Origin of the sequence: Streptomyces apricus (assembly GCF_008369065.1) — a bacterium.
GTDB classification, from domain to species: Bacteria; Actinomycetota; Actinomycetes; order Streptomycetales; family Streptomycetaceae; genus Streptomyces; species Streptomyces apricus.
This window is the reverse complement of sequence record NZ_VDFC01000075.1, coordinates 124,253-166,375: the sequence shown is the minus strand read 5'-3', so window position 1 is coordinate 166,375 and position 42,123 is coordinate 124,253. Positions and strand designations below refer to the sequence as shown.

The 42,123-nt window shown below is 72.7% G+C and carries 38 protein-coding genes and 1 pseudogene; 24 read left to right on the top strand and 15 right to left on the bottom strand.

Features of this window, described 5'->3' with window-relative positions; all coding sequences use genetic code 11:
* Positions 1-61 precede the first annotated feature (61 nt).
* The 7 genes and pseudogenes from FGF04_RS34380 to FGF04_RS34350 form a co-directional block, all read left to right on the top strand.
* Positions 62-922, top strand: coding sequence for a helix-turn-helix domain-containing protein (locus tag FGF04_RS34380; protein WP_149515311.1), 861 nt, complete (start codon positions 62-64; stop codon positions 920-922).
* Positions 923-1,062: 140 nt separating this feature from the next.
* The gene (gene rimO, locus FGF04_RS34375; RefSeq protein ID WP_149515310.1) at positions 1,063-2,544 is read left to right on the top strand and encodes a 30S ribosomal protein S12 methylthiotransferase RimO; all 1,482 of its coding nucleotides are present in this window, start codon (positions 1,063-1,065) and stop codon (positions 2,542-2,544) included.
* Positions 2,541-3,428, top strand: coding sequence for a CDP-diacylglycerol--glycerol-3-phosphate 3-phosphatidyltransferase (pgsA, locus tag FGF04_RS34370; protein WP_149515309.1), 888 nt, complete (start codon positions 2,541-2,543; stop codon positions 3,426-3,428). Before rimO ends, pgsA begins: the two co-directional genes overlap by 4 nt.
* The gene (locus FGF04_RS34365) at positions 3,425-3,970 is read left to right on the top strand and encodes a CinA family protein (protein WP_149515308.1); all 546 of its coding nucleotides are present in this window, start codon (positions 3,425-3,427) and stop codon (positions 3,968-3,970) included. Before pgsA ends, FGF04_RS34365 begins: the two co-directional genes overlap by 4 nt.
* Positions 3,971-4,079: 109 nt before the next feature.
* The gene (locus FGF04_RS34360; RefSeq protein WP_149515307.1) at positions 4,080-4,454 is read left to right on the top strand and encodes a helix-turn-helix domain-containing protein; all 375 of its coding nucleotides are present in this window, start codon (positions 4,080-4,082) and stop codon (positions 4,452-4,454) included.
* A gap of 214 nt (positions 4,455-4,668) precedes the next feature.
* A complete protein-coding gene (locus tag FGF04_RS34355; protein ID WP_149515306.1) occupies positions 4,669-5,148 on the top strand; it encodes a Dps family protein in 480 nt (159 codons plus the stop codon).
* Between the two features lie 212 nt (positions 5,149-5,360).
* Positions 5,361-5,672, top strand: a pseudogene (locus FGF04_RS34350) (SDR family NAD(P)-dependent oxidoreductase); the annotation flags it as partial.
* A gap of 85 nt (positions 5,673-5,757) precedes the next feature.
* Here FGF04_RS34350 and FGF04_RS34345 read toward each other — a convergent pair.
* The 3 genes from FGF04_RS34345 to FGF04_RS34335 form a co-directional block, all read right to left on the bottom strand.
* Positions 5,758-6,480: an SDR family NAD(P)-dependent oxidoreductase gene (locus FGF04_RS34345; RefSeq protein WP_149515305.1), complete on the bottom strand. Its 723-nt coding sequence runs from the start codon at positions 6,478-6,480 to the stop codon at positions 5,758-5,760.
* Between the two features lie 91 nt (positions 6,481-6,571).
* Complete coding sequence (locus tag FGF04_RS34340; RefSeq protein WP_149515304.1) at positions 6,572-7,405, bottom strand: Fpg/Nei family DNA glycosylase; 834 nt, start codon at positions 7,403-7,405, stop codon at positions 6,572-6,574.
* A 32-nt stretch (positions 7,406-7,437) separates the two neighbouring features.
* Positions 7,438-12,423, bottom strand: coding sequence for an ATP-dependent helicase (locus tag FGF04_RS34335; RefSeq protein ID WP_149515303.1), 4,986 nt, complete (start codon positions 12,421-12,423; stop codon positions 7,438-7,440).
* Positions 12,424-12,566: 143 nt separating this feature from the next.
* Here FGF04_RS34335 and FGF04_RS34330 point away from each other — a divergent pair, with 143 nt between their 5' ends.
* The 3 genes from FGF04_RS34330 (at position 12,567) to FGF04_RS34320 (ending at position 14,567) form a co-directional block, all read left to right on the top strand.
* Positions 12,567-13,421, top strand: a complete 855-nt coding sequence (locus FGF04_RS34330) for an AraC family transcriptional regulator (protein ID WP_149515302.1) — start codon at positions 12,567-12,569, stop codon at positions 13,419-13,421.
* Positions 13,422-13,488: 67 nt separating this feature from the next.
* Complete coding sequence (locus FGF04_RS34325) at positions 13,489-14,262, top strand: AzlC family ABC transporter permease (RefSeq protein WP_149515451.1); 774 nt, start codon at positions 13,489-13,491, stop codon at positions 14,260-14,262.
* A complete protein-coding gene (locus FGF04_RS34320; RefSeq protein WP_149515301.1) occupies positions 14,259-14,567 on the top strand; it encodes an AzlD domain-containing protein in 309 nt (102 codons plus the stop codon). Before FGF04_RS34325 ends, FGF04_RS34320 begins: the two co-directional genes overlap by 4 nt.
* Positions 14,568-14,603: 36 nt before the next feature.
* On the opposite strand, the gene FGF04_RS34315 is transcribed toward FGF04_RS34320, so the two are convergent.
* Entirely contained in the window at positions 14,604-15,545 is a 942-nt protein-coding gene (locus FGF04_RS34315) for a hypothetical protein (protein ID WP_149515300.1), read from the bottom strand.
* 79 nt (positions 15,546-15,624) lie between these two features.
* Here FGF04_RS34315 and FGF04_RS34310 point away from each other — a divergent pair, with 79 nt between their 5' ends.
* From FGF04_RS34310 to recX, 4 genes are all read left to right on the top strand, one after another.
* Positions 15,625-15,819, top strand: coding sequence for a DUF3046 domain-containing protein (locus FGF04_RS34310; RefSeq protein WP_149515299.1), 195 nt, complete (start codon positions 15,625-15,627; stop codon positions 15,817-15,819).
* 102 nt (positions 15,820-15,921) lie between these two features.
* Positions 15,922-17,184: an AI-2E family transporter gene (locus tag FGF04_RS34305; RefSeq protein ID WP_149515298.1), complete on the top strand. Its 1,263-nt coding sequence runs from the start codon at positions 15,922-15,924 to the stop codon at positions 17,182-17,184.
* Between the two features lie 273 nt (positions 17,185-17,457).
* Positions 17,458-18,582, top strand: a complete 1,125-nt coding sequence (gene recA / locus FGF04_RS34300) for a recombinase RecA (RefSeq protein WP_149515297.1) — start codon at positions 17,458-17,460, stop codon at positions 18,580-18,582.
* A gap of 3 nt (positions 18,583-18,585) precedes the next feature.
* Positions 18,586-19,464: a recombination regulator RecX gene (gene recX / locus FGF04_RS34295; protein ID WP_149515296.1), complete on the top strand. Its 879-nt coding sequence runs from the start codon at positions 18,586-18,588 to the stop codon at positions 19,462-19,464.
* A 54-nt stretch (positions 19,465-19,518) separates the two neighbouring features.
* Here the strand turns inward: recX and FGF04_RS34290 are convergent, their stop codons facing one another.
* The 8 genes from FGF04_RS34290 to FGF04_RS34260 all read right to left on the bottom strand — a co-directional run bounded on the left by FGF04_RS34290 (position 19,519) and on the right by FGF04_RS34260 (position 25,889).
* Entirely contained in the window at positions 19,519-19,974 is a 456-nt protein-coding gene (locus FGF04_RS34290; RefSeq protein WP_149515295.1) for a rhodanese-like domain-containing protein, read from the bottom strand.
* Positions 19,971-20,531 carry a cupin domain-containing protein gene (locus tag FGF04_RS34285; protein ID WP_149515294.1) on the bottom strand — a complete coding sequence of 187 codons (561 nt, stop codon included), beginning with the start codon at positions 20,529-20,531 and terminating at the stop codon, positions 19,971-19,973. Before FGF04_RS34285 ends, FGF04_RS34290 begins: the two co-directional genes overlap by 4 nt.
* A gap of 77 nt (positions 20,532-20,608) precedes the next feature.
* On the bottom strand, positions 20,609-20,656 hold the full coding sequence (locus FGF04_RS41910) for a hypothetical protein (protein ID WP_309506048.1): 48 nt from the start codon (positions 20,654-20,656) through the stop codon (positions 20,609-20,611).
* 106 nt (positions 20,657-20,762) lie between these two features.
* Positions 20,763-22,358 carry an FAD-dependent monooxygenase gene (locus tag FGF04_RS34280; RefSeq protein ID WP_149515293.1) on the bottom strand — a complete coding sequence of 532 codons (1,596 nt, stop codon included), beginning with the start codon at positions 22,356-22,358 and terminating at the stop codon, positions 20,763-20,765.
* A 203-nt stretch (positions 22,359-22,561) separates the two neighbouring features.
* Complete coding sequence (locus FGF04_RS34275; protein WP_149515292.1) at positions 22,562-23,455, bottom strand: amino acid ABC transporter permease; 894 nt, start codon at positions 23,453-23,455, stop codon at positions 22,562-22,564.
* Entirely contained in the window at positions 23,452-24,117 is a 666-nt protein-coding gene (locus tag FGF04_RS34270; protein ID WP_149515291.1) for an amino acid ABC transporter permease, read from the bottom strand. The genes FGF04_RS34275 and FGF04_RS34270 overlap by 4 nt, the downstream gene beginning before the upstream one ends.
* Before the next feature lie 90 nt (positions 24,118-24,207).
* Positions 24,208-25,053: a glutamate ABC transporter substrate-binding protein gene (locus FGF04_RS34265; RefSeq protein WP_149515290.1), complete on the bottom strand. Its 846-nt coding sequence runs from the start codon at positions 25,051-25,053 to the stop codon at positions 24,208-24,210.
* A gap of 59 nt (positions 25,054-25,112) precedes the next feature.
* On the bottom strand, positions 25,113-25,889 hold the full coding sequence (locus FGF04_RS34260) for an amino acid ABC transporter ATP-binding protein (protein ID WP_149515289.1): 777 nt from the start codon (positions 25,887-25,889) through the stop codon (positions 25,113-25,115).
* 303 nt (positions 25,890-26,192) lie between these two features.
* On the opposite strand from FGF04_RS34260, the gene FGF04_RS34255 reads away from it, so the two are divergent.
* Positions 26,193-26,879, top strand: a complete 687-nt coding sequence (locus FGF04_RS34255; protein WP_149515288.1) for a response regulator transcription factor — start codon at positions 26,193-26,195, stop codon at positions 26,877-26,879.
* A 9-nt stretch (positions 26,880-26,888) separates the two neighbouring features.
* Positions 26,889-28,295, top strand: coding sequence for a sensor histidine kinase (locus FGF04_RS34250; RefSeq protein WP_149515287.1), 1,407 nt, complete (start codon positions 26,889-26,891; stop codon positions 28,293-28,295).
* A gap of 113 nt (positions 28,296-28,408) precedes the next feature.
* Here the strand turns inward: FGF04_RS34250 and FGF04_RS34245 are convergent, their stop codons facing one another.
* Positions 28,409-29,410, bottom strand: a complete 1,002-nt coding sequence (locus tag FGF04_RS34245) for a TAXI family TRAP transporter solute-binding subunit (protein ID WP_149515286.1) — start codon at positions 29,408-29,410, stop codon at positions 28,409-28,411.
* Between the two features lie 123 nt (positions 29,411-29,533).
* Here FGF04_RS34245 and miaB point away from each other — a divergent pair, with 123 nt between their 5' ends.
* The gene (gene miaB, locus FGF04_RS34235; RefSeq protein ID WP_149515285.1) at positions 29,534-31,054 is read left to right on the top strand and encodes a tRNA (N6-isopentenyl adenosine(37)-C2)-methylthiotransferase MiaB; all 1,521 of its coding nucleotides are present in this window, start codon (positions 29,534-29,536) and stop codon (positions 31,052-31,054) included.
* Between the two features lie 35 nt (positions 31,055-31,089).
* A complete protein-coding gene (locus FGF04_RS34230; RefSeq protein ID WP_149515284.1) occupies positions 31,090-31,827 on the top strand; it encodes a class III extradiol dioxygenase subunit B-like domain-containing protein in 738 nt (245 codons plus the stop codon).
* Between the two features lie 104 nt (positions 31,828-31,931).
* On the opposite strand, the gene FGF04_RS34225 is transcribed toward FGF04_RS34230, so the two are convergent.
* Positions 31,932-32,201 (bottom strand): hypothetical protein, encoded by a 270-nt coding sequence (locus FGF04_RS34225; protein ID WP_235882639.1) that lies wholly within the window; start codon positions 32,199-32,201, stop codon positions 31,932-31,934.
* Between the two features lie 308 nt (positions 32,202-32,509).
* Here FGF04_RS34225 and miaA point away from each other — a divergent pair, with 308 nt between their 5' ends.
* The 6 genes from miaA to hflX all read left to right on the top strand — a co-directional run bounded on the left by miaA (position 32,510) and on the right by hflX (position 40,694).
* Positions 32,510-33,448 carry a tRNA (adenosine(37)-N6)-dimethylallyltransferase MiaA gene (miaA, locus tag FGF04_RS34220; RefSeq protein ID WP_149515282.1) on the top strand — a complete coding sequence of 313 codons (939 nt, stop codon included), beginning with the start codon at positions 32,510-32,512 and terminating at the stop codon, positions 33,446-33,448.
* 108 nt (positions 33,449-33,556) lie between these two features.
* Positions 33,557-34,078 carry a hypothetical protein gene (locus FGF04_RS34215; protein WP_149515450.1) on the top strand — a complete coding sequence of 174 codons (522 nt, stop codon included), beginning with the start codon at positions 33,557-33,559 and terminating at the stop codon, positions 34,076-34,078.
* Between the two features lie 73 nt (positions 34,079-34,151).
* Positions 34,152-35,021: a diaminopimelate epimerase gene (gene dapF / locus FGF04_RS34210; protein ID WP_149515281.1), complete on the top strand. Its 870-nt coding sequence runs from the start codon at positions 34,152-34,154 to the stop codon at positions 35,019-35,021.
* A 169-nt stretch (positions 35,022-35,190) separates the two neighbouring features.
* Positions 35,191-37,329: a RelA/SpoT family protein gene (locus FGF04_RS34205; protein ID WP_149515280.1), complete on the top strand. Its 2,139-nt coding sequence runs from the start codon at positions 35,191-35,193 to the stop codon at positions 37,327-37,329.
* A 130-nt stretch (positions 37,330-37,459) separates the two neighbouring features.
* Complete coding sequence (locus FGF04_RS34200) at positions 37,460-38,959, top strand: M1 family metallopeptidase (protein WP_149515279.1); 1,500 nt, start codon at positions 37,460-37,462, stop codon at positions 38,957-38,959.
* A 241-nt stretch (positions 38,960-39,200) separates the two neighbouring features.
* Entirely contained in the window at positions 39,201-40,694 is a 1,494-nt protein-coding gene (gene hflX, locus FGF04_RS34195; RefSeq protein WP_149515278.1) for a GTPase HflX, read from the top strand.
* 103 nt (positions 40,695-40,797) lie between these two features.
* Here the strand turns inward: hflX and FGF04_RS34190 are convergent, their stop codons facing one another.
* A complete protein-coding gene (locus FGF04_RS34190; RefSeq protein WP_149515277.1) occupies positions 40,798-42,012 on the bottom strand; it encodes a trypsin-like serine peptidase in 1,215 nt (404 codons plus the stop codon).
* Positions 42,013-42,123: the final 111 nt, after the last annotated feature.

Below are 42,123 nucleotides of genomic sequence, written 5' to 3'. Positions count from 1 at the left end.
TTCGTACCCCCCCTAGACTGAACCCCCAGCACAGGTGGCTCGACGCTCGAAAGGCGCCCCCGTGTCCCTCGGCAACTCCTCTGACGACAACATCTCCGACGACCACACCCCCCAGGACGAGCGTCCCTCCGTGGAGGACGACCTTCCTTCGGTCGGGCACGCGCTGCGGCAGGCGCGCATCGCGGCGGGGCTGACCGTCGACGACGTCAGTAACGCCACCCGGGTCCGCATCGCCATCGTGCACGCGATCGAACAGGACGACTTCGGCCCCTGCGGCGGCGACGTCTACGCGCGCGGTCACATCAAGACGCTCGCCCGCGCCGTCGACCTCGACCCGGCCCCGCTGCTCGCGCGCTACGACGCCTCGCACGGCGGCCGGCCGGCCCCCACCCCCGCCGCTCCCATGTTCGAGGCGGAGCGGATCCGTCCCGAGCGCCGGGGCCCCAACTGGACCGCGGCCATGGTCGCGGCGATCGTCGCCGTGATCGGCTTCGTCGGCTTCACCCTGTTCAGCGGTGACGACGGCGACGGCTCGACGACGCAGGTCGCCGAGGGGTCCACGCCCACCGCGAGCAAGCCCGCCAAGACCAAGCCGTCGCCGGCCACGTCAGACGTCCCGAAGTCCGACCCCTCCGAGAGCGCCATCGCGGCCGCCCCGCAGGACAAGGTCACCGTCCAGGTCAGCGCCCCCGACGGCCGCAGCTGGATCTCGGCCAAGGACCACAACGGCCGGCTGCTCTTCGACGGCCTGCTTGAACAGGGCGACTCCAAGACCTTCCAGGACAAGGAGAAGGTCGACCTCGTCCTCGGCGACGCGGGCGCCATCCAGCTGTACGTGAACGGCAAGAAGATCGACGACGAGTTCCAGCCGGGCCAGGTGGAGCGCCTGTCGTACACGAAGGGCGACCCCGAGGTCGGCTGACCCGGACGGCCGCGCCGGTACGTTCCGGCGCACGCGTATCCCCCCGTTCGCGTGGCCCCACGGGCAAGCGAACGGGGCTGGCCGTCCTCGGCCAACCCCGTCGACGTGGGCCGTCACCGGGACGAAGTAGTCTTGAGCCCATGCCTGAACGCCGTACCGTCGCACTCGTCACCCTTGGCTGCGCCCGTAACGAGGTGGACTCGGAGGAGCTCGCAGGCCGCTTGGAGGCGGACGGCTGGCACCTCGTGGAGGACGCCGAGAACGCGGACGTCGCCGTCGTCAACACCTGTGGCTTCGTCGAGGCCGCCAAGAAGGACTCCGTCGACGCCCTCCTGGAGGCCAACGACCTCAAGGGCCACGGCAGAACCCAGGCGGTCGTCGCCGTCGGCTGCATGGCCGAGCGGTACGGCAAGGAACTGGCCGAGGCGCTGCCCGAGGCCGACGGCGTGCTCGGCTTCGACGACTACGCCGACATCTCCGACCGCCTCCAGACCATCCTGAACGGCGGGATCCACGCCGCCCACACCCCGCGCGACCGGCGCAAGCTGCTGCCGATCAGCCCCGCCGAGCGCCAGGACGCCGGTGCGGAGGTCGCCCTCCCGGGACACGGCCCCGCCGACCTGCCCGAGGGGCTCGCCCCCGAGTCGGGCCCCCGTGCGCCCCTGCGCCGGCGCCTGGACGGCTCCCCGGTCGCCTCGGTGAAGCTCGCCTCCGGCTGCGACCGGCGCTGCTCCTTCTGCGCCATCCCGTCCTTCCGCGGCTCCTTCATCTCGCGGCGCCCCAGCGACGTACTGGGCGAGACGCGCTGGCTCGCCGAGCAGGGCGTGAAGGAGATCATGCTGGTCTCCGAGAACAACACCTCGTACGGCAAGGACCTCGGCGACATCCGGCTCCTGGAGACGCTGCTGCCCGAGCTCGCCGAGGTGGACGGGATCGAGCGGGTGCGCGTCAGCTACCTGCAGCCCGCCGAGATGCGGCCCGGCCTCATCGACGTGCTGACCTCCACGCCGAAGGTCGCCCCGTACTTCGACCTGTCCTTCCAGCACTCCGCGCCCGGCGTGCTGCGCGCCATGCGGCGGTTCGGGAACACCGAGCAGTTCCTGGGCCTCCTGGACACCATCCGCTCCAAGGTCCCGCAGGCCGGTGTCCGCTCCAACTTCATCGTCGGCTTCCCCGGCGAGAGCGCTGACGACCTGGCCGAGCTGGAGCGCTTCCTGACCGCCGCGCGCCTGGACGCCATCGGGGTCTTCGGGTACTCCGACGAGGACGGCACCGAGGCGGCGACGTACGAGAACAAGCTGGACGAGGACGTCGTCGCCGAGCGGCTCGCGCGCGTGTCCCGGCTCGCGGAGGAGCTGGTCTCCCAGCGGGCGGAGGAGCGCGTCGGGGAGACCCTCCAGGTGCTGGTCGAGTCCACCGGATCGGCCGCCGAGGGCGAGGCCGCGTACGGCCGCGCCGCGCACCAGGCGCCCGAGACGGACGGCCAGGTGCTGTTCACGAGCGGCGAAGGACTGGCCGTCGGTCGTATGGTCGAGGCGAAGGTGGTCGGCACGGAAGGTGTCGACCTGGTGGCGGAGCCGCTCCCCGGCTCACAGGTGTGTACTGAGGAGGCAGCCAGATGACCGGAGTCCCGGCATCCGCGGCGGGCGGCCCCGGTGCGCCCGGTCCCCGCGGAGCTGCCGGAACCGCCGGCACCGCGCCTGTCGGTACGGAACCCGGCCTTACGGCACCCGCCGGTACGGGTCCTGTCCCCGCGGCGCCCGCCGGTACGGGTCCTGCTCCCGCGGCGCCCGCCGCCGGTACGGGGACCCCGGACACGGTGACCTCGGGGGCCGGAGCGTCCGGCGCCGTGGCTCCCGGTGGACCGGTACCGAAGACTCCGCTCGGCGGCACCAAGATCGGCGCCGCGGCCGTCAACCAGGCCAGCCTGTGGAACGTCGCCAATCTGCTCACCATGCTCCGGCTCGTCCTCGTGCCGGGATTCGTCGCGCTGATGCTGGCCGACGGCGGGTACGACCCCGCGTGGCGCGCCTGGGCGTGGGCCGCCTTCGCCGTCGCCATGATCACGGACGTCTTCGACGGCCATCTGGCCCGCACGTACAACCTCGTCACCGACTTCGGGAAGATCGCCGACCCCATCGCCGACAAGGCGATCATGGGAGCGGCGCTGATCTGTCTCTCCTACCTCGGCGATCTGCCGTGGTGGGTGACCGGAGTGATCCTGGGGCGCGAGCTCGGGATCACCCTCCTGCGGTTCGTGGTGATCCGCTACGGAGTGATCCCCGCCAGCCGCGGCGGCAAGCTGAAGACCCTCACGCAGGGCATCGCCGTCGGCATGTACGTCCTGGCGCTGACGGGACCGCTGGCGAGCCTGAGGTTCTGGGTGATGGCCGCGGCGGTCGCCCTGACCGTCGTGACGGGCGCCGACTACGTAAGACAGGCCATTGTGCTGCGGCGCCGCGGAATGGCCGCGCGGAAGGCCGCCGCCCGGGAGGCGCAGGCGTGACGTCCACGGCCGCCGAAGTGCTGCGACTACTGACGGTGAGGGGCCAGACCCTCGCGGTCGCCGAGTCGCTGACCGGCGGTCTGGTGGCCGCGGAGCTGGCGGCGGTCCCCGGGGCGTCCAAGGCCTTCCGCGGCTCCGTGACGGCGTACGCGACCGACCTCAAGCGCGATGTACTGGGGGTCGACGCCGCCCTGCTGAAGCGGCGCGGAGCGGTGGACCCGCAGGTCGCGGCGGAGATGGCGGCCGGCGTGCGCAAGGTGCTCGGCGCGGACTGGGGGATCTCGACCACCGGGGTCGCGGGCCCCGACCCCCAGGACGGGCAGCCGGTCGGTACAGTTTTCGTCGCCGTGGACGGACCCTCCGCAGCGGCGCAGGCGGGCTCTCCTGGCGGGAAAGTGGCGGCGTTGCGGTTGAACGGCTCCCGGACGGAAATCCGTATGGAGAGTGTACGGAGCGTGCTCGCACTGCTTCTGGAGCGGCTTGTGGGCGAACACCCTGGGAACGAGCGGGCACAGGATACGGAACAGAACGGGGGGTTTTGATGTTTGCAGCCCTGAGTGAACACGACATCGCTCCCCGCACGGCCGCGGCGCAAGGCGGTACGGTGGGGCGTGAAGGATGCGGCTACGCGGTCCGAGGAGGGAGCCACCGATGATTCTGCTCCGTCGCCTGCTTGGTGACGTGCTGCGTCGGCAGCGCCAGCGCCAGGGCCGTACTCTGCGCGAAGTCTCCTCGTCCGCCCGAGTCTCACTCGGCTATCTCTCCGAGGTGGAGCGGGGGCAGAAAGAGGCTTCCTCGGAACTGCTCTCCGCGATCTGCGACGCGCTGGACGTACGGATGTCAGAGCTGATGCGGGAAGTGAGCGACGAGCTCGCCCTCGCCGAGCTGGCCCGGTCGGCAGCGGCCACCGAACCTGTACCCACACCGGTACGCCCGAGGCTGAACTCCGTCTCGGTGGCCGGTGTCCCACCGGAACGGGTGACCATCAAGGCGCCTGCGGAAGCGGTCGACGTCGTCGCCGCCTGACGCTCGCGCGCCGGCACCCGTGAACTGAGAAGAACTGTGTAAGAGCCCCGGCCGGGGCTCCTCCGGGGAGACCCGGGGGAGCGGGCCGGGGTTTTTGCATGGGCACGTTCAGTGCGCTTTGTGAGTTCTGTCGCGTTTGCCGCGATCGTCCGGGGCGGCGATGGTGGAGGTGCGGGGGCCAGACCCGTAGGGCGCTGCTGACCGGAGGATGTCGATGTACGTCGTGAAGAGTCCGCTGTCCGATGCCGATCTGAAGATCGTGTCCGAGGCCCTGCAGGGCGCCCTCGTCGATCTGGTGGACCTGTCGCTCGTGGCGAAGCAGATCCACTGGAACGTGGTCGGGCCCCGGTTCCGGTCGATCCACCTCCAGCTCGACGAGGTCGTCGACTCCGCCCGGCTGCACTCCGACTCCGTGGCGGAGCGTGCCTCGGCGCTCGGGGTCTCCCCGGACGGACGCGCCGCCACGGTCGCGAGCAGCAGCGGCATCGGCGCCGTGCGGGACGGATGGGTGAAGGACGTCGACGCGGTCGGCTCCCTCGTCGAGGCGCTCGGTGCCGTGATCGGGCGGATGCGCGAGCGGGTGGAGGCGACGGAGACCGCGGATCCGGTCAGCCAGGACCTGCTCATCGGGATCACGGCGGACTTGGAGAAGCACCACTGGATGTTCCAGGCGGAGAACGCGGGCAACGGGTGACGGACCCATGGGTGGCTCGCCTCGGCGCTGAAGCCGGCCTTGGCGCTGAAGCCGGCCTCGGGGCGCACCGCGGTGCACGGGCGCCGTCGGTGCGCCCGGTGCGCTCCTGTCGTGCCGGTGCGCCCTGTCGGCAGGGGAACACGGCGGTCTAGCGTCGGGCTGGAGGCGGTGCGATGACGGGGCGGACGGCACGAATAGGCAGGTGGGGGCTGGCTCTGGGCTGCTACGGGGCCGCGAAAGCAGCCGTCGTGCAGCTGACGAAGACCCTGGCGACCGAGATGGGCCCGCACGGCATCCGCGTCAACGCGGTCGCGCCGGGCTGGATCCGCACGCCGATGACCGGCCGCCACGGCGCGGAGGCCCAGGCGCGGACGGAGGCGGCCATGGCCCGTCTGTCACCGCTGGGCCGGGTCGGCGATCCCGAGGACGTCGCGCACGCGGTCCTCCACCTCGCCTGCGACGCCTCGGCCTTCACCACGGGCCAGATCCTGCGCCCGAACGGGGGCGTCGCCATGCCCTGGTAGCGCCCGGGGCAGCACCCGGCCCCGCCGCACCGCCCGCCAAGAGGCCAAAAGGCCAAAAGAGCTCCCCCACGCCCGTCAAAAGGGCTCACCCCGCCCCAGCAGCGGTCCGCGCCTGCGCCGCCAGGCGTCCAGCGCGCGCCGCATCCACCGGTCCGACCCGGCCCAGCGGTGACAGACGGGCCATGGCCGCCTCCGTCCGCGCCTGGGCCTCCGCGCCGTGGCGGCCGGTCATCGGCGTGCGGATCCAGCCCGGCGCGACCGCGTTGACGCGGATGCCGTGCGGGCCCATCTCGGTCGCCAGGGTCTTCGTCAGCTGCACGACGGCTGCTTTCGCGGCCCCGTAGCAGAGCAGCCCCGGCCCGCCGGTGTCGACGGCGCCCGAGGCCGTCGTGACGATGCTCCCCCGGGTCCCGGTGGCCAGCATCGAACGGGCCGCCTCCTGGCAGGCGTACAGGACGCCCTTGAAATTGACCGCGAGGACCCGGTCGAGGTCCTCGTCCCTGGTCGTCAGGACGGGGCTGCTGTGCATGATCCCGGCGACGGCCGCCATGACGTCCAGGCGGGCGCAGGCCGCGACGGCCTCGGCGAGCCGGGCCCGGTCGGTGACGTCGAGGGTGTGGGTGCGGGCCGTGCCGCCCCCGTCCTCGATCAGGGCGGCCGTCTCGTCGAGGCCCCGCGCGTCACGGTCCGCGCAGTGGACGGCGGCGCCCGCCCGTGCGAGCAGGACGGCGCTGGCGCGGCCGATGCCGCTCGCCGCGCCGGTGACGAACGCGGTGCGGCCGGTGAGGTCGTACGCCGTGACGGGCATGGGGCGACCGTACGAAGGAATCTGACGGGTCGTCAATTGGTCGGGCGGAACGGGCCCAGTGGAATGGGTCGGGCGGAACGGGGCGGGGCCGTCACCGGGTGCGGCCGGACAGGCGTGAGGGCGCGCCAGGTCCCGGGGCCGGGCCCGGCTGGCAGACCGGGCACCAGTACGTGGGGCGGTCGCGGGAGCCGTCGCCCTGGTCCGCCACCCGGATCCGGGTGCCGCAGCGCAGGCAGGGGCGGCCCGCGCGGCCGTACACGTACAGCTTCTGGTCGGAGCGGCCGGTGGTGACGCGGTCGAGGCGCTCGCGATTGATGTCCAGGAGCTTCTTGGCGAGCGCCATCAGCCGGTCGGCGTGCTCGGCGGGGAGCCGGCCCACGGGGAGCCAGGGGGTGACGTGCAGCAGGAAGCAGAGCTCGCTCTTGTAGACGTTGCCGATGCCGGCGAGATTGCGCTGGTCCAGGAGGGCCTCGCCGAGGGCCCGGCCGGGGTCGTGCCGGATGTTCGCCAGGGCCGCGCCGGCGTCCCAGTCGGGGCCCAGGAGGTCGGGGCCCAGGTGGCCCACCGCGCGCTCCTCGTCGGCGGTGCGCAGCAGCTCCAGGACGGGCAGCCGGTACCCGACGGCGGTGCGCCCCACGGTGCCGAGGATCGCGCGGATCTGGTGGTCGGGACCGCCGCGCCAGCGCTCGCCCGGCGCGTAGATCCTCCAGGCGCCGTCCATGCGCAGGTGCGAGTGCAGGGTCAGGCCGCCCTCGACGCGCACGAGCAGGTGCTTGCCGCGCGGGGCGACGTCCAGGACCGTGCGCCCGGTGAGGTCGGTCAGGGCGTACTTGGGGACCCGGAGGTCGCAGCGGGTGAGCACATGACCCGCCAGGGCCTGGTGCAGCTGCTTGGTGACCCGCCAGACGGTGTCTCCTTCAGGCATGGGACCCAGGGTGACACGGCGGGCGGACGGTCCTAGGCGCGCAGGCGCAGTCCGCGGGGGGTCGCATGGAAACCGGCTCCTTCCAGCAGGGTGCCGAACTCGGAGGTGAGGGCGGAGGCGCCGTTGACCCGCTCCACGGTGACCGTGCCGAGCGAGCCCGCCCGGGCCGCCGCCGCCAGGGCCTCGGCGGCCGTGCGCAGCCGCGCGTCGTGCCGGGGCGCCTCGTCCGGGGTGGTGGGCCAGGCCAGCAAGGTTTTGCCGCCGCGCTCCATGTAGAGGGTCAGCTCGCCGTCCACCAGCACGACCAGGGAGCCCGCCTTGCGGCCCGCCTTGTGGCCGGCGCCGGTCGGGGGCTCGGGCCAGGGGAGGGCCGCGCCGTAGGCGTTCGCGGGATCGGCGGCGGCCAGCACGACGGCCCGGTCGGTGTCGCCCGCGCGCGCACGGGAGCCGCCGGGGCCCGCGGGGAACGCCTGCGGGCCCCGGCGGGACGGGGCGCCGAAGGGCGCTCCTGGACCGGAGCGCAGGGAGTACGGGTCGTTGTCCGGCCGCAGGGAGGGAGCGCCGCCCGACCGCAGGGAGTACGGGTCCTCGTCCGGCCGTGGGGTGTCGGGGGGCGGGAAATCCGTGTCGTCGGCGAAGGGGTCCGCGGGTCCGTGCCCGGCGGGACCGTCGAAGGGGCTCGGCGCGTGCGTGCCCGCGTGAGGACCCGGCGTGAACGCCCCCGGGTGGCCGACCGCGCCGGCGCCCGCGAAGGCGGGCTCGGGCAGGGACTCGCCCCGCTCGCGGGCGGTGGCCGCCGCGCGCAGCCGGTCCACGGCGCCGTCCATCGCGAACTGCGCCGCCCCGAGCCCCTCCACCACATAGCCGCGGCGGGCCTGGCCGCTCTCCTCGAAGACCGACAGGACGCGGTAGACGGCGGAGAAGCCGCCCTCCACGCCCTCCGCCGCGACCGCGCCCCGGGTGACCACGCCGTGCCGGTCCAGGAGGGTACGGGCCAGGGCGTGGGCCCGCACCGTGGTGTCCGCCTCACGGTCGGGGAGCAGCGACCAGCGGCCCGCGACGGTCGGCGGGCCGGTGCGCGAGGTGGCGCGCGCGGCGGACGTCAGGCTGCCGTACCGCCCGCGGGGCACCGCACGCTTCGCGCGGTGCGCGGTGGAGCCCGCGGTACGGCCCGAGCCCAGGAGGGAGCGCATCGGGCCGAGCGTGTCGTTCGTCAGGCGGCCCGACCACGCCAGGTCCCAGATGACGTCGGCCAGCTGCGGATCGGTGGCCTCCGGATGCGTGGTGGCGCGGACCTGGTCGGCGATCTGGCGGAAGAACAGGCCGTAGCCGCCGGAGAGGGCGTCCAGGACGGACCGGTGGAGCGCGGTCAGCTCCAGGGGATGCGGAGCGGGCAGCAGGAGCGGGGCCGCGTCCGCCAGGTACAGGGAGACCCAGCCGTCCTTGCCCGGCAGCGAGCCGGCCCCGGCCCAGACCACCTCGCCGGCCGCGGTCAGCTCGTCGAGCATCGCCGGGGCGTAGTGCGAGACGCGGGACGGCAGGACGAGCTTCTCCAGCGCCGACGCGGGCACCGAGGCCCCTTGCAACTGCTCGACGGCACGCACGAGTCCGTCGAGGCCGCGCAGGCCGTGCCCGCCGCCCACGTGCTGCCACTGCGGCAGGAACTGCGCGAGCGCGGCGGGCGGCACCGGCTCCAGCTCGTGGCGCAGCGCGGCGAGCGAGCGGCGGCGCAGCCGGCGCAGTACGGCGGCGTCGCACCACTCCTGGCCGATGCCCGCCGGATGGAACTCGCCCTGCACGACCCGGCCGCTCGCCGCGAGCCGCTGTAGGGCGCCCTCCGTGACGGCGGTGCCCAGGCCGAAGCGCGCCGCGGCTGCGGTCGAGGTGAACGGGCCGTGCGTGCGCGCGTACCGGGCCAGGAGGTCGCCCAGCGGGTCCTTGACCGGCTCGGTGAAGGCCTCGGGGACGCCGACGGGCAGGGCGGTGCCGAGCGCGTCCCGCAGCCGGCCCGCGTCCTCGATCGCCGCCCAGTGGTCTGCCCCGGCGATCCGGACCTGGATCACCCGGCGGGCCGCGGCCAGCTCACGGGCCCACTGCGGGTCGGCGCCGCGCAGGACCAGCTCGGCGTCGGTGAGCGGGCCGAGCATCCGCAGCCGGTCCGCGACGCCCTCCGCGTCCTTGATCCGCCGGTCCTCGGTGAGCCACTGCAGCTCGCTCTCCAGCTCGGTCAGGACGTCCGCGTCCAGGAGCTCGCGCAGCTCCGCCTGGCCGAGCAGCTCGGCCAGCAGGTGCGAGTCCAGCGACAGGGCCGCGGCCCGCCGCTCGGCGAGGGGCGAGTCGCCCTCGTACAGGAACTGGGCGACGTAACCGAACAGCAGGGAGCGGGCGAAGGGGGACGGCTCCGGGGTCGTGACCTCGACGAGCCGCACCTTGCGCGACTCCAGGTCGCCCATCAGCTCGACGAGCCCGGGTACGTCGAAGACGTCCTGGAGGCATTCGCGCACCGCCTCCAGGACGATCGGGAAGGAGCCGAACTCGCTGGCCACCTGGAGCAGCTGGGCGGCGCGCTGGCGCTGCTGCCACAGGGGCGTGCGCTTGCCCGGGCTGCGGCGCGGCAGGAGCAGGGCGCGGGCCGCGCACTCGCGGAAGCGCGACGCGAACAGCGCCGAGCCGCCGACCTGGTCCGTGACGATCTGGTTGACCTCGCCCTTGTCGAAGGCGACGTCCGCCGCGCCCACCGGGGCCTGGTCGGCGTCGTACGCCGCGCCCGGTCCGGCGGGGTCCTGGTCGAGCAGGTCCAGGCTCATCAGGTCGGCGTCGGGCAGCCGCAGCACGATGCCGTCGTCGGCGTGCATGACCTGCGCGTCCATGCCGTACCGCTCGGAGAGGCGGGCGCCGAGCGCGAGTGCCCAGGGGGCGTGCACCTGGGCGCCGAAGGGCGAGTGCACCACCACGCGCCAGTCGCCCAGCTCGTCGCGGAACCGCTCGACGATGATGGTGCGGTCGTCCGGGACGTGCCCGCAGGCCTCCCGCTGCTCGCTCAGGTACGACAGGATGTTGTCCGCGGCCCAGTCGTCCAGGCCCGCGGTGCGCAGCCGCAGCCGGGCGTCCTCCTCGGGCAGCGAGCCGACCTCGCGCAGGAAGGCGCCCAGCGCGCGTCCCAGTTCGAGCGGGCGTCCGAGCTGGTCGCCCTTCCAGAACGGCAGCCTGCCCGGCACCCCGGGGGCGGGGGAGACCAGGACGCGGTCGCGGGTGATGTCCTCGATGCGCCAGGAGCTGGTGCCCAGGGTGAAGACGTCGCCGACCCGGGACTCGTAGACCATCTCCTCGTCGAGCTCGCCGACCCGGCCGCCGCCCTTCTTGGGGTCGGAACCGGCGAGGAACACCCCGAAGAGGCCGCGGTCGGGGATCGTGCCCCCGGAGGTGACGGCGAGGCGCTGCGCGCCGGGGCGCCCCGTGACCGTACCGGCGACGCGGTCCCACACCACGCGCGGGCGCAGCTCGGCGAAGGCGTCCGACGGGTAGCGGCCCGCGAGCATGTCCAGGACCGCCGTGAACGCCGACTCCGGCAGCGCGGCGAACGGGGCGGCCCGGCGGACCGTGGCGAGCAGGTCGTCGAACTGCCAGGAGTCCAGCGCCGTCATGGCGACGATCTGCTGGGCCAGGACGTCCAGTGGGTTCGCCGGGACCCGCAGGGACTCGATGGAACCGGCGCGCATCCGCTCGGTGACGACGGCGGCCTGCACCAGGTCGCCCCGGTACTTCGGGAAGACCACGCCGGTGGAGACCGCCCCGACCTGGTGGCCCGCGCGGCCCACGCGCTGGAGGCCGGAGGCGACCGAGGGCGGGGACTCGACCTGGACGACGAGGTCCACCGCGCCCATGTCGATGCCCAGTTCGAGGCTGGAGGTGGCGACCACGGCGGGCAGCCGGCCCGCCTTGAGGTCCTCCTCGACGAGGGCGCGCTGCTCCTTGGAGACCGAGCCGTGGTGGGCCCGGGCGATGACCGTAGGGGCGCCCTGGGCCGCGCCCGAGCCGCCCATCAGCTCGGCCGGGGAGTGGTGCTCCGCCAGGGGCTCGCCGGTCGCCCTCTCGTACGCGATCTCGTTGAGCCGGTTGCACAGGCGCTCCGCGAGGCGGCGGGAGTTGGCGAAGACGATCGTCGAGCGGTGGGACTGGACGAGGTCGACGATCCGCTCCTCGACGTGCGGCCAGATGGAGGGCTTCTCCGCGCCCTCGCCAGCGTCGGCCGCCGGGGAGCCGCCCAGCTCGCCGAGGTCCTCGACGGGCAGGACCACGGAGAGGTCGAACTCCTTGCCCGACGGCGGCTGGACGATCTCCACCTTGCGCTGCGGGGAGAGGTAGCGGGCGACCTCGTCCACCGGGCGGACGGTGGCGGACAGGCCGATCCGGCGCGCGGGCCTGGCCAACAGCTCGTCCAGCCGCTCCAGGGTCAGCGCGAGGTGGGCGCCGCGCTTGGTGCCCGCGACCGCGTGCACCTCGTCCAGGATCACCGTCTCGATGCCGGTCAGCGCGTCGCGCGCGGCCGACGTCAGCATCAGGAACAGCGACTCCGGGGTCGTGATCAGGATGTCCGGCGGACGGGTCGCCAGCGTGCGGCGCTCGGCGGCCGGGGTGTCGCCCGAGCGGATGCCGACCTTCACCTCGGGCTCGGGCAGCCCCAGCCGCACCGACTCCTGCCGGATGCCGGTCAGGGGGCTGCGCAGGTTGCGCTCGACGTCGACCGCGAGGGCCTTCAGCGGCGACACGTACAGGACGCGGCAGCGCTTCTTGGGGTCGGCGGGCGGCGGGGTCGAGGCCAGCTGGTCCAGCGCGGCGAGGAACGCGGCCAGCGTCTTGCCGGAACCGGTCGGGGCCACCACCAGCACGTCCGAGCCCTCGGCGATGGCCTGCCACGCGCCGGCCTGGGCGTCGGTGGGCGCGGAGAAGGCCCCCGTGAACCAGGCGTGGGTCGCGGGGGAGAAGCCGTTCAGGGCTCGGTGCGTGGAGCTGACCATGCGTCCATCCTGCACCCGGACACTGACAACGGCATCGACCTGCGGGAACGCGGGCCGTCGCGACGGTCCGCCGCCCGGCGGGGCGAGCGGTGGGACGGGGCGGGCGCCCTCCGCCGCCCGGCGCGGTGGCGGACAATGGTCCTGTGACGGGTACGGGGCAGGAGCGGGCGCGGCACTGGCAGTACGCGGAGCTGCCCGGTGTCGATCTGCTGCGCGCCCGGTACGTGCACAAGACCTTCGTCCGGCACACGCACGAGCACTTCGTCATCGCCGCCATCGCCGACGGGGTGGAGGTCTTCCACCACGGCGGCGCCGACCGGTACGCGGGGCCGGGCACGCTCGCCCTGGTCAACCCCGACACCCCGCACACCGGCCGGGCCGGTGTCCCCGAGGGCTGGCGGTACGGGGCGCTCTACCCGCCACCGGACCTGGTGGCGGAGATCGCCGCCGAGACCACCTCCCTGCGCGGCGCGCCCGGATTCACGGCTCCGGTGCTCGACGACCCGTACGCCGTGGGGCTGGTCCACCAGGTGCTGCGCGCCGCCGATGAGGGCAATGCGCTCGCCGCCGACACGCTGCTGCGGGTGGCCGTGACCCGGCTGCTGAGGCTGAACGGCGGGGCGCTGCCGCAGCGGGTGCCGCGGACGGCGGGTGCCCGGACGGCGGCACGCGCGCGTGCCGTGCTGGAGGAGCGGATCGTGCGGCCGCCCACGCTGGAGAGCCTCGCCGCAGAGCTCGGGACCAGCCCCTTCGCGCTGCTGCGCGCCTTCCGGGACGCCTACGGAATGCCGCCCCACGCGTGGCTCACCGACGTCCGGGTGCGGCGGGCCCGCGGGCTGCTGGACGCCGGGGTCCTGCCCTCCGAGGCGGCGCTCGCCGTGGGCTTCACCGACCAGCCGCACCTCAACCGGCACTTCACCCGGATCGTGGGCGTGCCGCCAGGCGCCTACCAACGCGAGCGCAAGAACGTACAAGACCTGCGGCGGGGCCCCGCCTAGGGTTCCGGACGTGGCAGAAGAAACAGCTTCCCCGGACATACGGCACGCGGGTACACAAAAAACGGACATACGAGACGCAGGCGCGAGAGACACGGACACACGCAGCGACGGCGGCGGGAAACCCGACGCCGCCGTCGTACGGGACGCCCTCGGCGTCGGGGTGGCCGTCGGACTCTCCGGCTTCGCCTTCGGGGTGACCTCGGCCGGCAGCGGGCTCACCGTGCTGCAGACCTGCGCACTGAGCCTGCTGGTCTTCACCGGCGCCTCGCAGTTCGCCCTCGTGGGGGCGCTGGCCGGCGGGGGCAACCCGTTCACGGCCGCCGCGGGCGCGTTCTTCCTGGGCGTGCGCAACGCGTTCTACGGGCTGCGGCTGTCGCAGTTGCTGGCCCTCCCGCGCGCGGTGCGCCCCTTCGCAGCGCAGTGGGTCATCGACGAGACCACGGCCGTGGCGCTCGCCCAGCCCACGCGGCGCAGCGTGCGCATCGGGTTCACCGTCACCGGCCTGTCGCTGTACCTGCTGTGGAACCTGACCACCCTGCTCGGAGCGCTGGGCGCCGAAGCCATCGGGGACACCGACGCCTGGGGCCTGGACGCGGCCGGGCCCACGGTCTTCCTCGCCCTGCTGGCACCGATGGTCAGGACGGCCCTGGAACGGGCCGTCGCCGGCCTCGCGGTCGTGCTCGGGCTCGGCCTGCTGCCCGTCCTGCCCGCCGGTGTGCCCGTCCTGGTCGCCGCGCTGGCCGCCCCGGCCGCCCTCTGGGTGGCCGGCCGCCGCGCGCCGCGCACGGMCCCCGCCGGTGGGCCCGCCGGTGACCCTGCCGGGACGGAGGGGGAGCGGTGAACATCTGGATCGCGATCGGCCTGACCGCCGTCGGCTGCTACGCCGTGAAACTGATCGGACTGCTGATCCCCGCGGGCGCGCTGGAACGGCCGCTCGTCCAGCGGCTGGCCGCCCTGCTGCCCGTCGCCCTGCTGGCGGCCCTGACCGCCCAGCAGMCCTTCGCCGACGGCCGCGTCCTGGTCCTGGACGCGAGGGCCGCGGGCCTCGCGGCGGCCGCCGTGGCGCTGCTGCTGCGGGCTCCCTTCCTGCTGGTCGTGGCCGCGGCCGTGGTGGTCACGGCGGGGGTACGGGCGATGACGGGCTAGGGCGCCGCGGGCCCGGGCCGATCCAGAGGAAGCGCCCTAGGACAGCAGTCCATACGCCCGCAGGGTGCGCAGTGCCTCGATCGTGGCGATCGGGCGTGCCTCCAGGGCGGTGCCCGGGGTCCACCGGTGCCGGCGGACCGGCCAGCCGCCGTCCTCCTGCTGTTCCTCCTCCAAGTGACGCAGGGAGCGTGCCATCTCCTCGTCGGTGAACCACGCGCGCGCGAGGGAGCCCGGCGTCCTCGCGTAGTCGTGCGGCAGAAGGCGCTCCCCGGACGCGTGAGCGGGTGTCACGGGGAACGCGCCGGGCTCCCGCGGGTCCAGCACGGCGAGCCGCTGCTCGCGCACCAGCCGGCCGAGGCGGTCGGCGGCCGCCTCCGCGCGCGGGCGGTCGGGCACGGAGTCCAGGAAGGCCACCGCGGCACCGACCTCGTACGGATGTGTCCTCTCCAGGGAGTCCACCGCCTGCCAGCAGAAGTCGGTGGCCCGGAACAGCCACGCGTGCCACACCTCGTTGCGGTGCAGCAGTCCCACCACGGGACCGGTGGCGAGCAGTTCGCCGGACGGGTCGTCCGCGACCGGCGCGGAGGGCGCCGACGGATCCACGCGCCGGCCGGGACGGACCGCGGGGAGCGCGCCCTCCCGCGTCGACACGGAGGTCAGATAGCGGCACACGCGTTCCACCCGCTGCCCGCCGCAGCGCCCGATCGAGTCCAGGATGCGCAGCGCGTGCACGACGTGCAGCGGCTGGCTGGCGGGCCCCCGGAGGTCGGGCTCCAGCGCGTGGCCGTATCCGTCGTCCTCGTTGCGGTAGGCGGCCAGCGCGGTCTCGACCGCGTCCGCGCCACCGCCCAGGAAGTGGTACGCGAAACGGCGCTGCTCCAGCACGCGCGCGGTGAGCCAGACGAACTGCTCGGCGCGGGAGACGAGGGCGTGCGCCGGGGACGTCGGGGGGAGTGGGGGTGCTCCTGTTTCGGCCATGGGTCAGACCGTAGGACGGAAAGCGTTCTCGCCGAGGGGTCCCGGCACGGACCCACCCCAGGGGCGGGATACTGGAGTCATGCGGTTGACGGTCTTCTGGCAGCGGATGGCGGATCACTTCGGTACGGAGTACGCCGACACCTTCGCGCGCGACCACGTGATGTCGGAGCTCGGCGGACGGACGGTGCGGCAGGCGCTGGACGCGGGCTGGGAGGCGAAGGACGTGTGGCGCGCGGTGTGCACGGCGGTGGGCGTCCCCCAGGAGTCCCGCTGACCGAGTCCCGCCGCCGACTTCCGCCGACCGAATCCCGCTGAGCGGCCGGGAAGATCCGGTGGAGCGGGGCCGATTGTCCCCCGCGTGGGCGAGACTTGGCCCGTGGCATCGACAGACGAGACGACGCAGGTCGCCCAGCACGCCTCCCCGCTCGGCACGACACCCCCTACGCCCCCTGCCGGGGACACGGCCGAGAGGCGCAGCGGCATGCCGCGGTGGCTGCCGCGGGCCATGGTGCTCGCGCTCGCCCTCATCGCCTGCTTCCAGCTCGGCAGCTGGGCCTTCCACCAGCTGACCGGGCTGCTGATCAACATCCTGATCGCGTTCTTCCTGGCCCTCGCCATAGAGCCCGCGGTGAGCTGGATGTCCTCGTTCGGCATGCGCAGGGGACTGGCCACCGGTCTGGTGTTCCTCGTCACGATGATCGTGAGCGCGGGCTTCGTCACCCTGCTCGGCTCGATGCTCGCCGGGCAGATCATCGACATCGTCGAGGACTTCCCGAAGTACGTCGACTCGGTGATCAGCTGGATCAACACGACCTTCCACACGGAACTGAGCCGCGTCGACATCCAGGACAGCCTGCTGCGCTCCGACTGGCTCCGGAAGTACGTGCAGAACAGCGCGACCGGCGTCCTGGACGTGTCCGCGCAGGTCCTGGGCGCCCTCTTCCAGCTCCTGACGATCACCCTGTTCGCGTTCTACTTCGCCGCCGACGGCCCGCGGCTGCGGCGCGCGCTGTGCTCGGTCCTGCCGCCGACCCGGCAGGCGGAGGTCCTGCGCGCCTGGGAGATCGCCGTCAACAAGACCGGCGGGTACCTGTACTCACGCGGTCTGATGGCCCTCGTCTCCGGCCTGGCGCACTACGTCCTGCTGGAGTTCCTCGGCGTGGACTACGCGCCCGTGCTCGCCGTCTGGGTCGGTCTGGTCTCGCAGTTCATCCCCACCATCGGCACGTACCTCGCGGGCGCTCTGCCCATGCTGATCGCGTTCACGGTCAACCCCTGGTACGCGCTGTGGGTGCTGGTCTTCGTCGTGGTCTACCAGCAGTTCGAGAACTACGTGCTGCAGCCCAAGCTGACCGCGAAGACCGTGGACATCCACCCGGCGGTCGCCTTCGGGTCGGTCATCGCGGGCACCGCCCTGCTCGGGGCCGTCGGCGCCCTGATCGCCATCCCGGCGATCGCCACCCTGCAGGCCTTCCTGGGGGCGTACGTGAAGCGCTACGACGTCACGGACGACCCGCGGGTGCACGGGCGCCGCGAACGGGGCTCTGGCACCCTCCTCAAGCGCGTACGGCAGCTGATGCGTGCCACTCCCCGGGGGGCGCGGCCGGCCGACGGCGACGGGCCCCGCACGTCCGCCTGACACCGTCCGGCGCCGCCCGCGCGATCCCGGGACCACCCGGCGGCGCGGGGGCGCGACACGCCCTCGCCCCGGTGCCGGATGTGCTTGACACTAAATTCGAACATCCGTTCTTATGGGGGCTCTGGCGAAGCCTGGAGCGGCACACGGGCGGGGGATTCATGCGGAAGTGCCCGAGTTATCCACAGGCTGGGCGGGCGTCGGGGCGCATTGTCAGTGGCAGGCGTTAGCGTCTTTGACGTGAAGCGATCGACTCAAGCAAATCGGGTGGAACCCATGGCAGGAACCGACCGCGAGAAGGCGCTCGACGCCGCGCTCGCACAAATTGAACGGCAATTCGGCAAGGGCGCGGTGATGCGCCTCGGCGAGCGGCCGAACGAGCCCATCGAGATCATCCCCACCGGGTCGACCGCACTCGACGTCGCGCTCGGCGTCGGCGGTCTGCCGCGCGGCCGCGTGGTGGAGGTGTACGGTCCGGAGTCCTCCGGCAAGACGACCCTGACCCTGCACGCGGTGGCGAACGCGCAGCGCGCGGGCGGCCAGGTCGCGTTCGTGGACGCGGAGCACGCCCTCGACCCCGAGTACGCGAAGAAGCTCGGCGTCGACATCGACAACCTCATCCTGTCGCAGCCGGACAACGGCGAGCAGGCCCTGGAGATCGTGGACATGCTGGTCCGCTCCGGTGCCCTCGACCTCATCGTCATCGACTCCGTCGCCGCCCTGGTGCCGCGCGCGGAGATCGAGGGCGAGATGGGTGACTCGCACGTGGGTCTGCAGGCCCGTCTGATGAGCCAGGCCCTGCGGAAGATCACCAGCGCGCTCAACCAGTCGAAGACCACCGCGATCTTCATCAACCAGCTCCGCGAGAAGATCGGCGTGATGTTCGGCTCCCCGGAGACCACGACCGGTGGCCGGGCGCTGAAGTTCTACGCCTCGGTGCGCCTGGACATCCGCCGCATCGAGACCCTGAAGGACGGCACCGACGCGGTCGGCAACCGCACCCGCGTCAAGGTCGTCAAGAACAAGGTCGCCCCGCCCTTCAAGCAGGCCGAGTTCGACATCCTCTACGGGCAGGGCATCAGCCGCGAGGGCGGTCTGATCGACATGGGCGTGGAGCACGGCTTCGTGCGCAAGGCCGGCGCCTGGTACACGTACGAGGGCGACCAGCTCGGCCAGGGCAAGGAGAACGCGCGCAACTTCCTCAAGGACAACCCCGACCTCGCCAACGAGATCGAGAAGAAGATCCTGGAGAAGCTGGGCGTCGGTGTGAAGGCGGAGAAGCCGGACGCCGAGCCGGCCGCGGACGCGGCGGCGCCGGCCGCCGGGGAGGAGGCCGCCAAGACGGTTCCCGCTCCCGCGGCCAAGGCCACCAAGCCCAAGGCCGCGGCGGCCAAGAGCTAGTCCGTGACACGACGAACGGACTGGACCGAGCACGTCCACCCCGTCGCCCGCGAAGGACGCGGCCGCGGGGAGGACACCGGCTCCGCCGGAGCCGGAGCCGGCGCGTACGGAGGTGACGGCCCACCGGGCGGCGGTTCCGCGCGCGGAACCGGAGCCGGCACCTGGCCGTACGGCGACGACACGGACCGCGACGGGGCGCAGGGCTACGGCGAGCGCCACGGCGAAGGCCGTGGCGGCGGGCCGCGGGACGAGGACGCTCCGGGCCGGGGAGGCCGTTCCCGGCGGGGGCGCGGCCGGCGGCGCGGCTTCGGGGAGCCGTCCGGCGGCGCACAGGACGGAGGTGCCCCTGCCTCGTCGAGGGCCGAGAAGGGGGAACCCCCGAGGGACCCGGCTGAGCAGGCGCGCGCGATCTGCCTGCGCCTGCTCACCGGGACCCCGCGCACGCGCAAGCAGCTCGCGGACGCACTGCACAAGCGCGAGATCCCGGACGACGTGGCGGAAGAGGTGCTCTCCCGCTTCGAAGAGGTCGGGCTGATCAACGACGGCGCCTTCGCGGACGCCTGGGTCGAGTCCCGCCACCACGGCCGGGGGCTCGCCCGGCGAGCGCTCGTCCAGGAGCTGCGGACCAAGGGCGTTGACTCCATGCTCATTGACGAGGCGGTCGCCCAGCTCGACTCCGAGCAGGAGGAGGCGACCGCACGCGACCTGGTGGCGCGCAAACTGCGTGCCACCCGCGGTCTCGACCGCGACAAGCGCATACGGCGCCTGGCCGGGATGCTCGCCCGCAAGGGCTACCCCCAGGGCACGGCCCTCAGAGTGGTCCGTCAGGCCCTGGAGGAAGAGGGCGAGGACACGGAGTTCCTGGGCGACGAGGGGTACTGAGGGCACGGGCCGGGCCCCGGGGCGCCGCGGTGGCCGCCCGCCGCAGCCGGTTCGTCAGCCGCGCCCCGGAAGGGCCGCGCCCGCCGGCGCAGCCGTCCCCACGTCCACCGGCAGCCCTGCCGACCGCCAGGCCTGGAAGCCTCCGACCAGGTCCGTGGCCCGGTGCAGGCCCAGCTGCCGCAGGGAGACGGCGGCCAGGCTCGACGCGTACCCCTCGTTGCAGACGACCACGACCCGCAGGTCGTGGCCCGTGGCCTCGGGGGCGCGGTGGCTGCCCTGCGGGTCGAGCCGCCACTCCAGTTCGTTGCGCTCGACGACCAGGGCCCCGGGGATCAGCCCGTCGCGCTCGCGCAGGGCCGCGTACCGGATGTCGACGAGCAGGGCGTCGCCCGCCCGCACGGCGTCGTGGGCGGCTCGCGCCTCCACCCGGTCCAGGTCCGCGCGCACGCGCTCCAGCAACTCGTCGATCCCCACGGGGCGTCCGGCCGGCGCCGGTCGTACGTCCGTCACTGCCAGTCCTCGGGGCGCTCGACCTGCTCCAGGCGCAGGACCTGGCCGGTGCGGCTGTAGCGGCGGATCCGCGGCAGCGGCGGGTAGTACGCGTGCACGGAGACGGCGTGCTCCTCGGTGGACTCGTTGAGCACCTCGTGCACGTGGTGGCGTCCGAAGGCACGGCCCTGGCCCGCCGACAGCCGCCGCTCACGGTCGATGCCCTCGGTGAGTTCGAGGGTCTGCCAGCCGTCGGTGGGCAGCCGTGCGACGAGCGAGTTCTCCTTGAGCTCGCCCGACGCGGTGAGAAACGCGCCCACCGACTCGGCGTGGTCGTGCCAGCCGGTGCCCGTGCCGGGCGGCCAGCCGATGAGCCAGGCCTCGCTGCCGCCGGGACCCTCAAGCCGCACCCACGTCCGGCCCTCGGGATCGAGCGGCAGGGAGGCGATCAGCTCGGTGTCGGCGGCCGTACGGCGCACGAACTCCAGCAGTTCGGCCTGCGTGGGCGTGGGGGCACCGGGCGCGGCGGGCGGTGTGGAGACGGAAGAGGAAGCGGGAACAGAGGGTGACACAGACACGGGTACCGTCCTGAGGAGCGTTCGCGGGTGCGCGCGTCGGCCACGGGGGCTTCGCGCGGAGGAAGAGGGATGCGAATTCAGCAGGACGGGCGACACACGCAGCCCGCATAGCGGACGAGGTCCATATGGACCCTCCGCCACAGGCGCACACAGGTGTCGGTCACGCTCCGGAGTACACCACCGTCGGTGCGCACCGGTCAACTCGATGTCAGTGACTGGACAGGGCCCGCCTCACGTCCTGCTGGAGGCGGTTTCCGCCGTGGTCAGGGGGCCGCCGAGCGCCGCCTCCGCGGCCTCGTAGAGATCGGCGGGGCGCACCCCGCCCAGCGCCGTGACCAGGTGCCCGTCCGGGCGGATCAGCAGCACCGTGTGCGCGGCGGCGCCCGGGTAGCTCTCCGCGACCAGCAGCTCGGCCCGGTGCGGCAGCGCGGTCACGGCGGCGGCGAGCCGCGGCATGATCCCGGCCGTCACCCAGTGCTTGCGCTCCCACACCACGGTCCCCGGCGCGATCAGCAGCACCAGGAGGGCGCCCCGGCCCAGCCGCTCCCGCAGCGCCACGGACGAGCCGTCCTCCGCCGTCACCCGTACGTCGGAGACCTGGGCGCCCACCGCCGTGTCGACCTCGACGGAGGAATCGGTGTGCGCGGGCGTGAGCGGCGAATCGGCGTACGCCCCCGGCGCGCCCAGGACGCCGCGCCCCAGGTGACCGTCCGTGAGCAGGGTGTCGTGGCTGCGGGCCGCACCGGGCACCGCGGACCGCAGGCCTCCGCCGCGCAGCACCGGCAGCGCCTGGTCGGCGGCGCGCAGCCGGGCGGCGACGACCGCACGCCGCTCCTCCTGGTAGCTGTCCAGCAGGGCCTCGTGCGGGCCGTGGTGCCAGGCCAGCGCCAGCTTCCACGCGAGGTTGTCGGCGTCCCGCAGGCCCTCGTCCAGGCCCTGGGTGCCCAGCGCGCCCAGCAGGTGCGCCGCGTCCCCGGCGAGGAAGACCCGGCCGGCCCGCCACCTGCGCGCCAGCCGGTGGTGGACCGTGTGGACCCCGGTGTCCAGCAGTTCGTACGGCGGAGTGGTGCCCCCGCACCAGCCCGCGAGGGTCTCCCGCACGCGCGCCACGAGGAGGTCCGGGGTGACCAGGTCCCTGCCCGGCGGCAGCAGCCAGTCCAGGCGCCACACGTCCTCGGCGAGGGGGCGCGCGGTCACCTCGGTCACCGCGGGGCCCGAGGACCGCCACGGCGGCATGCGGTGCAGCACCGCCTCGCCGGGCCACGGCAGCTCCGTACGCAGGGCCGCGACGGCGTGCCGCTCCACGGCGGTGCGGCCGGGGAAGCGGATGTCCTGGAGTTTGCGGACCGTCGAGCGCGGGCCGTCGCAGCCGACCAGGTGGCTGCCGCGCCACCACGTGCCGTGAGGGCCCCGGGTGTGCGCCGTGACCCCCGCGGGCTCCTGCTCGACGGAGTCGAGACGGCTCTCCACAGCCAGCTCGACCAGCGGTTCGGCGGCGATGGCCTTGCGCAGGGCGGCCGTGAGCGTGTGCTGGGGCAGGTGCAGGAGCGCGGGGTCGTCCTCGCCGAAGGTGATCTGCCGCATCACCTGCCTGCGCCGCATCGACCGCCATCCGGCCCAGCGGAAACCGGCCCCGGCCACGGGGAAGCCCGTCAGCCGTCCGAGCAGCGCGGCGGTGTCCTCGCGCAGGACGACCGTGCGGGCGAGCCGCTGCTCGTCGGTGCCGGGGCCCTCGTCCAGGACGACCGAGGGGACTTCCTGACGCGCCAGCGCCAGGGCGAGCGTGAGTCCTACGGGCCCCGCTCCGACGATGATCACCGGGTCCACGGCGCGGTGCCCCCTGCCCGGAGCGGCGTCCAGAGTGTCCTACCGGGACTTGCAGGTGGAGCGGGGTACACGATCACAGAACGTATGCAACCCATTGCCGCTGCTTGCGTCAAGTGACGGAGGCAGTGGCGATCACGCCACTGCCTCCGGTTGTTCACATCTCGTCAGTTCTGCCGCATGCGCACCCTGTTCGCGGGGGACGCCTACTTCTTCCCCTCCACGTGCTCGCCCGGAGTGCTGAGCTCCTCCACGGCGTCCGCGGTGACGACCGCGCCGGTGGACTTCTTGCCCTGGCGCAGCCGGCGCTCCAGCCAGCTCGCGAAGCTCGTGAGCGAGAAGTTGAGCGCGATGAAGATCAGGGCCACGACCGTGAAGCTGGCGAGGGTGTTCGCGCCGTAGTACGCGCTCATCGGACTGACCGAGGCCATCAGCTCGGAGAAGGTGAGGACCGCGCCGCCGAGCGCCGTGTCCTTCACGATCACCACGAGCTGGCTGACGATCGCCGGCAGCATCGCCGTGACCGCCTGCGGCAGCAGGATGAACCGCATGATCTGGTTCTTGCGCAGACCGATGGCCGACGCGGCCTCAGCCTGCCCCCTGGGCAGCGACAGGATGCCCGCCCGGACGATCTCGGCGAGGACCGAGGCGTTGTAGAGCACGAGGCCCGTGACGACCGCGTACAGCGGACGGTCGTCCGCGCTGACGTTCGTGTACTCGGAGAACAGCGCCAGACCGAAGATCATCAGGACCAGCACCGGGATGGAGCGGAAGAACTCCACCACCACACTGGCCGGGACCCGCACCCAGGCGTGGTCGGACAGCCGGCCGATACCGAGGGCGGCGCCGAGCGGAAGCGCGATGATCATGGCGAGCGCCGCGGCCTTCAGCGTGTTCAGCAGGCCGGGCCACAGGTACGTGCTCCAGGCCTCCCCGTGGAAGAAGGGCTCCCACAGCGCCCACGCGAGCTGGCCCTTCTCGTCCAGCACGCCGTACATCCACCACAGCACCGCGGCGACGACGGCGACGAACACCACCGAGATGACGACGTTCCGACGCTTGGCCTTCGGGCCCTGGGCGTCATAGAGGACCGAGCTCATCGTTTCACCGCCACCTTCTTGCTCACCCAGCCGAGGATCAGACCGGTCGGCAGTGTCAGACACACGAATCCGAACGCGAAGACCGCGGAGATCAGGACGAGCTGTGCCTCGTTCTCGATCATCTCCTTCATCAGCAGCGCGGCCTCGGCGACGCCGATGGCGGCGGCCACCGTGGTGTTCTTCGTCAGTGCGATCAGGACGTTGGCCAGCGGGCCGACGACCGAACGGAACGCCTGCGGCAGCACGACCAGCGTCAGCACCTGCGTGAAGTTCAGGCCGAGGGCACGTGCCGCCTCCGCCTGGCCCACGGGCACCGTGTTGATGCCGGACCGCAGCGCTTCACACACGAACGCCGAGGTGTACGCGATCAGGCCGAGCACCGCGAGCCGGAAGTTGGTGGTGTCGATCTGGTCCGAACCGAGGGTGGCGCCGAACGTCTGGTTGAGGCCCAAGGACGTGAACAGGATGATCACAGTCAGCGGAATGTTCCGCACGATGTTTACGTAGGCGGTACCGAAACCGCGCATCAGAGGCACCGGACCGACCCGCATGGCGGCCAGTACGGTTCCCCAGATCAGGGAGCCGATGGCGGACAGGACGGTCAGCTGCACCGTCGTCCAGAAGGCTTCCCACAGGTTGTAACCTTCAAGAAAATCGAACACGATCTCCCGCGCTTCCGCGTGTGGGGAGGGCTCCTCCTGACCGGTGCGCCGCCCCAGGAGGACGACGCACCGGTCAGGACGGATCCCGCTTTACTTGACGACGTTGCCGATCTGCGGGGCGGGCTCGTTCTTGTAGCCGGCCGGGCCGAAGTTGGCCTCGACGGCCTTGTCCCACGACTTGTCGGAGACCATCTTCTCCAGGGCCGTGTTGATCTTGGCCTTGAGGTCGCTGCCCTTCTTGACGCCGATGCCGTAGTTCTCGTTGGTCATCTTGAAGCCGCCGAGCTTGAACTTGCCCTTGAAGTTCGACTGCGAGGCGTAGCCGGCGAGGATCGAGTCGTCCGTGGTCAGCGCGTCGATGGCGCCGCTCTGGAGACCGGTCAGACAGGCCGAGTACGTCGGGTACTGCTGCAGCTGGGCCTTGGGGGCGAGCTTGTCCTTGACGTTCTGCGCCGAGGTCGAGCCGGTCACCGAACACAGCTTCTTGCTGTTGAGGTCCGCCGGCGCCTTGATGTCCTTGTCGTCGGCGCGGACCAGCACGTCCTGGTGGGCGAGGAGGTACGGGCCGGCGAAGTCGACCTTCGCGGCGCGCTCGTCGTTGATCGAGTAGGAGGCGGCGATGAAGTCGACGTCACCGCGCTGGAGCATGGTCTCGCGGTCGGCGCTCTTCGCCTCCTTCCACTGGATCTGGTCCTCGCTGTAGCCGAGCTCCTTGGCGACGTACGTCGCCACGTCCACGTCGAAGCCCTCGTAGCCGTCCGGGGTCTTCTGGCCGATGCCGGGCTGGTCGAACTTGATGCCGATGGTGATCTTCTTGCCGCCGCCGTTGCCGGACGAGGAACCGCTGTCGTCCTTGTCGTCGGAACCGCACGCGGTGGCGGCGACAGCGAGTGCGAGGACGGCGGCCGAGGCGGCGGTGACCTTGCGGAGCTTCATGGTGAACATCCTTTGAGTGGTGAAGAAGTGCGATGCGGCGGTGCGGGTGCCGTAGGTCGTCAGTGGTGCAGGATCTTCGACAGGAAGTCCTTCGCCCGGTCGCTGCGCGGGTTGCTGAAGAACTGGTCCGGCACAGCCTCTTCGACGATGCGGCCGTCCGCCATGAAGACGACGCGGTTGGCCGCCGAACGGGCGAATCCCATCTCGTGGGTGACGACGACCATCGTCATTCCGTCACGCGCGAGCTGCTGCATGACTTCCAGGACCTCGTTGATCATCTCCGGGTCGAGAGCCGACGTGGGCTCGTCGAAGAGCATGACCTTGGGGCCCATCGCCAGCGCCCGGGCGATGGCGACACGCTGCTGCTGCCCGCCGGAGAGCTGCGCCGGGTACTTGTCCGCCTGGGCGGCGACGCCCACCCGGTCGAGCAGCCCGCGCGCCTTCTCCTCCGCGTCCTTCTTGTCCGCCTTGCGGACCTTCAGCTGGCCCAGCATCACGTTTTCGAGCACGGTCTTGTGCGCGAACAGGTTGAACGACTGGAAGACCATGCCGACGTCGGCCCGCAGACGGGCGAGCGCCTTGCCCTCCTCGGGAAGGGGCTTCCCGTCGATCGTGATGGATCCCGACTCGATCGACTCCAGGCGGTTGATCGCGCGGCACAGGGTGGACTTTCCGGACCCGGAGGGTCCGATGACCACGACGACCTCACCGCGGGCGATGGTCAGGTCGATGTCCTGGAGAACGTGCAACGCACCGAAGTGCTTGTTGACGTTCTTCAGTACGACCAGATCCTCGGCCGTGGGCGTGGCGTCCTTGGTCACCGATACTTCGGTCATCGGCCTCTAGCTCCGTCCTCCTCGGTTGCGGAGGACAGTAGTAACGCCGCACGACCAGCGTCATTACATCTGAGGGGAAATTGAGCATAACGATCCGGCGGCAAACGGGCACTCTTCGTGAAGGCCGCCCCGGGCGCGTACCGGCTGCGTAACGGATGGGGGCCGCGCGCCGCGGGCGCTTGACGCCGTCCGCGTCCATCGGCCTGACTGCCAGGGGACACGCGCGCGTGGGCGTCATCGGTTCGCCCGCACCGCAAGTCCAACCGTTCTGAACATACGACTGATGAACCTGAGGGGGCCGTGATGAGACTGCTCCTGGTCGAGGACGACAACCATGTCGCCGCCGCTCTGTCCGCGGTCCTCGCCCGGCACGGCTTCGCCGTCACGCACGCCCGCAGCGGCGAGGAGGCCCTCCAGGCGCTCGTCCCGGAGGGCAACGGCTTCGGAGTGGTCCTGCTCGACCTCGGCCTGCCCGACCAGGACGGGTACGAGGTCTGCGGCAAGATCCGCAAGCGGACCAGCACGCCCGTGATCATGGTCACCGCGCGCGCCGACGTGCGCTCCCGGATCCACGGCCTCAACCTCGGCGCCGACGACTACGTGGTGAAGCCCTACGACACCGGGGAGCTCCTCGCCCGTATCCACGCCGTCGCCCGGCGCACGGTCCCCGACGACGCGGCGCCCGCCGGCGACGACGCGCTGCGGCTGGGCCCCGTCCGCATCGAGCTGCCCACCCGCCAGGTCAGCGTCGACGGCACGGTCGTCCAGCTGACCCGCAAGGAGTTCGACCTGCTCGCGCTCCTCGCCCAGCGGCCCGGCGTGGTGTTCCGGCGGGAGCAGATCATCAGCGAGGTCTGGCGCACCAGCTGGGAGGGGACCGGCCGCACCCTGGAGGTGCACGTCGCGTCGCTGCGCTCCAAGCTGCGCATGCCGGCCCTGATCGAGACCGTGCGCGGCGTCGGTTACCGGCTCGTCGCGCCCGCCGCGTAGCGGGCCCGGGTGCGCACACGCCTCCTCCCGCTGCTCATCGTCCTGATGGCGGCCATCCTGCTCGCCCTGGGCATCCCCCTGGCCGTCAGCCTCGCCGCCGCCCAGCAGCAGAAGGTCGTCGTCGACCGCATCGACGACACCGCGCGCTTCGCGTCCCTGGCGCAGTTCGTCGCCGACCGGCCGGAGGGCTCCCGGGTCGTCCCCACGGAACAGCGCGGCGTGACGCTGCTGCAGGAACTGCACACGTACCAGGAGCTGTACGACATCAACGCGGGCGTCTTCTACCGCGACAAGGACGTCATGGCGAACGCGCCGCGCAACTGGTACCTCCCCGAGGAGGGTGTCGTGCGCGACGCCTTCGACGAGGCCCTGCAGAGCCGCCGCAGCCACGACCCGGAACAGATCTGGCCGTGGCAGCGGGACCGCCTGGTCGTCGCCTCGCCCGTCATCCGCGACGGCGACGTCGTCGCGGTCGTGGTCACCGACTCGCCCACCGGGCAGATGCGCTCACGGATCCTGCAGGGCTGGCTCGTCATAGGGGCGGGCGAGATCGCCGCGATGCTCCTCGCGCTCGGCGCCGCGCTGCGGCTGACCGGCTGGGTGCTGAAGCCCGTGCGCGTCCTCGACGCCACCACCCACGACATCGCGACCGGCCGCCTCAAGTCCCGGGTCGCGGCCGCCGGCGGACCGCCGGAGCTCAGACGCCTGGCCGGCTCGTTCAACGAGATGGCCGACAACGTCGAGAACGTCCTGGAGCAGCAGCGCGCCTTCGTCGCCGACGCCTCGCACCAGCTGCGCAACCCGCTGTCGGCGCTGCTGCTGCGCATCGAGCTGCTCGCCCTGGAGCTGCCCGAGGGCAACGAGGAGATCGCCTCCGTCCGTACGGAGGGCAAGCGCCTCGCCCACGTCCTGGACGACCTCCTGGACCTCGCCCTCGCCGAGCACGCCGAGGCGGACCTGCGGCTCACCGACATCGGCGAGCTCACCGCCGAACGCGTGGCGTCCTGGTCGCCGGTCGCCGACGACAAGGGCGTACGGCTCGTGGGGAACTGCCCCGCCACGACCGCCTGGGCCGACCCGGTGGCCCTCTCCAGCGCCCTGGACGCGGTCATCGACAACGCGCTCAAGTTCACCCCGGAGGGAGAGTCCGTCGAGGTCCGGGTGGCCTCCAACGGCGAGACCTCGACGGTCGTCGTCACCGACGGCGGGCCCGGACTGAGCGACGAGGAGCTGACCCGCGTCGGCGACCGCTTCTGGCGCAGCGCCGGCCACCAGAACATCAAGGGCTCGGGCCTGGGCCTGTCCATCTCCCGCGCCCTGCTCGCCGCGGGCGGCGGCACCATCGCGTACGCCCGCCACGAGCCGCACGGGCTGCGGGTGACGGTCACGGTGCCGAGGACGATGCCGGGGTCCTGAGAGGGGCCTGAAGCGGCCCTCAGGGGGCCTGCAGGGGACCGGGGCCCCGGCCGGCGCCGCCGGGCCACGGGCGGTACCGGTCAGCGGCACTGGTCAGCGGTCCCGGCCAGCGGTCACGGCTTGACCGAGCGGTAGTAGCGCTGCGCGCCGGTGTGCAGGTCCAGCGGCTCCGTGTAGATGGCGGTCCGCAGGTCCACGCGCTGCGCCGCGTGCACCACCTCGCCGATGCCGTCACGGCTGTTGATCACCGTGCGGGTCATGCCCTCCGTGAGCGTCGCGTCCATGTCCGCCCGGGTGACCAGCAGGTTCGCCACCGCGATCGTCGGCACGGCGATACCGTTCTGGGCCTTGTGGTACGCGTCCGCCGGCATGAGGGCGGACCGGTAGTGGCGGGACCCCTTGCCCGGCTTGTGCAGCTCCGCCACCAGGTCGGCGTCGATCGGGACCAGTTTCACGTCGAAGTGCTGCGAGAGCGTGGTCACCGCACTGGTCGGAAGCCCGCCGGACCAGAAGAACGCGTCGATCTTCCCCTCTTCGAGCATGTCGGGAGCATCCCTTATGCCTGCGGAGAACGGCTCGATGCCCTTCTTCGGGTCGACGCCGGCCGCGGCCAGCACCTGCTCCGCGATCAGGCGCACCCCGGACCCCGGCTGTCCCACCGCGACCTTCCTGCCCTTCAGCTCCGCGATGGAGTTCACGTCGGAATGGAGCGGAACGACCACGTGCACGTAGTCGTCGTACAGCCGCGCGCAGCCGCGCAGCAGATCCGCGCCGCGTCCGCCGTTGTCCTCGTACCTCTCGACCGCGTCGGCCGCCGCGATGGTGAAGTCGGCCTGGCCGGTGGCGACCCGCTCCACGTTCTCCAGCGAGCCCTCGCTCTCCTCCAGGTCCACGTCCAGGCGCGGCATGTCCTTGTCGAGCGCGTCCCTCAGCAGGTCCCCGTACAGCTGGTACACGCCGTTCGCGGTGCCCGTGCTGAAGACGACCTTCCCGCCCGGGGAGCTCTCGCCCAGCGGCAGCAGCCACCACAGCAGCAGGCCGAGGACCACGAGGACCGCGGCCGAACCCTGCAGGGCCCGGCGCCGGCCGATACGGGGGAGCGCCTCCTGGAACATGCGCGCGATCCTGCCAGCTCACCGGCCCGGATGACCAGGGCCCGCCGTCCGGCGGGTCCGCGCCCGTGGGGCAGCGGCAGCTCCTGGGCGGGACGTGCTCCGGGCACCGCCTACCCTTGTCGCATGAGCAGCAGCGACCGGAGCCGGGCAGTGGACCTGACCAGAACGTATGAAGTACGCACTTACGGATGTCAGATGAACGTCCACGACTCCGAGCGGCTCTCCGGGCTGCTGGAGGACGCCGGCTACGTACGCGCTCCCGACGGCTCCGACGGTGACGCCGACGTCGTCGTCTTCAACACCTGCGCGGTGCGCGAGAACGCCGACAACCGCCTCTACGGGAACCTCGGCAGGCTCGCGCCGATGAAGACGAAGCGGCCCGGCATGCAGATCGCCGTCGGCGGCTGCCTCGCCCAGAAGGACCGCGACACCATCGTGAAGAGGGCGCCCTGGGTGGACGTCGTCTTCGGCACGCACAACATCGGCAAGCTCCCCGTCCTCCTGGAGCGCGCCCGCGTCCAGGAGGAGGCGCAGGTCGAGATCGCCGAGTCGCTGGAGGCGTTCCCCTCGACGCTGCCGACCCGCCGCGAGAGCGCGTACGCCGCCTGGGTCTCGATCTCCGTCGGCTGCAACAACACGTGCACCTTCTGCATCGTCCCGGCGCTGCGCGGCAAGGAGAAGGACCGCAGGACCGGCGACATCCTCGCCGAGATCGAGGCCCTGGTCGGCGAGGGCGTCTCCGAGATCACTCTGCTCGGCCAGAACGTGAACGCCTACGGCTCCGACATCGGCGACCGGGAGGCCTTCAGCAAGCTCCTGCGGGCCTGCGGCACGATCGAAGGCCTGGAGCGCGTGCGGTTCACCTCGCCGCACCCGCGCGACTTCACGGACGACGTCATCGCCGCGATGGCCGAGACCCCGAACGTCATGCCGCAGCTGCACATGCCGATGCAGTCCGGCTCGGACACCGTCCTGAAGGCGATGCGCCGCTCGTACCGCCAGGAGCGGTTCCTCGGGATCATCGACAAGGTGCGCGCCTCGATCCCGCACGCCGCGATCACCACCGACATCATCGTGGGCTTCCCCGGCGAGACCGAGGAGGACTTCGAGCAGACCCTGCACGCGGTCCGCGAGGCCCGCTTCGCGCAGGCCTTCACGTTCCAGTACTCCAAGCGCCCCGGCACCCCCGCGGCCACCATGGAGGGGCAGGTCCCCAAGGAGGTCGTGCAGGCGCGCTACGAGCGCCTCGTCGCCCTCCAGGAGGAGATCTCCTGGGACGAGAACAAGAAGCAGGTCGGCCGCACGCTGGAGCTGATGGTCGCCGAGGGCGAGGGCCGCAAGGACGGCGCCACGCACCGCCTCTCCGGCCGCGCCCCCGACAACCGCCTGGTGCACTTCACCAAGCCCGACGCCGACGTCCGCCCCGGCGACGTCGTCACCGTCGAGATCACCTACGCCGCCCCGCACCACCTGCTCGCCGAGGGCGCCGTCCTGGACGTGCGCCGCACGCGCGCGGGCGACGCCTGGGAGAAGCGCAACGCCGCCGAGGCCGCGAAGCCGGCCGGCGTCATGCTGGGCCTGCCGAAGATCGGCGCGCCCGAACCGCTGCCCGTCGCCGCGGGCAGCGGCTGCGGCTGCGACTGACGCACCGGGGGCCGCGCGGGGTTACGCTGCCGATCATGCTTGTCGCCGCCGCCGTGTGCCCCTGCCCGCCCCTGCTCGTGCCCGAGGTCGCCGCGGGAGCCGCGCCCGAACTGGACGCGGCGCGCGCCGCCTGCGCGGACGCCCTGGGGGTACTGGCCGCCGCCCGCCCGGACCGGCTGGTGGTCGTCGGCCCCGCCTCGGAGGACGGCCGCGGACCCCATCCCGAGGGCGCCCGCGGCTCGTTCCGCGGCTTCGGCGTGGACCTGGACGTACGGCTCGGCGGAAACGGGAGTGGGCACGAGAGCGGAAGCGGGGCGGACCCCGCCGGGCGGGCGCTCCCGTCCTCGCTGGCCGTCGCCGCGTGGCTGCTGGGCCGCACGGAGCGCTCCGGCGTGCCCGTCGAAGGGCTCGGCGTGGGGGAACCCCTCGACATCGGGCGGTGCGTCCGCACGGGAGAGGGGATCGCCGCGCGGCCGGGAAGGACCGCGCTGCTGGTGATGGGCGACGGAAGCGCGTGCCGCACGGTCAAGGCGCCGGGCTACCTGGACGAACGGGCGGCGGACTTCGACGCGGAGGCGGCCCGTGCGCTGGCCGCGGCGGACGTGTCCGCCCTCGAAGCCTTGGACGCGGAGCTGGCGTACGAGCTCAAGGCGTCCGGCCGGGCCCCCTGGCAGGTACTGGCGGGAGCGGCACGCGGGGCGGGCCTGAACGGCACCCTCCTGTACGAGGACGCCCCCTACGGGGTGGGCTACCTGGTGGCCGCCTGGTCGTAGGCGGGTTCTGGGCGGGTCCTGGGCGGGTCGGGCCGCCGCCCCGGCGGACGGTCCGGAGCCGCGGGGCTCCGGGACCGGCCACCGGTGTGATCCCGCGGGGGCGGTCACGGACGGGCGCCCTCGCCCACCTCGCTGCCGGCCACCTTCCCGGCGGACTGCTGCTGGGGGATGTCGACGGCATCCGCCACGGAGGCATCGGACCCCTTGGAGCCCTCGGACTCCTCGGACCCACCGGACCCCTTGGACCCGTCGGTCCCGTCGGCCGCGGCCTCGGTTCCGGTCTTGGCCTCAGCCCCAGCCTCAACCTCAGCTTCGGTCTCGGTCTCGGCCTCGGTCCCGGCCTCGGCCCCGCCCGGGGCCGGGACCTCCGTCACCGACTCCGCCGTGGCTTCGGGCCCCGGCCCGTCACCCTGCGTCCCGGCGGGTGTCGACGCCTCTTCCGTCGCCGTCCCCTCGGGCTTCGGCCTGTTTCTGCCGAGAAGCCGTGCAAAAATACCCATGTCGTCTCCAAAGACTGCTCGTGCGGGCGAATTCCCGCGTCGCCCGGTGCGTCCCGTTGCGCCGCCCGGGACCACCGGTCCGTGAACCGGCGGCTGGAACCTCGCAACAGGCAACGACCCCGGCCCCGTGCCGTCACGCCGCTCGTTCGAGAAGTGACCCCGAGGTTTGCGAGACTGGTGCGGTGAGTAGAGCTGCTCCCGCTCCGCGGGTCATCGCCGTCGTGGGTCCCACCGCGGCCGGAAAGTCCGATCTCGGCGTCCACCTGGCCTCGCGCCTCGGCGGTGAGGTGGTCAACGCGGACTCGATGCAGCTCTACCGCGGGATGGACATCGGCACCGCCAAGCTGACGCAGGAGGAGCGCGGCGGCGTCCCGCACCACCTCCTCGACATCTGGGACGTGACGCAGACGGCGAGCGTCGCCGAGTACCAGCGACTCGCGCGCGACCGCATCGACGCGCTGCTCGCGCAGGGCCGCTGGCCGGTCCTCGTCGGCGGCTCCGGCCTCTACGTCCGGGGGGCCGTCGACAACCTGGAGTTCCCCGGTACGGACCCCGAGGTGCGGGCCCGGCTGGAGGAGGAGCTCACGCTGCACGGCTCCGGCGCCCTGCACGCCCGGCTGGCCACCGCCGACCCCGAGGCGGCCCACGCGATCCTGCCGAGCAACGGCCGCCGCATCGTCCGGGCCCTGGAGGTCATCGAGATCACCGGCAAGCCCTTCACCGCCAACCTCCCCGGCCACGACTCCGTCTACGACACCGTGCAGATCGGCGTCGACGTGGCCCGCCCGGAGCTCGACGAGCGCATCGCCCGCCGCGTCGACCGCATGTGGGAGGGCGGCCTCCTCGAAGAAGTGCGCGCACTGGAGGCGCAGGGGTTGCGCGAGGGGCGTACGGCGTCGCGCGCGCTCGGCTACCAGCAGATGCTCGCGGCGCTCGCCGGGGAGTGCACCGAGGAGGAGGCGCGTACCGAGACCGTGCGGGCCACCAAGCGCTTCGCGCGCCGTCAGGATTCCTGGTTCAGACGCGATCCGCGGGTGCATTGGCTCAGTGGGGCCGCGGCGGACCTGACGGAACTTCCGCGGCTCGCGTTGACGTTGGTCGAACGACCGGTCACAGCCTGATCACGTCATGGCATCGGGACGCTCCGGCCGTCATCCGGGCCTCCGGGGCCGTGCCATCATCGAGCTTCGATCGACCAAGTGGAGTCCGAGTGGGGAGGGCGCGTGGCGATGGAGGCCGGCCCTCGTGACACCGCAGCAGGCGCGGAGCAGAGCACCGTCGCCGGTGGGGTGCACGACACCGCACAGGACCAGCAGGACCCCGACGGGGACCGGCTGAGCCCGGACGGGCCCGACGACGCCGACGGCGGGGTGACCGCCGACGGACCGGAGCCCGACGAGATGTACCCGGGGCCCGAGGTCGAGGTCGAGCTCCGCCCCCAGCGCCGCATGCGCATCTGGCAGCTCGCCCCCATCGTGGGCCTCGCCGCGCTGGGCTCCCTGATGTTCGCCTTCCCGCTGGCCTTCGACTTCGGCGACAGCGGCGCCATGATCGCCATGCTCGGCCTGCTGATCTGCTCCTGCGCCGCCGGCTGGGGCATGATGGCCGCGCGCCGCGTGGGTTACACGTGGCCCGGGCTGCCGCAGCGCGGTTCCGCCCGCCGTCCCGACTGGCGCGTCGTGATCGCGTACGCCGTCGTCGTGGCCGCGGTCGTGGTGCTCGCCGTGTGGCGCGTGGCCCGCCTGCGCTGAGGCCCTCCCGGAGCCCCGTCCGGCTGCCGGACCGGCCCGCCGGACCCGCGCGCCGAAGCCGTACGATCGGGGAATGAGCACGCGGATCGCCTTCCTCAAGGGGCACGGGACCGAGAACGACTTCGTGATCGTCCCGGATCCCGAGAACACCGTCGACCTGTCCCCGGCCGCCGTCGCGGCCCTGTGCGACCGCCGCGCGGGCATCGGCGGGGACGGCCTGCTGCACGTCGTGCGGTCCGCCGCGCACCCCGAGGCCCGGTCGATGGCGGCCGAAGCGGAATGGTTCATGGACTACCGCAACGGCGACGGCTCGGTCGCCGAGATGTGCGGCAACGGGGTGCGGGTGTTCGCCCGCCACCTCCAGCGCGCCGGGCACGTGGCCGAGGGCGACCTGAAGGTGGCCACGCGCGCGGGCGTGAAGAGCGTGCACCTCGACAAGGAGGGCGACGTCACCGTCGGCATGGGCCGGGCGCTCCTGCCCGAGGGCGACGTCACCGTGACCGTCGGCGAGCGCAGCTGGCCCGCGCGCAACGTGAACATGGGTAACCCCCACGCCGTCGCCTTCGTGGCGGACCTCGACCACGCCGGACACCTGTACGACCCTCCGCCGGTCGCCCCCCTGTCCGCGTACCCGGACGGCGTGAACGTGGAGTTCGTCGTCGACCGTGGTCTTCGTCACGTCGCTCTGCGTGTCCACGAGCGGGGCTCCGGCGAGACCCGCTCGTGCGGCACGGGCGCGTGCGCGGTGGCCGTGGCGACCGCCCGCAGGGACGGCGTCGACCCCGCCGTCACCGGCGTCCCGGCCACCTACACCGTCGACGTGCCCGGCGGCCGACTGGTGATCACCGAGCACCCCGACGGCGAGATCGAGATGACCGGGCCCGCGGTGATCGTCGCGGAGGGTCACATCGACGCCGAATGGCTCGAAACCATGACCCCCTGAACCTTCGCTCGAATGGGTGATCCGTTTCACGCTCGGCGAGAGCCGGTCGGTCGGGCGTGGTGGGCTCGGTAGCATCAAGGACCGGCCCGGACGGGGGAATGACGCCATCCCCAGAGCCGCGTACGCCATGGGGCACCCCGTCCGCCGGTCAACGCAGCCGGAGGTGCCCATGAGTGCGGAGGCCACGAACCCCGCGACGCCCGGCCCCATCACGCCCGCGGCACAGCGCAGGCGGGGCCGCCCCCGGATCGACCTGCGCCGCCTGGGCCGGGCCGCCCTGCTGGGGCCCGCGGCCCGCGACCGGCTGCCCGACGCGATCGCCCACGTGGCCGAGGCCCACCGGGCCCACCACCCCGACGCCGACCTGGACCCGCTGCGCCGCGCGTACGTCCTCGCCGAGTCCTCGCACCGCGGCCAGATGCGCAAGAGCGGCGAGCCGTACATCACGCACCCGCTGGCGGTGACGCTGATCCTCGCCGAACTGGGCGCGGAGACCACGACGTTGACCGCCTCCCTGCTGCACGACACGGTCGAGGACACGGAAGTGACGCTCGATCAGGTCCGTGCGGAGTTCGGCGAGGAGGTCCGCTACCTCGTCGACGGCGTGACGAAGCTGGAGAAGGTCGACTACGGGGCGGCCGCCGAGCCCGAGACGTTCCGCAAGATGCTCGTCGCCACCGGCAGCGACGTCCGCGTGATGTCGATCAAACTCGCCGACCGGCTGCACAACATGCGCACCCTCGGAGTCATGCGCCCCGAGAAACAGGAGCGCATCGCCAAGGTGACCAAGGACGTCCTCATCCCGCTCGCCGAACGTCTCGGCGTCCAGGCGCTCAAGACGGAGCTGGAGGACCTGGTCTTCGCGATCCTGCGCCCCGAGGAGTACGCCCGTACCCGCGAACTCGTCCTGGAGAACTCCTCGCGCGCCGACGACCCCCTCGCCGAGATCGCCGAGGAGGTGCGGGGGGTGCTGCGCGAGGCGGGGCTGCAGGCCGAGGTCCAGATCAGGCCGCGGCACTTCGTCTCCGTGCACCGCGTCTCGCGCAAGCGCGGCGAGATGCGCGGCGCCGACTTCGGCCGCCTGCTGGTCCTCGTGAACGAGGACGCCGACTGCTACGGGGTCCTGGGCGAGCTGCACACCTGCCTGACGCCGGTCGTCTCGGAGTTCAAGGACTTCATCGCCGTCCCCAAGTTCAACCTGTACCAGTCGCTGCACACGGCGGTGGCCCGCTCCGACGGGCAGGTCGCCGAGGTCCTCATCCGCACGCACCAGATGCACAAGGTCGCCGAGGCCGGTGTCATCGCGCTCGGCAATCCCTATGCCGCGCCCGAAGCGCCCTCCGCCGAGGAGCAGGGGGACGGCGCCCGCGCCGCCGACGAGGAGCGCGCCGACCCCACCCGTCCCGGCTGGCTCTCCCGCCTCCTCGACTGGCAGGAGGCCGCGCCCGACCCCGACACGTTCTGGTCCACGCTCCGCGAGGACCTCGCCCAGGACCGGGAGATCACCGTCTTCCGCCCCGACGGCGGCACCCTCGGCCTGCCCGCCGGCGCCAGCTGCATCGACGCCGCGTACGCCCAGTACGGCGAGGACGCGCACGCCTGCATCGGCGCCCGCGTCAACGGCCGCCTGGCGCGGCTGAGCACGGTGCTGAGCGACGGGGACACCGTGCAGCTGCTCATGGGCCAGGACCCGGCCTCCGAGCCCTCCAGGGAGTGGCTGGAGCACGCCCACACGCCCGTCGCGCGCATCGCCATCACCCGCTGGCTCGCCGCGCACCCGGCGCCGGCCGCCCCGTCCGAGGCGCCCGCCGCGACCCGCCGCCCGGCCGCCGACGGGCCCGCCGCCCGCCCGGCCGCCGCGGACGTCGTCGTGGACCGGCCCGGCGCGACCGTCCGCCTCGCGGGCTGCTGTACGCCCGTACCGCCCGACGCGATCACCGGGTTCCCGGTACGCGGGGGAGTGGTGACCGTGCACCGCGTCGAGTGCGCCGCGGTGGGCCGCATGAAGGAGGCGGGGCGCGCGGAGGCCGGGGTGCGCTGGGGCGACACCGGCGAGTGCCGCGTCACCCTCTACGCCGAGTCCTTCGGCCGCCCCCACCTGCTGGCCGACCTCACCGAGGCCATCGCCCTGGAGGGGGTCGCCATCGTCTCGGCGACCGTCGAACCGCCCAGCCAGCAGCGCGTACGCCACACGTACACGCTGGAGCTCCCGGACGCGGCGCACCTGCCCGCCCTGATGCGGGCGATGCGCGACGTCCCCGGGGTCTTCGACGTGAGCCGGGCGCAGCCGCAGTCGGCCACTCCGTAGCGGGCGCTCCGCGGGCCGCCTGCGCGATGGCGCCGGGTGGCCTCGGGCGCGTTCGTACAGGGGAGCCCGTTCGAGTGGCTTCGGCGCGAGCCGTCGTCCCGGGGCGCACGACCGCTGATAGCCGTGGTCCATGCTGCGCACCCGTACGACCCCCCGCCCCGGCGCGTCAGGCCCGAAGCCCTCCCACCGGCTGCGGACGGCGGTCCTCGCCTCCGCCGCCTGCGTCTGCCTCGTCGCCGCGAGCGCCCCCGCCCCGACACCGCTCGGCATCGGCGACCGGCTCTTCCCGCACCTGGGCAACCCCGGCTACGACGTCACGGCGTACGACCTGGCCTTCACCTACTCCGGCAGCAACGGCAAGCCGCTCCCGGCCGTCACCGTCATCGACGCCCGCACCACGGACTGGCTCGAACAGGTCAACCTCGACCACGCGCACGGCACGGTGCGGTCCGTCGAGATCGACGGCCAGCCCGTGGAGTTCCGGAGCGCCGGCGAGGACCTGGTCCTCACCCCCGGCGCCCCGCTCCCGCCCGGCATCCCGGTGCGGATCACCGTGCGCCACGACAGCGACCCGGTCTCCACCGAGGAGTACCAGAGCGGCTGGGTGCCGACCCAGGACGGTCTCGCGATGGCCAACCAGGCCGACGCCGGGCACCGCGTCTTCCCCGGCAACGACCACCCCTCCGACAAGGCGATGTTCACCTTCCGGATCACCGTCCCCGAGGGCTACACGGCCGTCGCCAACGGGCTCCCCGCGGGACAGACCCGCCGGGCCGCGGGCACCACCTGGACGTACCGCACCACGCACCCCATGGCCACCGAGCTGGCCCAGGTCTCCATCGGCCGCTCCGCCGTGCCGCGCCGCAGCGGCCCCGGCGGCCTGCCCCTGCGCGACGTGGTGCCCGCCAAGGACCGCGAGCGCCTGGAACCGTGGCTGCGCAGGACGCCGGACCAGATCGCCTGGATGCAGGAGAAGGTCGGCCCCTACCCCTTCGAGACGTACGGGGTGCTGATCGCCGAGGCGCGGACCGGGTTCGAACTGGAGACGCAGACCCTCTCCCTCTTCGAGCGGGAGCTGTTCACCCGCTCCGAGTACCCGGAGTGGTACGTCGAGTCGATCATGGTGCACGAACTGGCCCACCAGTGGTTCGGCGACAGCGTCTCCCCGCGCACCTGGTCCGACCTGTGGCTCAACGAGGGACACGCCACCTGGTACGAGGCCCTCTACGCCGAGGAGAAGGCGGACCGGCCCGTGGAGGCCCGGATGAAGGCCGCCTACCGGGCCTCCGACACCTGGCGCAAGGCGGGCGGCCCGCCCGCCGAGCCGAAGGGGGCCGAGCCGGGCGAGAAGCTCAGCATCTTCCGCCCGAACGTCTACGACGGCAGCGCCCTGGTCCTGTACGCGCTGCGCCAGGAGATCGGCCGGCCCGCCTTCGAGCGCCTCCAGCGCACCTGGGTCCGCACCCACCGGGACGGGGTCGCCGGCACGGCGGACTTCACGCGCCTCGCCTCCGACATCGCGGGCCGCGACCTGGACGGCTTCTTCCGGGCGTGGCTCTACGGGGAGAAGACCCCGCCCATGCCCGGACACCCCGACTGGCACAGCGCCGCGCCCGCCGGAGCGTCGTAGGAGGACCGGCCGCAGCGTCGTAGGAGGACCGGCCGCAGCGTCGCAGGAGTACCCGCCGCGGCCCCGGGGAATTCGCATGACGAGACGGGGCGTGCCGTGCGAACATCGTGCCGTCGACGGCGCTTCGGGCCGGCGGCACGGCCCTGCGGCCCGGGCGGGAATCTCCCGGTGGCCCCGGACGTTGTGCACAGTGACGGGCGACCGCTCCGTCACCCAGGAATCACTCCGACGTAAGGACCCAATGACCTCCTCTTCTTCCCTTTCCCAGGACACGCAGAGCCGCGCGCAGAACCACCCCGACGGTCTTCGGGCCGATGCCCTGATGGAAGAGGACGTCGCCTGGAGCCACGAGATCGACGGAGAGCGGGACGGCGACCAGTTCGACCGCTCCGAGCGTGCGGCCCTGCGCCGCGTCGCGGGCCTCTCCACCGAGCTCGAGGACGTCACCGAGGTCGAGTACCGACAGCTCCGCCTGGAGCGCGTCGTCCTCGTCGGGGTGTGGACCTCGGGCACCGCGACCGACGCGGACAACTCACTGGCCGAGCTGGCCGCCCTCGCGGAGACCGCGGGAGCGCTCGTGCTCGACGGTGTCGTCCAGCGCCGGGACAAGCCCGACGCGGCCACCTACATCGGTTCCGGCAAGGCCAACGAGCTGCGGGACATCGTGCTGGAGACCGGCGCGGACACGGTCATCTGCGACGGTGAGCTCTCGCCGGGCCAGCTCATCCACCTCGAAGACGTCGTCAAGGTCAAGGTCATCGACCGTACGGCCCTGATCCTCGACATCTTCGCCCAGCACGCCAAGTCCCGCGAGGGCAAGGCGCAGGTCGCCCTGGCGCAGATGCAGTACATGCTGCCGAGGCTCCGCGGCTGGGGCCAGTCGCTGTCCCGGCAGATGGGCGGCGGCTCGGGCGGCGGCCTCGCCACCCGCGGTCCCGGTGAGACCAAGATCGAGACCGACCGGCGCCGCATCCGCGAGAAGATGGCGAAGATGCGCCGGGAGATCGCGGACATGAAGACCGGCCGCGACATCAAGCGCCAGGAGCGCCGTCGCAACAAGGTCCCCTCGGTCGCGATCGCCGGCTACACCAACGCCGGCAAGTCCTCGCTGCTCAACCGCCTCACGGGCGCGGGCGTCCTGGTCGAGAACGCGCTGTTCGCGACCCTCGACCCGACCGTGCGCCGGGCGGAGACCCCGAGCGGGCGGCTGTACACGCTGGCGGACACCGTCGGCTTCGTACGGCACTTGCCGCACCACCTCGTCGAGGCGTTCCGCTCCACGATGGAGGAGGTCGGCGACTCCGACCTGATCCTGCACGTGGTCGACGGTTCGCACCCGGTGCCGGAGGAGCAGCTGGCCGCCGTGCGCGAGGTCGTCCGCGACGTGGGCGCCACCAAGGTGCGCGAGATCGTCGTGGTCAACAAGGCGGACGCGGCCGACCCGCTGGTGCTCCAGCGGCTGCTGCGCAACGAGAAGCACTCCATCGCGGTCTCGGCCCGTACCGGCCAGGGCATCGAGGAACTGCTCGCGCTCATCGACGCCGAACTGCCGCACCCTTCGGTCGAGCTGGAGGCCCTCGTGCCGTACACGCACGGCCGGCTGGTCGCGCGGGCCCACTCCGACGGCGAGGTGATCTCCGAGGAGCACACCCCGGAGGGCACCCTGCTGAAGGCGCGGGTGCACGAGGAACTGGCGGCGGAGCTCGCTCCGTACGTCCCGGTGTCCGCGGCCTAAAGGTCTCTAGGCCTGGCGGCCTGGACCGCAACAGGCGGAAGGCCCGCTTCCCCTCGGATCGATCCGAGGGGAAGCGGGCCTTCGCCGTACATACGGGGGACGGCTACTTGGCGCCGTACTGCTCGCTCATGTTGTCGTAGATCGCCTTGGCGCCCCTGCCCAGCTGCGGACCTGCGAGCCAGGTGCTGTCGGACGGGCCGATGGACGTGTTCGAGACGAGCACCGTCCTGCCGTCGACGACGCGAAACCAGCCGCCGCCGGACGAACCGCCGGTCATGGTGCACCCGATGCGGTACATCGTCGGCAGCGTGGGGCTCAGCGAGAGCCGGCCCGGCCGGTCGACGCACTTGTGCATGATCAGACCGTCGTACGGCGCGGCCGCCGGGTAGCCCCAGGCGCCCACCGTGCCCGCCTTCGCGGCGGCGGGCGTGGAGAAGTCGACGGCCAGCGCGTTGCCGACCGTCTCCTCAAGGGACTTGTCGCCGGTCTCCGGCTTCACGTGCAGCACCGCGTAGTCGTACGGGGCGCCCGCGCCGCCCGACTCCGCGCCGCCCGCGATCCACTCGTCGGAGGTCGAGGCCCAGTCCGCCCAGAACTGGCCGTACGGGGCGATCTCCCGCTGGGTGGCCTCGCCGAGCTGGGCCTCCGTCTTGCCGAGGTCGTTGTAGGCGGGCACGAAGGCGATGTTGCGGTACCAGCCGCCGCCACCGCCCGCGTGCACGCAGTGGCCCGCGGTCCACACCAGGTTGGACTTACCGGGGTTGCGCGGATCCTTGACGACCGTCCCGGAGCAGACCATCGAGCCCTTGGGGGAGTCGAAGAAGACCTTCCCGACCGGGGCGGCGTGCCGGTGGTAGGGGGTCTTCTCGCGCGTCGCCCCGACCGGGGAGGGCGTCGGGTCGCTGACGCCCTGCTCGGCCGCCGCGTCCTTCGCGGAGATCGTCTTGTCCGGGTCCTCGGCCGACCGCATCCGCTCGGGCTTCCAGAGCCCCTCGATCACCGGGTTGACGAAGTCCTGGGCCTCGGTGAGCCACTTGTCCTTGTCCCAGTTCCTCCACTCGCCGTTCTTCCACTTGTCCACATCGATGCCGTGCTCCTTGAGCCGGTCGGCGATGTCGGCAGGGATCTCGATCCGGTCGGAGCCGGACGTCTCGGTACCGGAGGTCCCGGAACGGGTGGCGGCCGACCCGTCGGCGGCCTTGTCCTCGTCCGGGCCGCACGCGGTGCCGGTGAGCGCCAGGGCCGCGACGAGCCCGGTGGCGGCGAGCAGCCGGCGCCGCCCGTGACGCCGTGCGAGAGACGGACGTATGGAACGCATGGTGTGGTTACCCCCGATAGAACGTGCACTCTTCATCCGCGGACCGGGCACGGGTTTCCCGCGGGAGACATCCCCCCCCCGCGGGGAGCCCGTGCCCCCGCGACACCCCAC

Coding starts and splice junctions, on each gene's coding strand:
- FGF04_RS34265 (WP_149515290.1), bottom strand. CDS start 25,053: ATGAAGCTCCGCAAGGTCACCGCCGCCTCGGCCGCCGTCCTCGCACTC.
- FGF04_RS34275 (WP_149515292.1), bottom strand. CDS start 23,455: ATGAGCTCGGTCCTCTATGACGCCCAGGGCCCGAAGGCCAAGCGTCGG.
- FGF04_RS34355 (WP_149515306.1), top strand. CDS start 4,669: ATGTACGTCGTGAAGAGTCCGCTGTCCGATGCCGATCTGAAGATCGTG.
- rimO (WP_149515310.1), top strand. CDS start 1,063: ATGCCTGAACGCCGTACCGTCGCACTCGTCACCCTTGGCTGCGCCCGT.
- FGF04_RS34360 (WP_149515307.1), top strand. CDS start 4,080: ATGATTCTGCTCCGTCGCCTGCTTGGTGACGTGCTGCGTCGGCAGCGC.
- FGF04_RS34230 (WP_149515284.1), top strand. CDS start 31,090: ATGCTTGTCGCCGCCGCCGTGTGCCCCTGCCCGCCCCTGCTCGTGCCC.
- recA (WP_149515297.1), top strand. CDS start 17,458: ATGGCAGGAACCGACCGCGAGAAGGCGCTCGACGCCGCGCTCGCACAA.
- FGF04_RS34345 (WP_149515305.1), bottom strand. CDS start 6,480: ATGCCCGTCACGGCGTACGACCTCACCGGCCGCACCGCGTTCGTCACC.
- FGF04_RS34260 (WP_149515289.1), bottom strand. CDS start 25,889: ATGACCGAAGTATCGGTGACCAAGGACGCCACGCCCACGGCCGAGGAT.
- FGF04_RS34255 (WP_149515288.1), top strand. CDS start 26,193: ATGAGACTGCTCCTGGTCGAGGACGACAACCATGTCGCCGCCGCTCTG.
- FGF04_RS34340 (WP_149515304.1), bottom strand. CDS start 7,405: ATGCCTGAAGGAGACACCGTCTGGCGGGTCACCAAGCAGCTGCACCAG.
- FGF04_RS34215 (WP_149515450.1), top strand. CDS start 33,557: ATGGAGGCCGGCCCTCGTGACACCGCAGCAGGCGCGGAGCAGAGCACC.
- hflX (WP_149515278.1), top strand. CDS start 39,201: ATGACCTCCTCTTCTTCCCTTTCCCAGGACACGCAGAGCCGCGCGCAG.
- dapF (WP_149515281.1), top strand. CDS start 34,152: ATGAGCACGCGGATCGCCTTCCTCAAGGGGCACGGGACCGAGAACGAC.
- FGF04_RS34200 (WP_149515279.1), top strand. CDS start 37,460: ATGCTGCGCACCCGTACGACCCCCCGCCCCGGCGCGTCAGGCCCGAAG.
- FGF04_RS34335 (WP_149515303.1), bottom strand. CDS start 12,423: ATGGTCAGCTCCACGCACCGAGCCCTGAACGGCTTCTCCCCCGCGACC.
- FGF04_RS34310 (WP_149515299.1), top strand. CDS start 15,625: ATGCGGTTGACGGTCTTCTGGCAGCGGATGGCGGATCACTTCGGTACG.
- FGF04_RS34245 (WP_149515286.1), bottom strand. CDS start 29,410: ATGTTCCAGGAGGCGCTCCCCCGTATCGGCCGGCGCCGGGCCCTGCAG.
- FGF04_RS34190 (WP_149515277.1), bottom strand. CDS start 42,012: ATGCGTTCCATACGTCCGTCTCTCGCACGGCGTCACGGGCGGCGCCGG.
- FGF04_RS34205 (WP_149515280.1), top strand. CDS start 35,191: ATGAGTGCGGAGGCCACGAACCCCGCGACGCCCGGCCCCATCACGCCC.
- miaB (WP_149515285.1), top strand. CDS start 29,534: ATGAGCAGCAGCGACCGGAGCCGGGCAGTGGACCTGACCAGAACGTAT.
- pgsA (WP_149515309.1), top strand. CDS start 2,541: ATGACCGGAGTCCCGGCATCCGCGGCGGGCGGCCCCGGTGCGCCCGGT.
- FGF04_RS34315 (WP_149515300.1), bottom strand. CDS start 15,545: ATGGCCGAAACAGGAGCACCCCCACTCCCCCCGACGTCCCCGGCGCAC.